Source organism: Roseinatronobacter ekhonensis (assembly GCF_900499075.1).
Lineage (GTDB): Bacteria > Pseudomonadota > Alphaproteobacteria > Rhodobacterales > Rhodobacteraceae > Roseinatronobacter > Roseinatronobacter ekhonensis.
Genome location: NZ_UIHC01000015.1, coordinates 1 through 57,302 on the forward strand (window position 1 = coordinate 1; position 57,302 = coordinate 57,302).

Consider the following 57,302-nt stretch of genomic DNA (forward strand, 5'->3'; position numbering starts at 1 on the left):
CCATTCATCTGCCCCGATCAGCACCAGCACGCATTGCTTTTCCTCGGCCATTCGGGGCCGAAAATAGACGCCGTCCGCCCAGATGTAGACGAAGCGACGCGCACTCAGATCGCGCCGTTGCCAACGGTCATACTCATCCCACCAATCGGCTTTGAGCCGCGATATCGTGGTCGAGGACAACCCTGCGGCATTGGGGCCAAGCAGGGCTGCAAGCGCTTCGTGAAAGTCGCCGGTGGAAATACCTTTGAGGTAAAGCCAGGGCAGAAGCTCCTCGATGGATTTGGCTTTCCGCAGATAGGGCGGCAGGATTGTCGAGGTGAACCGAACTTTCTCGGCGTCGTCGCCCCGGTCCCTCACACGGGGCACCTTGACTGGCACCGCCCCGATCCCCGTGAGCACTTCGCGTTCTGGCAGGTGACCATGGCGCACAAGCCGCGCGCGGCCATCGTCCGTTTTGTCAGAGGCATAGGCATCCAGCAGAACAGCAAGCTCGGCCTCCACAGCTTGCTCAATCAACCGCTGTGCGCCGGATCGGAGGAGTTCCGTCAGTGGATCAGGCGCAAATCCCTGTGGATCGGGCAGTTGGGTAATGGTATTTGTCGTCATGTGGCATATCCTTTTCTCGGATGAGAATTGCGGCGCGTGAACAACGCCATGATATGCCGCCCCTCAGGGCCATCACCAACTTTTAGCTATATCTCACGTTCGCCATGGTGGTCCAGATGCACAAAGGTTTCAGAGCCTGTCAGTTCCGTCACCGTCAGCGTGGTGCGAAATTCCACCGCATCCGCCGAATGCTTGCCAATCTCCAGATGGTTGGGCCGGAAGCCGGCGATATAGCTGCCATCCGCCAGCGCGGCCAACTGGCCTGTCGCGGGCGCGCCTTGCCCGTCACCAAAGGTGATCTTGCCGCCGCGCTTTTCGATTTGCAGAAAATTCATCGGCGGGTCGCTGAACACCCGCGCGGTCGTCGCATCGACCGGCTGGCGGTAAACATCGGGGGTTGGCCCGAACTGCGTGACGCGGCCTTCCCACAGGGCGGCGGTGTTGCCGCCCAACAAAAGCGCCTCTTCAGGTTCGGTCGTAGCATAGACAAAGATCGACCCCGACGCCTCGAATATCTTGGGGATTTCGACGCGCAATTCCTCGCGCAGTTTGTAGTCCAGATTGGCCAGCGGTTCATCCAGCAACACCAGCCCTGCGTTCTTGACCAGCGCGCGTGCCAGCGCGCAGCGCTGTTGCTGCCCGCCCGACAATTCCAGCGGCTTGCGCGACAGCATCGGCGTCAGCTTCATCAGCTCGGCCGTTTCGCGCACGCGCGCATCAATCTCGGTCCGGTCAAGGCCCATCAGTTTCATGGGGGACGCGATATTGTCATAGACCGACATGGACGGGTAGTTGATGAATTGCTGATACACCATCGCGACCTTGCGGTCCTGTACCCGCATTCCGGTCACGTCCTGCCCGTTCCAGACGACCTTGCCGGTCGCGGGCACATCCAGCCCTGCCATCAGCCGCATAAGCGAGGTCTTGCCGGCAAGCGTCGGCCCCAGCAGAACATTCATAGTGCCTTTTTCCAGCGTCAGGTCGGTGGGGTGAATATGCACCTGTCCGTCGACCAGCTTTGAAACGCCTTGTAATTCCAGCGTCATACCGCCCCCCTGATTATTCTGCCGCGGCGCGCATCTGTGCGCGCTGCTCTGCCATCCACGCTTCCAACGTGGCGACCTGATCTGCCGATAGCCGCAAGCCCAGCTTGCTACGCCGCCAGATCACATCCTCTGCGGTGCGGGCGAATTCATGCTCCATCAGCCAAGTCACCTCTGCTTCGGACAATGTCGCGCCGAAATCTTGGCCAAGATCGGGAACCGCGCCCGCCCCTGCCAAGATGTGCCGGGCATCCGTGCCATAGGCGCGCACCAGCCGCAGCGCCCAAGCCTCTGTCAGGAAGGGATACGTGTCGCGCAACTCCGCAACCAAGGCCGCCACCCCGTCGACAGGGAAATCCCCACCCGGAAGCGCTACCCCGGCGGTCCACGCGCCCTTGGATGCGGGCACCTCTGCCGTGATCTTGTCCATGGCCGCTTCGGCAAGCCGCCGGTAGGTGGTAATCTTGCCCCCGAAGATGTTCAGAAGCGGCGCACCGCCTGCCTTGTCCACCTTGAGCGTATAGTCGCGGGTCGCCGCTGTCGCGCTGGACGCGCCGTCATCATAAAGCGGGCGCACGCCGGAATAGGTCCAGACCACATCTTCGGCGGACAAATCCTCGGCGAAATACTGGTTCGCGAAATTAAGCAGGTAATCCCGTTCTTCGGGTGTGCATTCCGGCTTTACAGACGGGTCATCATGCTCGGCATCCGTGGTGCCGATCAGGGTGAAATCAGTCTCGTAGGGGATGGCGAAAATGATCCGGCCATCCGTGCCTTGAAAGAAATAGCATTTGCCGTGATCGAACAGCTTGCGGGTCACAATATGGCTGCCGCGCACCAGCCGCACGCCGTCCTGACTGTTGCTGCGCAGCTTGGTCTGGATGATATCCCCAACCCACGGACCGCCCGCATTGACCAGCATCCGGGCATAGTGCACGGTTTTTGCGCTGGTTTCGGTATTTTGCGTTTCGACGCGCCAAAGATCACCCTCGCGCTGGGCCGAAAGCACCTTGCTGCGCGTCATGATCCGCGCGCCGCGAATTTCTGCATCGCGGGCATTCAGCGCGACCAGCCGCGAATCCTCGACCCAGCAGTCAGAGTATTCATAGGCTTTGGCGAAATGCAGCTTCAGCGCTGCGCCCTCTGGCGTGTCGCGCAGGTCCAGCGTGCGAGTGCCCGGCAAGATCTGCCGCCCGCCCAATGTATCATACAGGAACAGCCCAAGACGGATCAGCCACGCGGGCCGGCGCCCTTTCATCCACGGCATTGCCAGACTTAGCAAACGCGATGTGGGCGTGTCAGACTCGAACCGCATATCCTTATGATAAGGCAGAACAAACCGCATTGGCCACGCGATATGGGGCATGGCGCGTAGCAACACCTCGCGCTCGACCAGTGCTTCGCGGACAAGGCGAAATTCGAAATATTCCAAATAGCGCAATCCGCCATGGAACAGCTTGGTCGAAGACGAGGATGTCGCAGAGGCAATGTCGTTCATCTCTGCCAGCGCAACCGATAGGCCACGCCCCGCAGCGTCGCGCGCAATCCCGCATCCATTGATGCCGCCGCCAATGATGAACAGGTCGGTGGTCTGCGCTGAACGCTCGCTCATCGCTTCCTCCCCAAGCTTAGAACTTTCGCCACTGTCGCGCAGTCCCAACAGAAACGCAACAAATTTCTTTTCGTTTGTGTTCGCTTTTGGCATTGATGTCGCCAAGCGTATGGAAACTGCTACAATTTTCCGCAAATCGACCGCTACTGCCTTTGCGAAAACGCCGTTTCGCCATATCGTTGGCTCGAAAGCCGCAACAACATTTGTCGCCTATGTCACAAACTTTCCGCTACCCTACGATTCTGGAAATTGCCCGGCGCGAGGGAAAAGTGACGGTCGAGGGGCTGGCAGAGCATTTCGGCGTGACCCTGCAAACCATCCGCCGCGACCTGACCGATCTGGCCGATGCCGGCAAGCTGGAACGCGTGCATGGCGGCGCGATCCTGCCGTCGGGAACCACCAATATTGAATATGAGGAACGCCGCGCGCTGAACACCGACGGCAAAGCCGCGATCGCGCGCGCTTGCGCGGCGCGCATTCCCGACAATTCGTCGCTATTCCTGAATATCGGCACCTCGACAGAGGCCGTTGCGCGCGAATTGCTGCATCGCGAAAACCTGATGGTGGTGACGAACAACATGAATGTTGCCAATATCCTTGTCGGCAATCCCACCTGCGAAATTGTTGTCACCGGCGGGCATTTGCGCCGCGCGGATGGCGGATTGGTCGGCCAGCTTGCCGCCGAAACCATTCGTAACTTCAAGTTCGATCTGGCCGTGATCGGCTGCTCGGCGCTGGATGTGGATGGCGATATGCTGGATTTCGACATTCAAGAGGTCAGCGTCAGCCAAGCCATTCTGCGCCAGTCGCGGCGCAGTTTTCTGGTGGCCGACCACTCTAAGTTCAAGCGCAGCGCGCCCGCGCGCATTGCGTCCATGGCCAATGTCGATACATTTTTCACAGACCGGCCCGTGTCCGCCAGCTTACAACATTCCTGCGCTGATTGGGGCACGGAATTGGTCGTTGTGCAGGCCTAGGCTCAGCCTGTTTCGGCGCGTTCTGCCAGCGCCAGCCAATCCTCTTCCGCTTCGGCCAAAGCCGTCTGGCGCGCGGTCAACGCCTCTGTCGCCTTGCGGAACTTCACCGGCTCTCGGGTGAACAATTCGGCATCCGACAACAACTCTTCCAGCTTGGCGATCTCGGCCTCCAGCCGCGCAATTTCGGACGGCAATTTCTCCAGCCGGTGAGCTTCGGTAAAGGACAAGGCCTTGGGCTTGGCGGGTTTTGCCGCTTTCACCGTTTTCGCCTGCGCTTTGGGCATAGGGGCCGTGGCGGGGGCCGCGCTTTCGGTGCGTTGCGCAAGATAATCCGACCAGCCGCCCGCATAGGCCGTCACGCGGCCCGCGCCCTCGAACACCAGCGTCGTCGTTGCGATCCGGTCGATGAAATCGCGGTCGTGGCTGACCAACAGAACAGTGCCGTCAAAGCTGCCTAGCAGGTCTTGCAGCAGGTCCAGCGTTTCCACGTCCAAATCGTTGGTCGGCTCGTCCAACACCAGCAGGTTGGCCGGTTGCGCCATGATCCGCGCCAGCAAAAGCCGCGCCTTTTCACCGCCCGAAAGCGATCGCACAGGCGCACGGGCCTGAGATTCGTCGAACAGGAATTCCTTGAGATACCCCACCACGTGGCGCGGCTGCCCGCGCACCATGACCTGATCGGCCTGCCCTGACACGGCCATCAGCGGATCGCCCGTCAGGTTTTCCCATAGAGAGGAATTCGGGTCCAGTTGCGCGCGCGTCTGGTCGAACACTGCCGTTTGCAGGTTGGTGCCCAGCCGGATGCGGCCTTGGTCGGCCTCTTCCTGCCCCGTCATCAGGCGCAAGAGCGTGGTTTTGCCCACGCCATTGGGGCCAATCATGGCCACGCATTCACCGCGCATCACCCGCAGAGAGAAATCTTGCAGGATCGCGCGGTCGCCGTAAGCCTTGGACACACCTTCCAGTTCCGCCACCAGCTTGCCCGAGGGAGGGGCGCTGTCGAACGCCATAGCCGCCGTGCCCTGCCGCTTGATCTGGCTGGCGCGTTCGGCGCGCAGATCGGCCAATGCGCGCACGCGGCCTTGGTTGCGCTTGCGGCGCGCAGAAATGCCCTCGACCGCCCAGCGCGCTTCGGCCTTGATCTTGCGGTTCAGCTTGTGGCGGGCGTCGTCTTCCTCGGCCCAGATCTTGTCGCGCCACTCTTCGAACCCGTCGAAGCCCGACTCGCGGCGGCGCACTTGGCCCCGGTCCACCCACAAGGTGGCTTTGGTCAGCGCGCGCAGAAAGGCGCGGTCGTGGCTGATCAGCACAAAGGCCGCGCGGGTTTCGCGCAGGCGTTCTTCGAGCCAGTGAATGGCGGTGATATCCAGATGGTTCGTCGGCTCATCCAGCAGCATCAGGTCGGGCGCTTCGGCCAGCAGCCGTGCAAGGGCCGCGCGACGACGCTCGCCGCCCGACGCTTTGGACGGCTCCAGCTCCGGGTCGAATTCCAGCCCCTCGGCGGCGATATCGACGCGCCATTGCTCTGACGGGTCCAGCGTTTGCATGGCGTAGTCGCCCAATGTGGCGAAGCCCGCGAAATCGGGATCTTGTTCCATATAGCCCACGGACATACCCGGCGGCAGGGTGCGGGTGCCTGTATCGGGTTCCACCAGCCCCGCCATGATCTTCATCAGGGTCGATTTGCCAGAGCCGTTGCGCCCCACCAGCGCCACGCGGTCGCCGGGTTGGACGTTCATATCCAGCCCCTCCAGCAGCGGGTTGCCGCCAAAGCCAAGGCCAATTCCAGAGAGTTGTAACAGGGGTGCTTGTGCCATGTCGCGCATATAGGCCGCACGGGCGCGGGTTGAAAGCGTTAAAGCAAGAGCCCGGGATTGTCGCCCATCTCCAGCCCCGGAAAGACCGTGCGCGCAAGGTCCGACGCGCGCAGCCCATACATGTCGCGCATGGCCCAAGCGGCATAGGCGCGCACATCGCGCAGCGGCATCAGATCGCGCCCGGCATAAAGCGCGCTCTCCGCCAGCCCCGGCCAGCCGCCCAACATGCGGCCACCTTTCAGCGCGCCGCCAGCAAGAATGGCCGCGCCGCCGGTGCCGTGATCCGTGCCGCCAGTGCCGTTCTCGCGCGCGGTGCGGCCGAATTCGGTGATGGCCAGAACGGTCGTGCGCGCCCAGATCGGGCCAAGTTCGGCACGCAGGGTCAGCAGCGTGGCTTGCAGGTTCCGCAACGCGGGGCGCAGGCGGTTTTTCTGCCATTGATGCGTGTCAAAGCCAGAGAGTGACAGGCTTGCGATCCGCGTCTCGTCGCGCAACTGTTGGGCAAGGTAGCGGGCCAGAACCTCTCCCGCGCGCCCGCCTTGGGGGGCCACATCCTCTGCCAGACCCATCTCCAGAGCGGTGTGTCCGGCCTCGGCAAACAGCGGATCCTGGCCATACAGATACTCCAGCAAAAGCTGCGCTTGCGGTCCAAGCTCCAACGTGGTGCCGGGGGACCAATGGGTCATGGGCGCAGGCCCTTCCAGTATGCGCATCCGCGTGCGCCCCAAGGCAAAGGCCGTGCGCGCGCTGACACCGGGCAGCAGCGTCAGCATCCGGTTCAACCAGCCATCGCGCACGCTTCCCGCGTCGTCGGCGCTGCCTGCTTCCAGCAGGTCTTGGCCGTCGAAATGGCTGCGCTTGTCGCGGTATGGTGTGGATGTGGCGGGCACAAAAGCCAACTCTCCGCTATCCCAAAGCGGGGCGAGCCCTGCGAGGTCCGGGTGCAGCGCAAAAAAGCCGTCGCCCAGCGGCGTGCCACCGTCCGACAGCTTGGGGCGTAGCGCCTTGAAGGCCGGATCACCTATCGGGCGCAAGGCATCCAGCCCGTCCAGCGCCCCACGCAGGATAATAACGACCAAGCGGTTTTCACCCGGCGCGTTCGCCATCGCGATCGGCGTCAGAACCGGGCTGGCAGCCGCAGAGCAGCCAAGGGCACCGGCACGGGCCAGAAAGGCGCGGCGGGTTGGCATATGGTGCATCGTCACCTACCTAACACCGATTGAAATCGGGAGAGGACAGGATAATCCCTACCCCCTGCCCCCGCGTTTCCGCCCCGCGTGCGGCGCGGGCAAGCTGGGGGCTGGCCATATCGCCCATCGCGGTCGTCACAAAGTCGCGCGGGTCGGGCGGTTGTGGCAAGCGGTCAGCCAAACCCATCGCCCATGTGATACGGGCTGCCATGGCTTGCGCCGTAATCCAGCCGCGCGCGCTGTCGTCATAGCCTGCCGGTGACGGGACAGTTTCCCACGCTTGCCCCATCGCCTGCAAAGGGCCGCGCAGGTCGCGCCGCGTGTCGCGATCCGTCAAGGTCAGGATCTGCTCGGGCGTCACACCCGTCGCGCGCAGACTGGCCGCCACCCACAGCATCGGGGACCGCGCCTTGCCCAAAGGGGCGGCCCATGCCGCCGGATGTTCCAGCATCGCCGTGTAGAGCGCGCGCAAATCGCCACCGCTGGCCAGATAGCTGGCCTGCATATGCGCCACCAGTTGCGGGTCGGGCGCGTCCGACACGAAATGCCGCGCCAGCTTGCCCGCCAGATGGGCGGCGGTTTCAGGCCGCAAGGCCAGATCGTCCAGCGCGTCGGTGACATGCCGCTCGAACATGGGGCGGCCCCCATAGCGTTTGCCGAAAATCTCGATCAGCCCCGGCTCTGCAATGCGCGGGTCAAATTTGTAGCCTGCCTCCAGATCGAATGTCACGCCCGTCAGCAGCCGCGCCATCTGGGTCACATCGGCTTGAGTGTAGCCTGCACCAAGCGTGTGCAGTTCCAGCAATTCACGGGCAAGGTTCTCGTTCAGGCCGCGCCCGCTGCGCCGCCCAACCTGGCTGAACGGCCCGACAGAGACATTCTGATTCAGGTAATTCTGCATCACCGGATGCGTGACGGCCGCGCGCAGCAGTGTGGCGAAATTACCCGCGATATGCGGGCGAATGGCATCGTGGACAAAGCTCGCACGGGCAAAACGGAAATGGCCATTCCGTGTATCGGCAGCGAAATGGTTTGCCCAAAAGGCCACCAGCCGTTCGCGAAACCCGACGGGCGTTGCGATCATATGGGCAAGCTGCGCGCGCAGGTCCGACAGGCTATCACGCTGTTCGGCGCGGTTGATCGCATCCATCCGGTCTTTTGTATCGGCCATGTCCCCCATGCGCCGAGCGCGGCGCAGTGCCGCACGATCCGCAGCGCGGGCCAGCTTGGTGGCAAAAGGCGTGACAGCCGCTGCACCAACCCTGTCCAGATCGGCCATCAGTGCCGCACCATCCAACCCGGCCGCATCGCGACGCGGTCCAAGGCCGAAGCGGATTATCGCAAGGCTGGCGGGTGTGGTCATAGGCGCCTCGTGGTCGATGCGCCAAACGTGAAGCCCGCCGCGCTGCCTGTCAATTCACCTTGCGGTCAGGCCGCGCGGCGTAGCACCATCACGGCGTTCAACCCACCAAAGGCGAACGCGTTGCTCATCACCGCTTCGGGTGTTGCCGCCCGCGCCTCGTTCGGCACCACGTCGAGCGGGCAGTCAGGGTCAGCTTCGTTAAAATTGACCGTGGGCGCGATCACGCCCTCTTGCAGCGCCATCAAACAGGCCAGCAATTCCACAGCGCTTGTGCCGCCGATCAGGTGGCCATGCATGGATTTCGTCGAAGAGACCGGGCATTTCGAAAGATGGTCCCCCATCACTTCTGCCAAAGCCTGCGCCTCGGTCCGGTCATTGGCCGCCGTGCCGGTGCCATGGGCGTTGACATAGCCGATTGCGTCAGGGGCAAGCCCGGCATCAGCCAGCGCCATCCGCATCGCGCGCACCGGGCCGTCGCGGTCGGGCATGACAATGTCGCTGGCGTCAGAGGACAGGCCGAAACCTGCCACTTCCGACAGAATGGTTGCGCCGCGTGCCAGCGCGCGCGCGCGCTCCTCGAATACGAAAATCGCCCCGCCCTCGCCCTGCACCATGCCAGAGCGGTCGCGCGAGAACGGGCGGCACGTGTCGCGGCTCATAACGCGCAGCCCTTCCCACGCCTTGATCCCGCCAAAGCCCAGCATCGCCTCTGACCCGCCCGTCAGCATGACATCTGCCATTCCGGCGCGGATCATCATCAACGCCTGCCCCATCGCGTGGTTGGCAGACGCGCAGGCGGTCGACGTGGTAAACCCAGGCCCTTTCAGCCCGAATTCCATAGAGACATGCGACGCAGCGGCATTATGCATCAGGCGCGGCACAACAAATGGATGAACGCGGTTCTTTCCATCTTCATAGACGGTGCGGTAATTGTCATCGACCGTCAGGTTGCCGCCGCCTGCGGTGCCCAGCACCACGCCCGCGCGTAGGCTGTCTTCGTCGGACAGCACCAGTCCGGATTGCGCAACGGCCTCGCGCGCACTGATCAGGGCAAATTGGGTAAAGCGATCCAGCAGGGGCAGTTGCGCGCGTGTGAAATGGGCGCTGGGGTCGAACCCCGCAACTTCTGCCCCGATCTTGACTGTCAGGCGGTCCACATCGCGGCATGTCAGGGCGCCAATGGCGCAGCGCCCTGCTTGCATAGCCTGCCATGTTGCGGCGACATCAGCCCCAAGCGGGTTCAGCGTTCCCGCTCCGGTGATGACAACACGCCTCATGCGGCCTGTTGAGCGATCAGGTTCTCGACCTGCCGGATGATTGCGCCAACCGACGAGATGTCGAAGCCGCTTTCATCGGGGTTATTCGCATTGAAAGGCACGGCCACGTCGAAAGCTTCTTCGATTCCGAAGATGCATTCGATCAGCCCAAGGCTGTCCAGATCAAGATCAGCCAGCGTCATATCTTCGCGAACCTCGACCGGGTCTACCAGCGCCTGTTCCGCGATGATCTGCTTGACGCGTTGCGCGATCACGTTTTCGTCCAACATGAAGTCCAGTCCCATCGGGCAATCTCCTTGGCAAGAGGGATAGGCCCCGTATCGGTTTCGAATGTAACAGCTTCATGACGCCCGACAACTGAAAATCAATTCAAATCCACGTTGGTGTGTCTATGCAAAATGCCCCGACCTTGCGGACGGGGCATTTTTTGCTGTGCGAGGGGTCGTCGGATCAGCTTGCGGGGTTGACGGCCCCTGCTGCGACAAGCGCGCGGTAGATCTTGGCATCTCGGCCATACATATCGTCGCGGAAGTTCAACTCTCCGCGCACGTTTGTAAACGCTGTGCGATACACCAGATGCACCGGAACCGGCGTATCCAGATAAAGCCGCGTCTGCTGGCCTGTGTTCAGGATGGAATGATACAGGTCGCGCGGGCTGTCAGACTGGCGCGACAGCAGTTCATAGGCAAAGTCGCGCGGGTCATCCAGCCGCACACAGCCAGACGAGTGCGTGCGCACCGTGGTCGAGAACAAATGCTGCGTGGGTGTATCATGCAAATAGATCGCATAGGGGTTCGGGAACATGAATTTCACCTCTCCCAAAGCGTTGGTCGGCCCCGGTGGCTGGCGCACGTTGAATGGGAATGTCGCGGGCGTATAGCGTCCGAAATTGATGGCCCCGCGTGGCACAACACGCCCGCTGGCATCGACAATCTGCAAATGTTGCGCGCCGCCAGAGGCCAACGCGCCCCAATAAGACCGCGCGAGGATCGAGCGTGGCAATGTCCAGTCGGGATTGATTTCAAGGTATTTCATCGTCTCGGAAAATTCCGGCGTGGGTTTGCCATCGGACCGAGCACCGACAATCGCCTTGGTCTCGAAGGTGACAATGTCATTATCCACGATGCGCGCGTAATAATCCGTCAGGTTCACCCAGACATGGCGCGAGCCGCGTGGAATATTCATCCAGCGTTCGCGTTCCATCGCGACAATGACGCCTTCCAGCCGGTCGCGCGGGCTGACATTCAACGCCCGGATTGTAGCGGGACCGGCAATGCCGTCGGCCTCTATGCCGTGATTGACCTGAAAGCGCTGCACGGCTGTCTGCAATACACCATCATAGCTGGCGGCAGCCGAACGCTCCAGATAGCCCATGGCGATCAGGCGGTTGCGCAATGCAACGACGGCCGGCCCCGTGCTGCCGGGCGCAAACCGCACCTGAGCAACGGCCGGACCCCAGCCCCCCTGCCCAATCGCGGCTTCCAGATCACGCTTGGCACGGAACAACCGGGCGTATTCCGGCGCGGTCGGGGCGAGGTTGCGGATGTATCCCGCTGCTGGCGCTTTCACGAACTCTGCCATCAACTGCGCGGGGTCGGGGCGCGGCAGATCGCGCACGATCGCGCGGTCCACGCGTGCGGGATCCAGCACACCACTATGCAGGTCGTTGGCGAATTGCAAAAATGTTTGCGACATACGCGCTTCTAGGAAGCCCCGGTCGCGTTCACTCTCGACCGCCTCAAAAGCCGCCATCAGGCCAGGCACATCGTAACGCTGAACCGGCAAACCGTGCTCCGGCGCGCGCGTCAGCGCCGTCATAAACGCGGTGCGGCGGGGCGCGTCGTCAGCGCCGGTCCAGACATCTTCGTATTGCACCGACCGGTAGAATTCCGACAGGCCCTCATTATCCGAGATGCCCTCGGCGACGGCTTGTTCAAACGCTGGAAAGTGCTGCGCCAAAGCCGAACCCGCGGAAAAACCGCCGACCGTTAAAATCCCTACAGTCAGCCCGGCGACCAGCCTGCGTGTGTGCGACGCCACGCCCTTGAAATGCCCCATGAAAACCCCCGCATGAACAGTAAGCACAAGATTGGCAAAATATTGCCGATCACGTCCAGTCACAAGCCCGCGATACTCAAATTGAATTTAAACAGTGTTTTTTAAGAAACTGCGCCGATACTCGACGGAAATCGGGGCTCGCTGCACGCTGACCAAGCCGCGTTTGGCGAAATCTTGCCCATTCGGGGTGAACCAACTGATTCGCGACGCAAAGTGTCTTGGTTGCACAGGGCATTTGTGGCAAGCCCATGATTGACCATGAAGAAAACGGATGGGGCGCAACCGGGTAACCGTGGCGCGTGCACCCACAAGCAGGAGTGATGCCATGACCAGAGATACAGGCACCACCACAACACGCCGGGCGCTTCTGGGCGCTTTCGCGGCCACAGCAATCAGCGCCGCGCCGTTTTTTCCGGGTGTTACAGCCTATGCACGCGGTTCCGGCGATATCCGCAAGCTGAATTTCTACTCGGGCCGCACGGGTGAGAAGATCAACATCATTTACTGCATCGACGGCAAATACATTCCCGAATCGCTGTCAGAGATCAATCATTTCTTCCGCGACTGGCGGAACAACAAAGTGCATAAAATAGACCCCCGCACTGTGGATATTCTGGCCGCGGCACATGGGCTGCTTGGTGTTGACGAACCCTACATGTTGCTGTCGGGCTACCGGTCTCCCGAAACCAACGCCATGCTGCGCGCGCGCTCCAGAGGGGTTGCGCGAAACTCGCTGCACATGAAGGGTGAGGCGGCGGATGTGCGCTTGCGCTCGCGCTCCGTTAACCAGATCGCGCAGGCTGCGGCGGCGTGCAAAGCCGGGGGCGTCGGACGCTATTCAGGGTCCAACTTCGTGCATATGGATTGTGGCGCGGTGCGTAGCTGGGGCCGCTGAAACCGGACCATTCCGAAATCACAGCGGTCGTGCCACAGCGGTGGCCTGCACTTTCGTGATTGGATCATATCGCATTTTTGCCGCAATCTGTTGATAAAACCGAAACAGTAGGGCGTCCCGAAGGTCAATGGCACTAAATCTGCCAAACCCTCTGGGATGACCGCTTCATGAAACGGGCCCGGAGAGACAACGCGCAATGCTGGATTTCGTCAATGTCAGCAAATCCTTCTGGACTGGCACGCAGCGTAAGGTGATCCTTGAAGGGGCGAGTTTCTCGATCCAACAGGGCATGAACCTTGGCGTGCTGGCGAAAAACGGCTCCGGAAAAACCACTGTCATCAACATGATGGCGGGGCTGGAGCGACCCGACGATGGGGCCATTCACCGCAATTGCAGCGTATCCTTTCCGCTTGGGTTCATGGGTGGGCTGGTCAGCAAGCACAGCGGCACCGAAAATGTCCGCTACATTGCATCCATCTACGGGCTGGATGCCGACTATGTCGAAGCGTTTTGCCGATGGCTGTGTGACATTGGCGAATATTTCGACATGCCCATCGGCACCTATAGCAGCGGCATGCGCGCGCGGCTGTCACTGGCGCTGATGCTGGCGATGAATTTTGACCTGTATCTGATTGACGAGGGTATGCCGACCACGACCGATGTTGCCTTCAACAAACGCGCCGGCGCGGTCATGCGCGAGCGTTTTGAGAAATCGACGCTGGTGATCGTGTCGCACCAACATGATATCTTGCAGAAATTCTGCAATTCCGCTGCCGTATTGCGCGATGGCAGGCTATATTTTTTCGATACGCTGGAAGAGGCGAGAGAGCTTTATGACTACGCCGGTTAAATCCCAACGCTTTCGGCTGCGCCGCACCGGCGATCCCGGCACGCCGCAACGTCCGGCCGCGCCAAAAACGCAGGATGCGCAACGCACCGAAGTGGGGCAATCCAAAGCTGAACCGGTCAAACCGGCAGCTCAGGCCGCACAAGCACCGCGCGAACCGGCACCAGAGATGCCGCGCATTGTGCTGAAGAAGCGCGCGCGTGTGGCACCGGCCGAAGATGACAGCGCACGTGCAGACGCCCCTGCGCCGCCCACAGACGCCAACCGGAAGGCCACAACCGATGCCCGGGACACCACTGGCGCGCAATCGGACCCTGACCTGGAGATCATCCGCCAAGAAGGGCTGACAGCGCGCCAGTTGCGCATGGCCATGCGCGTGGCGCAAAAGCACGGCATTCGCGCGGGGTCTGCCTATGAGGCGGTTCTGGCGCTGCGCAATCGCGGCATCGACCCGTTTTCGCGCGCCGCCATGCTGGACCTCGTGCGGAGTGACGAACCCGAAGATACCAGCCGTGCGCTGACCACCGCGACGCAGACCAGCCCCGCCGTCGGCGGGGAAACAGTCTCTACCGCGCAGGAACGTATGGCCAAGATCGCGGCGGACCGCGACCGCGAATTGCAAAAGATGCAGCGCCAGATCGTCAAGCGCCGCCGCAAGCGGCTGTTGCTGCTGGGCGCGCGCATTCTGGCCTTTGTCACCTTTCCGACCTTTCTGGCGACCTATTACTTTTACATGATCGCTACGCCGATGTATGCGACCGAAGCAGAGTTTGTGATCCAGCAAGCGGATTCCGGGCCATCCATGGCAGGTGATATAGGGTCCATGCTGCCATCTGCGGCGGGCATGGGCATGGGGGGCCAGCAAGAGGCCGCGTCGGTCCAGAGCTTTCTGCAATCGCGCGGGGCCATGCTGCGTCTGGACGAGGAAGAGGGCTTCAAAGCGCATTTCAGCCAGCCGGATCTGGATATCTGGCGCCGGTTGCCTGCCGATGCGTCGAATGACGACGCGTTCAGCACATACGGGAAACATGTGCGCATCAGCTTTGACCCCACCGAAGGCGTGGTCCGCATGGAGGTGATTGCCACCACCCCCGAAGACAGCGAGCGTTTTGCCCGCGCGCTGCTGACCTATGCCGAGGAACATGTGGACATGATGACCCAGCGCCTGCGCGACAGCCAGATGCGCGAGGCACGCCAAAGCCTGGAAGAGGCCCAAGAAGCGCTTATTTCCGCCAGGCAGGATATTGTCGCGCTGCAAGAGAAATCATCCGTTTTGTCGGGCGAGGTCGAGGTGCAACTGATTTCGCAGCAAATTGTCGCGCTCGAAACCGAACTGACGCAGACCGAGTTGAGCATTCAGGAAATGCGCGTCAATGCCCGGCCAAACCCTGCACGCCTGCGTCCGCTGGAACGGCGTGCGCAGGCCTTGCAAGACCAGATCGACAGTTTGCGCGACTCCATGACCCAAGGCACGGGCGGCGACGCATCGCTGGCCAGCATCCAAAGCCAGCTCATCATGGCAGAGGCAGAGGTCCAGACCCGCGAAATGATGCGTGCACAGGCCATGCAACAGGTCGAATCCGCCCGGATGGAGGTTAGCCGGCAGGTCCGCTATCTGGCCTTGACCGTAGAGCCGATCGCATCGGATGAAGCGGTGTACCCGCGCAAACTGGCCAATTCCTCGCTCGCATTCCTGCTGTTTGCAGGCATTTACCTGTTCGCCTCCATGACCGGCTCTGTGCTGCGCGAACAGGTTTCGGGCTAAGACACGTCGGGGCAGGCTAAACCGCTTGTCCCGCCGCCCAGCCCGACGACCACGCCCATTGAAAATTGTAGCCGCCCAGCCAGCCGGTCACATCCACAGCCTCGCCAATGAAATGCAACCCGGGCACCGCCCGTGCCTCCATGCTGCGCGCATCCAAATCGCGCGTGTCCACGCCCCCCAGCGTAACCTCGGCGGTGCGGTAACCTTCACTGCCAACGGGGCGCAACCGCCAGTCGTGGATCGCCTGCCCCAGCCGCTCCAGCGCGCGGCCTGTCAGATCGGCCAGACGCCCCGACACCTCGGCCCGCGCGACAACCGCGCGCGCCAATCTCTCCGGCAAGTGGCGAGCCAGCGCAGTCTGCACCTCGACCCGTCCGGCCTGCGCCTTTTGCACGCCAAGCGCTTCGGGGATCGCAGCCCCCGGTGCCAGATCGACAGCAATCTCCGCGCCTTCGCGCCAGTAGCTGGAAATCTGCAATATCGACGGGCCGGACAATCCGCGATGAGTAAACAGCAACCCCTCTTCGAACGTGGTCTTGTCATGGGCAACCTGCGCGGGCACCGAAAGCCCCGCAAGCGGGCGCGTGACATCCAGCAACTCACCCGAAAACGTCAGGGGCACCAGCCCCGGTCGCGTCTCGACCAGTCCCAATCCGAATTGCCGCGCCAGCGTGTAGGCAAGCCCGGTCGCGCCCATTTTCGGGATGGATTTGCCGCCCGTCGCAACGACCAGACGCGGTGCCTCGAAACCGCCTGCGCTGCTTTCTACATGAAAGTCACCGCGCCGCGTGACGGCGCCAATCTCCGTGCCCAAGACAAGCCGCACGCCCGCGGCCTCCATGTCGGCCCGCAACATGGCAATGATCTCGCGTGCAGAGTCGTCGCAGAATAACTGTCCCAACGTTTTCTCGTGCCACGCGATCCCGGCGCGCGACACCCTGTCAATGAAATCCCACTGCGTGTACCGCTTGAGCGCCGACAAGGCGAAGCGCGGATTGTCTGACAGAAACCGCTCGGGTGCGATATGCAGATTGGTGAAATTGCACCGCCCCCCACCAGAGATGCGGATTTTCTCGCCCGGTGCCTTTGCATGATCCAGAAGCGCCACCCGCCGCCCGCGCTGTGCTGCCTCGATGGCGCAGAACATGCCCGCCGCCCCGGCGCCCAAGATGATCACATCGAACTGGCTCATGGTTTCATCCTTGCAAAAATATCCATGACCCCGTCACAGACCATCTCGCGCTAACCGTAGGGCAAAGCACCGCCCGGTCACGGGCACGCGCCGTCAGCGTGCTCCCGCCCTGGCGGGGGCCGGTGGCGGCGCGTTTCCCCCGCATGGAATATCACTCCGCGCCGGCTTCGGCGCTCTGGCGCGCCCACATTGCGGCGTAGCGCCCGCCTTGCGCAAGCAAGGCGTCATGCGTGCCCTCTTCGACAATGCGCCCGGCCTCCAGCACCACGATCCGGTCGGCCTCGACCACGGTGGACAGCCGGTGCGCGATCATCAGCACCGTGCGCCCCTGCCCCGCGCGGCGCAGGCTTTCCTGAATATCCTGCTCGGTTTGCGTATCCAGCGCGCTTGTCGCCTCGTCCAGCAGCAGGATCGGCGGGTCTTTCAAGAGCGTGCGGGCAATGCCCACGCGCTGCTTTTCGCCGCCCGACAGTTTCAGCCCGCGCTCGCCCACGGCTGTGTCATAGCCTTCGGGCAGCGACAGGATAAAGTCGTCAATGCGCGCGGCCTTGGCAGCGGCCTCCACCTCTGCGCGGGTCGCCCCTTCGCGCCCATAGGCGATGTTATAGGCGATGGTATCGTTGAACAGCACCGTGTCTTGCGGCACGACGCCGATGGCGGCGTGCAGGCTGGATTGGGTCACATCGCGCAGGTCTTGCCCGTCAATGCGCAACGCCCCGCCTGTTACATCGTAAAAGCGGAACAACAGCCGTCCGATGGTTGATTTGCCGGACCCGGACGGCCCGACAATCGCAACGCTTTGCCCCGGCGGCACAGTCAGGCTGACACCGTGCAGAATGGGCCTTGCTGGGTCATACCCGAAATGGACATCGTCCAGCACAACCTCGGCCCCTTTCACGGCAAGGGGTTTTGCATCGCGCGCGTCGGCAACATCGGTCGGTTGATCGAGCAGATCGAACATATCCCCCATATCGACAAGCGCCTGACGGATTTCGCGGTACACCGTGCCCAGAAAGTTCAGCGGCAGGGTAATCTGGATCATGTAGGCGTTGACCATGACGAAATCACCGACGGTCAGATCGCCCGATTGCACCCCCAGCGCGGCCAGCACCATGACCAGCACCAAGCCGGTGGTGATCAGCATCGCCTGTCCGAAATTCAGAAAGGCCAGCGAATAGTTTGTCGCAACGGCGGCGCGCTCGTAATGTTGCATCGCGGAATCGTAGCGCCGCGCTTCCATCGCTTCGGCGTTGAAATACTTGACGGTTTCGAAATTCAGCAGGCTGTCGATGGCCTTCTGGTTGGCGTCGGTGTCCTGCTCGTTCATCTCGCGCCGCTGCTTGACACGCCATTCGGTCACTTTGAACGTGAACCAGACATAGAGCGCGATGGTCACAGCGACGACCACCAAGTAGCGCAGGTCGAATTGCCAGACGAAAATCGCCATGATCATGAGCAGTTGCAGGATTAGCGGAAAGATCGAGAACAGCATGAAGCGCAGCAGGAAATCCACACCTTTGACGCCGCGTTCGATGATCCTGCTCAGACCGCCGGTCTTGCGCGTGATGTGGTAGCGCAGGCTCAGACGGTGGATATGCTCGAAGGTTTCAAGCGCCAGTTGGCGCAGCGCCCGCTGGCCAACGCGGGTGAACAGCACGTTGCGCAATTCCTGAAAGCCGATTTCCATCAGCCGCGCGACCCCGTAGGCTACCGTCAGCCCGATCGCGCCAATGCCTAGCAGCCAGCCGGTGCCTTCGCCGCCCAGCGCATCGACCGCTGTTTTGTAAAAAAACGGTGTGCCAACCGCGACGATCTTGGCCAGCACCAGCATAGCCAAGGCAGCGACGACACGGTATTTGACCCAGTCCTGCCCGTCGGGCCACAAATATGGCACCACCCGGCGGATGGTGCGCAAGCCGCTCGCGCGCTCGCGCGCGGCTTCCTCCGAGGCGGGTCCGGGGATCGTATCGGCCTTCGGGGCCGTGGTGTCTTGCGAGGTCATGGCGGGCTTTCAAGCTTGCTTGCCCGCTATCTAGGCCTTTGCCCTGCCAATGGCCAGAGCCGCGCTATTGCGTGGCGCGGTCCGGCACGACAAAAACCTGCCCCGGATAGATCAGGTCGGGATCACGGATCTGATCGCGGTTGGCGTCAAAAATGCGCATGAAGCGCCGCCCGTCGCCGTATTTCTGCTCTGACATGTCCCAAAGCGTGTTGCCGGGCTGCACGATCAGCGCCCTAGGGCCGTCGGCGTCGCGCGCCAGTTCCGGCGTGACCCGCTCGAACGGGATTTCCGCGCGCGAGGTGACTTGGGCTGCGGCATCCAACTCGTCCACACGCAAGCGATAGACTCCGCGTTCAATGCCCGCCAACTGGGCTTGCCACGCGCCGTCGACATCGGCGCGGGTTCGGATGATTGGCTGGTTGTCGAGATAGATCTGGATATCGGCCAGCCCGCGCCCGCTGCGCCCGCCCATGACCACTTCGCCGTCGCGGTCATACACCACGGAATCGATTACCACGCTGGTCTGGGCGCCGCCCGCTTGCGGCAGGCGCGGAGCTTCGCCCAGCACCTGAACCGAGCCATCCGCGCGCAACAGCACCGCCAAGGGCGTGCCATCCGCTTCGGGTTCCTGCGCGCGGGCCACGGCATCGGGCAAGTCAGGCGGTCCCACCGAGCGCGGTGCCGCGCTATCGGCCTCTGCAGGCAGGCTTGGGCGTGCAGGCGCGTCGGGTGCACCAAAGAGCGGTTCGGTCGCCACTTCACGCGCGATCCCGCGCGGGGCATCCCCGGCACTCGCCGCCAGATCAGAGCTGCTTGGCGCCAACATCAACGTATCGGCAGACCGGATACGTCCGCCTTCGGGCAAGCGCACCTCCAGTTCCAGCACACGCGGCGTTCGGCTGGGTTCGACATCGAACATCATCACGAACTCGCCCGCGCCGGAACTGACGGTTTGCGACACTTGCAACTCGTCGATCAGCGCGGCAACCTGAACGCGCGCGGGGGCCTTGCCCGCCACCAACACATTCCCAAGGTCGGTGACACGGACAATGTCGAATTGCGGCGCCGCGTCGTTCATCACGTCCAAGGCCGCGACCTGCACATCCGACGCAATCTCGGGCGCGGGCGCGCTGACGATGTCAGGGGCAATCATCTGGACGCTCGGTGGGGGCAGTTGCGGCGCGTCCTGCTCCGGGAACACGACCATATAGGCCACGCTGGCCGCGCCGGCGACGGCCACGGACCCGACCGCCCATTGCGCCAGAACGTCCTTCGGCACGTATTTCAACATGGCAAACCCCCAGCGGCGCGCAACTCACAGCCCATCCGCAACTTGCACAAAGCTAACAACCCAGTTACCTGCTGCCAATCATTTCGCTACAAGGTCTATACACCATGTCAAGCCCGACCCCATCTATTTGTGTATTTTGTGGCGCACGGGCCGGAAATGATCCGGCCTTTGTGGCTGATGCAAAGGCTTTTGGCGGCAAGATCGCCCAAAAGCAGTGGCGATTGGTTTATGGCGCAGGCGATGTCGGGCTGATGGGCGAAGTTGCACGCGCCTGCATGGCGGCGGGCGGCGACACTTTCGGGGTGATCCCCACCCACCTGATGCAAGGCGAGGTCGCAAAGCGAGATCTGCGCACGCTGGTCGTGACCGAAACGATGCACGAGCGCAAAAAGGTCATGTTCAGCAATTCCGACGCGGTGGTTGTGCTGCCCGGCGGTGCAGGGTCGCTGGACGAGTTTTTCGAAGTGCTGACATGGCGGCAACTGGGCTTGCACGCGCGGCCCATTTTCATACTTAACACCGGCGGCTATTGGACGCCTTTGGCCGCGCTGATCGACAATATAATCGCGCAAGGTTTTGCCGACCCCAGCTTGCGCGGGTTCTTTACCCTGTGCGACAGCGTGGACGAGGTTGTGAAGGGGTTGGACGCGGCGTTGGCCGACTGACTTTTGCGGCGCGGAACAAGGGCGAAGCCCGCCCGCCCAACAACGCTCCTACTAAATCTTAAGAAAGGTTATCACAAGAAGTAATCTAAAACCCAAGGAAGTGTTGAGTAAAAAACACCTACAATAAAAAGACCAATCCCACAGACTTCTAGTGCAACACTACTATCGAACAGATCACTTACATCCGAACGCAACTTCTCAACTTCCGTGATTGATGCCTTCCCAAGATCATCAATTTTCTGATCAATTCTAGCAAAACCTGAAGCTTGTTGTCCTGAAATATCGTTCAATGTTTTGCGAATATCTAAAATATCACTCTCCAAACGAACAATACGCTCAGATGTTGAAAGTTGTCTACTATTGGCGTTTCCAATTTGACCCACCAATGTGGCAGAAACCTTCGCATGAGCATGGACAGAGACCACTCTCACTCTATCGAATGGTAGCAAAGGCATAGCAATAAAATATCCATAAAGCCTTGATGGGATAGACAATAATCCAAAATGCTTAAGATTGGAATTCACACCAATGATCGTAAGGCAAAATCCTGCAATTTGAATTACTACTCCGTAAATTACAATATGATCGCGAGATATTGGATCAGTCCAAAAAAGATATACCGGTCCCAATCCAACTACTAGTAGAGATAAAAAAACAAGCCACCCGCTCCAGCCCCTTAAAAACCATCTGCCAAGCGTCAGACTTCTTTTTATCCATTGCTTGAAGGTTAGCCGCCGCCATTCATAGAAACTATCCATGGAATTTCTTGAGCCTCAGGTCAATTCCGAATTGATCATGTTTCATTTTGATTTCATTGGCCTTGGTTTTTTTTGAAGTGAGCAACGCTAATCGCAGTGGCATTTATGCTTGTCCCGGGTCAAGGTCTACTCCGCCGCCACCCGTTTCGGCTTCAACAGCGGTGCCAGATAGCGGCCGGTATGGCTTGCCTCGACCTTGGCCACAGCCTCCGGCGTGCCGGTGGCGACAAGCTGCCCACCACCATCACCGCCCTCGGGGCCGATGTCGATAATCCAATCGGCGGTTTTAACCACGTCCAGATTGTGTTCGATCACCACCACCGTGTTGCCCTGATCGACCAGTTCGTGCAGCACTTCCAATAGCTTGCGCACATCCTCGAAATGCAGGCCCGTGGTCGGCTCATCCAAGATATACAAGGTCCGCCCGGTCGAACGCCGCGCCAGTTCCTTCGACAGCTTCACACGCTGCGCCTCGCCGCCCGACAGGGTCGTCGCTTGCTGACCTACTTTGATATAGCCCAAGCCGACGCGCATCAACGCATCCATCTTCTCGCGGATCGACGGCACGGCCTCGAAGAAGCCCTGCGCTTCTTCCACGGTCATATCCAGCACATCGGCGATGGATTTGCCCTTGAACAGCACTTCCAGCGTTTCGCGGTTGTAGCGTTTGCCCTTGCAGGTCTCGCACTCGACATAAACATCGGGTAGGAAGTTCATCTCGATCTTCAGCACACCGTCGCCTTGGCACGCCTCGCACCGCCCGCCCTTCACGTTAAAGCTGAAACGACCGGGCTTGTAGCCGCGCGTGCGCGATTCCGGCAGGCCCGCGAACCAGTCGCGGATCGGGCCGAACGCGCCCGTATAGGTCGCGGGATTGGACCGAGGTGTGCGCCCGATGGGCCGCTGGTCAATGTCGATGACCTTGTCCAACTGCTCGAGCCCCTTGATCGTCTCGCAGGGCGCGGGCGTCTGGCGCGCGCCGTTCAGCCGCATGGACGCGGTCTTGAATAACGTCTCGATCGTCAGCGTGGATTTGCCGCCCCCCGACACGCCGGTCACGCAGACGAATTTTCCTAGAGGAAAATCCACCGACACATCTTGCAGGTTGTTGCCGCTGGCTTTCACGACCTTCAGCTTCTTGCCATTGCCCTTGCGGCGGGTTTTCGGCACCGGCACCTCTCGTGTGCCGGTCAGGTATTGGCCGGTCACGCTGGCCGGGTCGGCCATGATCTGCGCGGGCGAACCCTGCGCCACGATCTGGCCGCCATGTACCCCCGCACCGGGGCCGATATCCAGAACGAAATCGGCGGTGCGGATGGCTTCCTCGTCATGCTCGACCACGATCACCGTGTTGCCTTGGTCGCGCAGGTTGCGCAGCGTCACCAGCAGTCGGTCATTGTCGCGCTGGTGCAGGCCAATGCTCGGCTCGTCCAGCACATACAGCACCCCTGTCAACCCGCTGCCGATCTGGCTGGCCAAGCGGATGCGCTGGCTTTCGCCGCCCGAAAGTGTGCCCGCGTGCCGCCCCAGCGTCAGGTAATCCAGCCCCACATTGACCAGAAAGCCCAAGCGTTCACGGATTTCCTTCAGGATCGCGCGCGCGATCTCGTTCTTTTGCTTGGTCAGCGCGTCGGGCACGGTCTGCACCCAATCGAGCGCGTCCTTAATCGCCATTTCGGTGACCTGCCCGATATGCAAGCCGCCGATTTTGACCGCCAAGGCTTCGGGCCGCAGCCGGTGGCCACCGCACGCACCACACGCACGGTTGTTCTGGTATTGCTCGAAATCCTCGCGCACCCAAGCGCTGTCGGTTTCGCGGTAGCGGCGTTCCATATTGGGAATGACGCCCTCGAACGCGCGGGTGACGTTATAGACGCGCCCGCCCTCGTCGTATCGAAAGGGCAGCTCCTCACCGTTCGAACCGTAAAGCAAGACCTGCTTCACATGCGCAGGCAGGTCTTTCCATAGGGTTTTTGCGTCGAATTCGTATTGCGCGGCAAGCGATTGAATAGTTTGCAGGAAATAGGGCGACTTGCCCTTGCGCCATGGGGCAATTGCCCCGTCATACAGTTTCAGCGCGTGGTCGGGCACGACAAGGCGTTCGTCAAAGAACAGTTCTACCCCCAACCCGTCACATTCGGTGCAGGCCCCCGTGGGCGCGTTGAAGGAGAACAGGCGCGGCTCAATTTCCGAGATGGTGAAGCCGCTGACCGGACAGGCGAATTTCTCAGAGAACGTCAGGCGTTCGCCGTCTTCTTTCGCTTCCTCCAGCACGGCAATGCCATCGGCGAGGTCCAATGCCGTGCGGAACGAATCTGCCAGCCGCGTCTCGATCCCCTCGCGCACCACGATCCGGTCCACCACCACGTCGATGTCGTGGCGGAATTTCTTGTCCAACGTGGGCGGCTCGTCCAATTCGTAGAATTGCCCGTCCACCTTCACCCGCTGAAACCCCTGCTTGCGCAACTCCAGAAATTCCTTGCGGTATTCGCCCTTGCGGTCGCGCACGATGGGAGCAAGCAGATAGGCGCGCGTCCCTTCCTCCAGGCCCATAACGCGGTCGACCATGTCCTGAACTTGTTGCGCCTCGATCGGCAGTCCGGTGGCCGGGCTATAGGGCGTGCCCGCACGCGCGAACAGCAGGCGCATGTAATCGTAAATTTCCGTGACCGTGCCGACGGTGGAGCGTGGGTTCTTGCTCGTGGTCTTCTGCTCGATGGAAATCGCGGGTGACAGGCCCGAAATATGGTCCGTGTCCGGCTTTTGCATCATGTCGAGGAACTGGCGCGCGTAGGCCGACAGGCTTTCGACATAACGGCGCTGCCCTTCGGCATAGATCGTGTCAAACGCCAGCGACGACTTGCCTGACCCTGACAGCCCGGTAATGACCACAAGCTGGTCGCGCGGCAGGTCCACGTCGATATTCTTCAGATTATGCTCGCGCGCGCCGCGCACCTCGATGTATTTCTGCTCGGCCATGGCCATCCCTCTCGCGCTTCATCCGGCAAGATAGCGGGACGGGACCGAGTCTCCAATCGAATTCTGTGAACAAATGGTAAACATTTGGATGCAACGCCACAAATTTCACACGAGACCTGCGATAGACAGAATATACATTCATTAAAGTGAATTTATTTCTTGCAAACGGCCCCCCAAGCACCAATCTACGCACAATGATGTTCAGAAAGGCCGCACACATGTTCGGATTCCTCACCAAAACCCACCCCGCGCGGATCGACCCGTCAGAAGCGGTTGCCCGTGCCAAGGCCGGTACACTCACCGTGATCGACGTGCGCGAAACGGGCGAATTGCGCCAGTCAGGCAAGGCCAGGGGCGCGTTGCACATACCGCTTGGCCAGATCGGCGCGCAAACCGACCCGAATAGCGGCCATTTCAACCGCAACCTCGATACCGGCAAAGCGGTCGCGCTCTACTGCGCGTCGGGCGCACGGTCGGGGCGTGCGGCGGATATCTTGCGCGCCAATGGGTTTGCAGAGGTCTACAATCTTGGCACGCTGCAAGATTGGCAACTCTCGGGCGGCGCGGTGGTTCGCTGACCTTTCAACAAGCACCAACCGCAAAGCCCGCGACGCAGTCGCGGGCTTTGGACATAGACTTGCGGCCGCAAGGCCGCTCCGCTTGGTCAGCTTTCAGAAATGGATCGCGCGGCCATACGCGTCCAGAACCGACTCGTGCATCATCTCTGACAGCGTCGGGTGCGGGAAGACCGTCGCCATCAGGTCCTCTTCCGTGGTTTCCAACTGGCGACCCACGACGTAGCCTTGGATCAACTCGGTAACTTCCGCGCCAACCATATGCGCGCCCAACAGCTCGCCGGTTTTCGCGTCGAACACCGTCTTGATCATGCCTTCCGGTTCGCCCAGTGCAATCGCCTTTCCGTTGCCCATGAACGGGAAGCGGCCGACCTTGATGTCCATGCCTTTCTCTTTTGCCTGTGCTTCGGTCAGCCCGACGCTGGCGATCTGCGGGTGGCAATAGGTGCAGCCAGCAATGCTGTCAGGGTCCACCGCGTGCGGGTGCCCCCCTGCGATCAACTCGGCCACCATCACACCTTCATGGCTGGCCTTATGCGCCAGCCAAGGACCGTTGGTTGCATCGCCGATCACAAAAAGCCCTTCGACCCCGGTGCGGCAATATTCATCCGTCACAACGAAAGAACGGTCGATCTTTGCGCCCGCTTCTTCCAGCCCGACCCCTTCGGTATTGGCTACAATCCCAACGGCGGATATCACCGTGTCGAATTCGTGCTGTTCGACCTTGCCGCCGCGCTCTATATGCGCAGTCACTTTGGGGGCTTTGCGATCCAGCTTCTTGACCATGGCTTTTTCCATGATCGTCATGCCTTGCTTGGTGAATTGCTTTTTGGCAAAGGCGCTGATCTCGGCATCTTCCACCGGCAGAATGCGGTCCTGCACTTCGACCACGGTCACATCCGCGCCGAGTGTATTGAAGAAGCTGGCAAATTCGATCCCGATCGCGCCGGACCCGATGACCAGCAGCTTTTTCGGCATCCGCTTCGGCGTCAGCGCGTGTTTATAAGTCCAGACCAGATCGCCATCGGCTTCAAGTCCCGGCAATTCGCGGGCGCGCGCACCAGTGGCAAGGATGATGTTCTTCGCCTGCAGCTCCTCATCGCCCTTGTCGGTCGTGACCGACACACGCCCCTTGCCCGCCAATTTGGCGGCACCCATGATGACCGTGACCTTGTTTTTCTTCAGCAGGTGGCCAACGCCACTTGTCAGCTGACCCGCGACCCCGCGCGAGCGTTTGACCACAGCATCCAGATCATAGCTGATCTTGTCCGCGCTCAGGCCGAACTCCTTGGCGCGGTGCATCAGGTGGAACACTTCGGCAGAGCGCAGCATGGCTTTGGTCGGAATGCAGCCCCAGTTCAGGCAGATGCCGCCAAGATGCTCACGTTCGACAACTGCGACCGATTTGCCAAGCTGAGCGGCACGAATGGCCGCGACATACCCGCCGGGGCCTGCCCCGATTACAACAACGTCAAACGTTTTGGCCGCCATGCGAATGTCTCCTCCTGAAGCGCAATGCGAAATTAGTTTGGCATTAAACTAAATTTTGCGCTGCCGCAACGCATAGGCAGAAACCCCGCCATGCTTGGGGCGCATGGCTAGCCAGCGCCGGGCCGGGTCAGGCGGCTTCTTGCAGTCGTTTGACAGCGACACCGTAGCCGCCGGCCACCAAGAACGATTGCTCGGCAGGCGTTGTCTCTCGGCCCAGCGCATCGTTGCGGTAGGGGAAGCGCCCGAATTCGCGAATGACAGCGCGGTGCGCGCGGGCGTGCAGCAGGTTGGACGGCCCGGTTTTCGGCATGCGCAACAAGAACATGCGCACCGCGCGGTCCTGATCCATCTGGCTTTCTGAGTGCATGAGCGGCATGTAGAAAAACTGTCGTGCCGGTTCCTCGATCTGGCCATCAAAGCGCAAATGGCAGGCGCGGGCAGCGACTGTGCGCGCCAGAGCATCGGTCGCGAACGCGCGCGGATCGTTGCGGAACATGTTGCGCGGGAACTGGTCTGTCACGATCAGATAGGCAAGGCAGCCTCGCGGACACGACGCCCAATTGCCCAATCGACCGGCACGCGCCTTTTCCCAAAGCGCCATATATCTATCACGGATCTGGGCATCAAGCGCGTCATCCTGAACATACCAGCGGTCTGGCCCGACCTCTTCCAGCCAGAATGAAATCACCTCATCAACTGTCGACATTGCCCAATTCCGATTTTGTTTCATGTTCAACCATAGTTACAGGCTTGTCTGTGGCTGACAACGCCCTTGTAACAATATTTCAAATTATGGCGCATTTACGCTTATTTTGTTACATCCGCGTCATCGCCTGCATGCTCCGCCAGTTCGGTCAGGTCGTTATAGACCGCTTCGACCGTCGCCGCCGAGACTGTTGGCGACACTGGCGCATAAGGTCCTGCCTCGGCGACCGGGGTCGAAGCACGCCGCGTCATGCGCCATGTCGCATAGAGTGCCAGCGCCAATGTCAGGACGCCGATGAACAGGAAATAGCCGTTCGGCCCGATCAGGCCCATCATGCGCCCAATGATCAACGGCCCGATTATCGCCCCCACACCGTTGACAAACAACAGCCCACCTGAGGCCGCTGCCATCATGTCATGCTCCAGATAGTCATTGGTATAGGCCAGCAGCAACGCATAGAGAGGGTTGGAAATGCCGCCGATCACCAGCGCCACACCAACCAGCGCCCAAAAGGGCATTGGCATCAGCACGGGCAACGCCGCCGCACCGGACCCCAGCACGGCAACCACAACAACCAGTTTGCGTCGGTCCACGCGGTCGGACAGCCACCCTATCGGCACCTGAAACACCAGCCCGCCGAAATAGATGGCCGCGGTGAAAATGGATATTTCCAACACGCTCAGACCCACTTGGGTGCCCCAAACGGCGGTCATCCCGAACAGCGCGGAAAACACGCCGCCCATCAGGAAAATGCCCACCACGCCCAAAGGTGACACGTCATACAGCGCGCGGATGGAGAGCGATTTCGTAGTGTCAAAGGGTGGCGCGGGGCTGATCGATAAAAGGATCGGCGCAAAGGCCAATGACACCAGAACCGAGGGGATGACAAACAGCATGAACCCGGCAGGGTCTGCAAAGTTGATCAACGCCTGCGCGGTAATGATGCCAACCATCTGGACGATCATATAGAGCGACAGGGTCTGGCCACGGGTTTCGTTGCTGGTGGCGTTGTTCAGCCAGCTTTCCGCTGTGACATAGACACCCGAAAAGCAAAACCCGATCAACACGCGCAACAGCGCCCAGACCACCCATTCGGGGATGGCGGCATACAGCACCAAAACCGCAGAGATCAAAGAGCCGAGCGCGGCAAACACCCGCACATGGCCGACCCTGCGGATCATCTCTGGTGCGATACGCGACCCGATCAGAAAGCCCGCGAAATAGCCCGACATGACAATCGACATCTGCCCGGTGGTAAAGCCTTCGATGTCGCCGCGAATACCCAGCAAGGTGCCCTGCACACCGTTGCCGACCATCAAGAGCATGATGCCCAAAAGCAGCGCCCAAGAGCCTGCAAATACCTTTATCATCGGGTCGCTTTCTGAATGAAGTTTCGCGCCATGCACTAGCCGGGCGCGTGCCAGTCTATCACGCCGTTTGCGACACTTCTTCGGGCAATAACAGCGAGGAATCACCGTATGAGAAGAAACGATACCCCTGCGCAATCGCATGGGCATAAATCCGCTTGATCCGGTCTTGCCCCATCTTGGCGGCGACCAGCATCATCAAAGTCGATTTGGGCAGGTGGAAATTTGTCATCAGCCCGGTCGCGATCTGGAATTCGAACCCCGGCGTGATGAATATATCGGTCATCCCCGCCCATGGCGCGATCTGGCCGGGGCCGGTGGCCGCGGTTTCCAGCACGCGCAGCGCGGTTGTGCCTACCGGAATCACGCGCCGCCCTTCGGCACGGGCACGGGCGATCTGCGACGCAGCGGTCTGGGTGACTTGTCCCCATTCGGCATGCATCTTGTGGGCAGAGACATCATCGGTCTTGACCGGTAGGAACGTGCCCGCGCCGACATGCAGCGTGACCTCGGCAAATTCCACACCGCGCGCCCGCAATGCCGCCAGTAGATCGTCGTCGAAATGCAGCGATGCCGTGGGCGCGGCCACTGCACCCGCGTCGCGCGCGAACACGGTCTGGTAGTCGTCGCGGTCCTGCGCATCGGCGCGGCGGCGCGATTCGATATAGGGCGGCAGCGGCATCTGCCCGGCTTGGTCAAGTGCGGCGTCAAACTCCGGCCCGTCAAGGTTGAAGCGCAGCCGCACATCCTCGGCGCCACGCTCGACCACCTTGGCCGCAAGCCCTGCGGCGAAGACCACCTCTTCCCCATCGGCCAGCTTGCGCAAGGGTTTGGCCAGCGCGCGCCATGTGCCATCGGGCTGCGGTTCGGTCAGCGTAATCTCGACCTTCGCGACCACTGGTCCCTGCGCGCTATCGCGGTGGCGCCGACCGGACAGGCGCGCGGGGATCACCTTGGTTGTGTTCAGCACCAGCAGGTCACCCGCGCGCAGCATGTCGGGCAGATCGCGCACATGACGGTCGGCCATTGCATCGCCCTGCGCGACAAGCAGCCGCGCCGCGCTGCGCGGGCGTGCGGGACGGGTGGCAATCAACGCCTCTGGCAATTCAAAATCGAAATCCGACAGTTTCATCGCGCGCCTCTGGGGTTTTGTCGTCAGGGGCTTTAACTTGCCCATCACCCCGCTACAACAGGGACAACGCAACCTTGATAAAGAGGCCCACCATGCTGTCCACCGGCGATCTTGCTCCCGACTTCACCCTGCCCCGCGATGGCGGCGAAACCGTGACACTTTCGGCGCTGAAACCCGCCAAGGTTGTCCTGTATTTCTACCCGCGCGACGACACCCCCGGCTGCACAACCGAAGCGACCGAGTTCACCGCGCTGGCCGCCAAATTCGAAGCCGCGGGCGCCAAGGTCATCGGCGTGTCGAAGGACACGGTCGCCAAGCATGACAAATTCGTCGCCAAGCACGATCTGGGCGTGATGCTGGTGTCGGACGCTGAAAGCGATGTCTGCGAGCGCTACGGCACATGGGTTGAAAAGAACATGTATGGCAAGAAAAGCATGGGGATCGAACGGGCAACATTTCTGATCGACGCCGAAGGCCGCGTCGCGCAGATCTGGCGCAAGGTCAAAGCCAAAGGCCACGCCGCCGAAGTGCTGGACGCGGTGCGCGGCGCATGACCCAAACGCTGGGCGACATGGCGGTAGAGGTGCTGGGCACCGCCGACGGGCGCGCAAAAACCGCACTGAGCCATGCCCATGCGCGGGCATGGTTTGCCGCGCGCAAAGCAGGACAGGCGCTGCCCTTGGGCACGGCAACACCGCCCCTGCGCCCGGCCCGCCCCGACCGTCCGGAACTGCTGGACCCGCGTGACGTGCCGCGCCGCCGTCCGGGCACGCCCGAGGGTCGCATCGCGCTGCTACACGCGATTGCACATATCGAGTTGAACGCGGTCGATTTGCATTGGGACATGATCGCGCGCTTTCCGGGCCATGATATGCCGACCGGATTCTATGACGACTGGGTGAAGGCGGCGGATGAGGAATCCAAGCATTTCAACCTGGTCTGCGGCTGTCTGGAGCGATTGGGCAGCCATTACGGAGCGTTGCCGGCCCATTCGGGCATGTGGCGGGCGGCTGAAGAGACGGTAAACGACATTCTGGGCCGTCTGGCCGTGGTTCCGATGGTGTTGGAAGCGCGCGGGCTGGATGTCACGCCCGGCCTGATCGAAATTTTCGAACGGGCAAAGGACCGCGAAGCGGTCGACGCACTCAAGACCATCTATGCCGAGGAAGTGGGTCATGTGGCCTATGGCTCCAAGTGGTTCAACTTCCTGTGCGGGCGGCAGGGGCTGGACCCGCAACCCGTGTTTCTTGACCTTGTGCGCCGCTACTTCCACGGACCCTTGCGCCCCCCTTTCAACGAAGAGAAACGCGCTCAAGCCGGGTTGCCCCCGGATTTCTACTGGCCGTTGACTGAACCAGCGGGATAACGCTTAAAACATGCTGATGTGCTTTATCTTCAAGCGCTTCATGACCGAACTTGACGTAAAATCGGCGGAAACTCGCTGATTTTTGGCCTCTGACCCGCATGGGGCGCGCAACACCTCATTAAGACATTGCAGCAGGCCTACCCCCCCATTACAGCAAAATTAACGGGGCGTTTTCCGGTTTTCATGCGTTTTCGAGTGTTTTACATGCAGACCCCGGCTGAAAAATGACCCAGAACGGGATGGCAATGTTTAGACGACAGCTCGTAAAACTGAACCAGCGGCTAGAACGGCGCTTGCCGGAACAGCGCTTGTTTCTGCGCTCTGACAACACAACCCGGTTTGTCCGCCTGCGACCCTTCACCCAGCTTATGGGCATCGGCGCAGTGGCGACCTTCTTTGCCTGGGGCGTTCTGGCGACCTCAATCCTGCTGATGGACAGCATCGGGTCGGGGACGCTGCGGGAACAGGCGCAGCGTGAGCAGGCCACTTATGAGCAACGCCTGAACCAGATGGCGCAGGAACGCGACCGCCACGCGCAATCGGCAGAAACCGCTCAGGTTCGGTTTGGCGAGGCGATGGGCCGTATTTCCGACATGCAGTTGGAACTCCTTGCCTCCGAGCAGCGCCGCCTTGAACTGGAAGCAGGCATCGACACGGTGCAGCAGACTGTCGCCCGCGTGGTGCGTGAGCGCGACGCGGCGCGCACCCAACTCGCAGAGGCACGCCGCACGCTAGAGGCCGAAACCGGCACAGCGCGCACCGCTGCGGATCGCGGGCGCGACGTGCAGGATATGCTGGACTATTTGTTGGTGGCGATGGACGGTGTTGGTGCGGATCTGCACGAACAATCTCTTAACGCCGAACAGACCAGCAATCAGGCGCAGATGCTGGCCATGGAAAACGAGCTGTTGAAGGACCGCAACCACGTCATATTCACGCAGCTTGAAGAGGCGCTTGATTCCGTGATGGGGCCGTTGGAACGGGTTTTCCAATCTGCCAATGTCTCTCCTGACCAGATACGCCGGCTTGTGCGTCAGGGTGCGCAATCGCAAACCGCGTCTTTGCGCCCGATCTCCGTATCCACCTCTGGCGCTATGGCCGCCAGCCCCGATATTTCGCGCGCCAATCGCGTTTTGGGCAAACTGGCCGATGTTCAAGCCTACCGCGAAGGGCTGGACCGTCTGCCGATCGCCAGACCCGTTTCAGCCTCTGTGCGCCAGACCTCTGGCTTTGGAATGCGCCGCCACCCGCTGACCGGTCGCAGCAAGATGCATAACGGTCTGGACTGGGCAGCCTCGCGCGGGACATCCATTCTGTCGGCTGCCGATGGAATCGTAACTACAGCGGAACGCCAGCGCGGATACGGCAATATCGTCGTCATCAAGCACGAATTCGGGCTGGAAACCTATTACGCGCATTTGAACTCTATCAATGTGCGCGAGGGACAAAGGGTCTCGCGCGGACAAAAGATTGGTGGTATGGGCACGACAGGCGCGTCGACCGGGGTTCACTTGCACTATGAAGTGCGTGTAAACGGTCGGCCAGTAAACCCGATCACCTATATAAGGGCTGGACAAAATGTTTTCTAAGAGCCGTATCAACGAACCCGGCCCAAAGGCTGATGCCAAAACCACGCCGTCGGCACCCGCAGCACCGGAACCGACACCGTCGTTCATGCGGCAGTCAAGCTCTGACAGCGCACCGGCGCAATCCACCAAGGGCAAGCCCGCTGCGTCTGTTCTGGCCGCTGACCTGACGATTACCGGAAACATCAAAACCACCGGCGATGTCGTGGTCGAGGGGATCGTCGATGGCGACATCCGCGCTCATCTGCTGACCGTGGGCGAAACCGCCACCATCCGAGGCGAGATCGTTGCCGATGACATCGTCATCAATGGGCGCGTCATCGGGCGCGTTCGGGGTTTGAAAGTGCGCCTGACCTCTTCTGCGCAGGTCGAGGGCGACATCATTCACAAAACCATCGCCATCGAATCGGGCGCCCATTTCGAAGGGTCCGTTCAGCGTCAGGATGACCCGTTGCAGACCAACCGTGGCCAGAACACTGAGCAGCCCAAGCCTGCCGCCGCAACGCAGGCTTCTGCCCCGGCTCCGGCTCCAAAGTCGGAAACGTCCGAAGCGGTGAAGAAAGCCACGGACCAGCGCAAAAGCGCCAACACCTAAGAGCAATCCTTGCAAAAGCATGAAAAAGCCGCGCACCGAATGGGCGCGGCTTTTTGCGTGGCGGCGCACTGATCACGTCAGGATAACACCTTGCGGTTTACCTGCGTAACACGAATGATGTCCGAGAAAGACCTTGGTGCGGGTGGGGAGACTCGAACTCCCACGCCTTGCGGCGGAGGATTTTGAATCCTCTGCGTCTACCATTCCGCCACACCCGCACGGTCGGCTGCGCATGCATTAGCTTGCTTTTCCGGCACCTGCAACAGGGGGAATATGGTCGTCCGGCAGTTTTTCGCACAGAACCGTGCCGGATTGCGTCGACGCCCTCGCAAGATTGACCAAGCCCTTGATTTACGCTATGTCCTGCCAATCTGGCCGGTTCCGGCGCGGATGTGAGCGGGGCGCGAAGATCTGGGCGTCCCAAAACAGATAACGGCCCGATGCCGTATCAGATGGACGCCAATGACCCTTTTTTCCGACCTGAAGCTGGACCCCAAGGTCCTCAAAGCCGTTGCTGAAGCCGGCTATACCGCCCCTACCCCCATTCAGGCAGAGGCTATTCCACACGCGCTGGAAGGCCGTGACGTGTTGGGGATTGCCCAGACCGGCACCGGCAAGACCGCGTCGTTTACCCTGCCGATGATTACCCGCCTTGGCCGCGGTCGCGCACGCGCGCGGATGCCGCGCAGCCTGGTGCTGGCCCCAACGCGCGAATTGGCGGCTCAAGTTGCTGAAAACTTTGACACTTACGCCAAATACACCCGCCTGACCAAAGCCTTGCTGATCGGTGGCGTCGCCTTTGGCGAACAGGACAAGCTGATCGACCGTGGCGTCGATGTGCTGATCGCAACCCCCGGTCGCCTGCTGGACCATTTCGAGCGCGGCAAACTGCTGCTGACCGGGGTCGAGGTGATGGTCGTGGACGAAGCCGACCGGATGCTGGATATGGGGTTCATCCCCGATATCGAGCGTATCTTCAACCTGACGCCATTCACCCGTCAGACGTTCTTTTATTCCGCGACCATGGCGCCGGAAATCGAACGCATTACCAACATGTTTCTTGCGAATCCCGCGCGCGTCGAAATCGCACGTCAGGCGACCGCGTCGGAAACCATCGCGCAGGAACTGATTGAATTGCAGGCGACGCGCCGCGATGCGGCCGCCAAAGCCAAGCGCGAAGCGTTGCGCAAGATCATCTCGGATGAAGGCGACAAGCTGGAAAACGCGATCATCTTTTGCAACCGCAAGGTCGATGTGGATGTGCTGTCCAAGTCGCTTATCAAGCATAAGCTGGACGCGGCCCCGATCCATGGCGATCTGGACCAGTCGGTGCGCACGCGCACGCTGGAAAGGTTCCGGAACGGCGAATTGCGGCTTCTGATTGCATCGGATGTTGCGGCGCGCGGCCTTGATGTGCCGTCCGTCAGCCATGTGTTCAATTTTGACCTGCCGTCGCACCCAGAGGATTACGTCCACCGCATTGGCCGGACGGGCCGCGCAGGGCGGTCAGGCAAGGCGATTTCGTTGATGGTGCCCGCCGATCAGAAATATCTGGACGGGATCGAGGCGCTGCTGCAAAAGCCGCTGCCACGCGGCACCGCCCCCGATATGGGCCAAGGGTCGTCCCGCCCGCCCGAAGTGGCAGAGGACACCGCAGAAAAGCCCAAGCGCACCCGCCGCGCGCGCAAGCCTGCCAATGACAACGCAGAGACCAAGGCAGACGTGCCCGCCGCCGCCGCGACAACAGAAGCCGCGCCAGAAGTTGCCGCAGAGGTCGCGACGCCCGCTGCCCCGCAGCAAGAGCGTCCAGCCCGCGGTCGTGGGCGCGACCGCGACGCCAACCGGCGCGACGGCGACCGCCGCGACAATCGCAACCGCAACGACGGCCCCGTCGGCATGGGCGACCATGTCCCCGACTTTTTGCTGCGCGAATTCCGCACCGCGTAAGCGATACGCCAGACGCAAAAAAGCCGCGCAGAGGGATTAACCTTTGCGCGGCTTTTTGCTGGCCGGGTCTGTTCAGCGATAGAGCAGCGACACCTTGTTGTGGAACAGATGCAGCCGCGCAGGATCTGCTTTCAGCTTGACGGTCTTGCCACGCAGTTCTGCATGGGTGCCCGCCAGCTTGGCCAGAACCGGGTCCGCGCCCGGTGCGTCGGGCTTGAAATACAGCACGGTCAATTCGCCAAGGGCTTCGATCAGATCGACCTCACCCTGATACAGGTAATCGTCATCGTCGCTTGCGATCAGGTCCTCGGGGCGCGCGCCCAGATTGACCTTTAGCCCCATATCCGCATCCGTTGTCGGGATATTGGCTGTGGCCACACCGCCCCCATCCAGCTTGACGCGGGTTTGCGCGCCGGTTTCCACCACTTCGCCCGACAGCAGGTTCATCGCAGGAGAGCCGATGAACTGCGCGACGAATTCGCCATTCGGTCGCTCATACAGTTCCAACGGCGTGCCGACTTGGGCAATACCGCCCCCTGCCAGAACCACAATCCGGCTGGCCAGTGTCATCGCCTCGACCTGGTCATGGGTCACATAGACCATGGTCGAGTTTGGCATCGATTCCTTCAGCTTGGCAATCTCGATCCGCGTGGCGACACGCAACGCCGCATCAAGGTTCGAAAGCGGTTCGTCGAACAGATATACTTTCGGGTCGCGCACGATCGAGCGCCCGATCGCAACCCGCTGCCGCTGCCCGCCCGACAGAGCTTTGGGCAGACGGTCCAGATAGGGACCAAGTTGCAGAATTTCGGCGGCCCGGTTGACGGCCTCGTCAATCTCGGACTTTGATTTCTTGGCGATTTTGAGCGCGAAAGCCATGTTGTCGCGCACGGTCATGTGCGGGTAAAGCGCATAGGACTGGAACACCATGGCAATGCCACGCTGCGCCGGCGGGATGTCGTTGACGACCATGCCGTCAATTTCGAGTGTACCACCGGTGATCTTTTCCAGCCCTGCGATCATGCGCAAAAGCGTGGATTTGCCGCAGCCCGAAGGCCCGACAAAGACAACCAACTCGCCTTGCTTGATGTCGAGGTTGACATCCGACAGCACCTTGACCTCGCCATAGGCCTTTTCGACATCGCTCAGTTTCAGATCGGCCATGGGTTCCTCCCCCCTCGTTTTATCGTTTCAGCAGCAAACAGGGCTGCCACGGTCCCAGATGCACCAGCCCGTCCTCTCCGGCGCCGGAACTGTTCAGCTCTTGCCCCACCGTGATCCAGTTGCCTTGCGGCAAGTAGAGCGTTGCCGGCTCATGGCTGAGGTTGAAGGCGCAGAACATGGTTTCACCCGCCTCCTCGCGGATGAAGGACAGCGTATCGCCCGACACATGCAGGTCGCGCATCTCTCCGCGCGACAGGGCGCGGTGGGAGTGGCGCAACGCGATCGCCCGGCGGTAATGATGCAGCAGCGCGTCAGGCGCGCGTTCCTGCGCATCGACCGACAGCCCGATATGTTCGCGTGCCACGGGCAGCCACGGGACATCGGTTGAAAAGCCCCCGTTCAGGGTGGCCTTTTCCCAGACCATGGGCGTGCGGCACCCGTCGCGGCCTTTGTACTCGGGCCAGAACTGAATGCCGTAGGGATCGCGCAGATCCTCGAACACAAGTTCCGCTTCAGGCAGGCCCAGCTCTTCGCCCTGATACATGCAGGCAGAGCCGCGCAGGCACATCATCAGCGTGGCATAGACACGCACAGCGGCGGACGACATGTCCCAACGGCTAAGATGGCGCATGACATCATGGTTGGAGAATGCCCAACAGGCCCAGCCCTCGGGGGCGACATAATCCAGATGGCGCAACACGGCAGCGAAGCGGGCGGCAGAGGGCGGCTCTGCGGCCAGAAACTCGAACGCGTAGCACATCTGCACCTTGTCGTTGCCGGATGTGTATTCGCCCAGAATCTCGAGCCCCTTTTGCGCGTCCCCGACCTCTCCCACCGCGGCGGCGCCGTAGGTGTCGAGAAGCGCACGGAACCGGCGCAGGAACTCCAGGTTCTCGGGCTGGTTCTTGTCGTAGAGATGTTCTTGGTGGTTGTAGGGGTTCACGGCGGGCGCGATATTGGCGTTGCGCTGCTCTGGCGGCAGGGGCGGGTTGTCGCGCAACTGCCAGTCATGCACATAGAAATTGATCGTGTCCAACCGGAAGCCGTTGACCCCGCGCTCCAGCCAGAAACGCGCCACTTCCAGCAATTCCTGCTGCACGGCGGGTTCATGAAAGTTCAGGTCAGGCTGTGACGACAGGAAGTTGTGCAGGTAATACTGACACCGCGTCGCATCCCACGCCCATGCAGAGCCGCCAAAAATGGACAGCCAGTTGTTGGGCGGCGTGCCATCCGGTTTCGGGTCCGACCAGACATACCAGTTTGCGCGCGGATTGTCGCGCGACGACCGGCTTTCGGTAAACCAAGGGTGCTGGTCCGAACTGTGCGACAGCACAAGGTCAATCAGAACCTTTATGCCCAGCCCATGCGCGGTGGCGATGATGGCGTCGAAATCGGCCAAGGTGCCGAACATCGGGTCCACATCGCAATAGTCGGACACGTCATAGCCGAAATCCTTCATCGGAGAGGTGAAGAACGGGCTGATCCAGATCGCATCCACGCCAAGGCTGGCGATATAAGGCAGGCGTTGCACGATACCGCACAAATCGCCGATACCGTCGCCGTTGCTGTCTTGGAAGCTGCGGGGGTAGATCTGATAGATCACCGCACCGCGCCACCAGTCGGGGGTCAGTTCCAGCCCTTGTTCGGGCTGCAACATTGCAGAAACCGTCACGTTATATTCCTTACTTGACCGAGCCGGCCAACAGGCCGCGCACAAGGTAGCGTTGCATTGTGAAGAAGACGATCAGCGGCACCGCAATCGAGACAAAGGCCGCCGTGGCCAATATGCCCCAATCTCCCCCCCGCGACCCCAGCAGGTCGTCGGCGATCTTCACGGTCATGACCTGAGATTCCGCGCCCGATGGCAAGAAAACTTTGGCCACAAGCAGGTCATTCCATGTCCACAGGAACTGAAAGATCGCGAAAGAGGCAAGTGCCGGAAAACTGAGCGGCAAGATGATCTTGGTAAAGATCTGGAAATCGGTTGCGCCATCGACCTTCGCGCCCTCGATAATATCGCGCGGAAGGCCGACCATATAGTTGCGTAACAAATACACCGCCAAGGGTAAGCCGAAGCCGGTATGCGCCAACCATATCCCCAAGAAACTTTGGCCGATGCCGATATCGGTGTGTAATTTCAACAGCGGCACCAACGCCAGTTGCAACGGCACCACCAACAGCCCCACCACGGCCGCGATCAGCACCCCGCGGCCCGGAAAATCCATCCACGCCAGCGCATAGGCTGCAAAAGCCGCGATCAGGATGGGGATAATCGTGGCCGGGATGGTCACGGTCAGCGTGTTGATGAACGCGCGGTCCATGCCATTGGCATTCAGCACGGTGTCGTAATTCAACAAGGTAAATCGCGGGGGCGTCTCCGCCGCGAGGTATATTGTCGGGCCACGGTCTATCGGTTCAGCACTTTCCAGACGGAATGACCCGTCCGCCTGCACGGTCAGCGTGCCACCGCTTCGCAATTCGGTTGCGGTGCCGGGGGTAAACTCATCCGGGGCCACGGCACGTGTGCCAAAGGCCGAGACAGAGCCATTATCCTCTGGAAATGCCTCTGCGATTTCGGGGTCATCGAACAAGTTGCCTTCCAGCACATATTGCGTGCCTTCCTGGCGTGCGCCATCCGCCGCAACCCGTGCGCGGAAATTCAGGTCGACCGAAAATGGCGCCTGCCACCAGCCGGAATTCGAGATCTGATCCCGCTCACGAAAGGATGACACGAACAGCCCGATGGTCGGCAACAGCCATAGCAGCACAAGGATGATAACGGTGATGTTGACCGCGATCTTCCCGCCTTGGTTCTGCCCTGCGATATTGTCCATTGGTTAACCCTCCCTCGCGCCGTTCAGCGCATTTCCTTGCGTGCCTGGCGGATGTTCCAGATCATCACCGGCAACACCAGCAGCATGATGACAAAAGCAACGGCGGTCGCGCGCCCGTCATCGCGGAACATGAAGGACATCATGTAGCTGGGCAGGATGTCGGTATCGAAATTGCCGCCGGTCATGGTGTAGACAATGTCGAACACTTTCAGCACCAGAATTGTGATCGTGGTCCAGACCACGACGATTGTGCCCATGATCTGCGGCACCTTGATCTGGAAAAACACCTGAAACGGGTTCGCGCCGTCGATGATCGCGGCTTCTATGGTTTCCTCTGGAATGCCGCGCAGCGCGGCTGACAAGATGACCATGGCAAACCCTGTCTGAATCCAGACAAGGATGAACATCAGGAAGAAATTGTTCCAGAACGGCACCTGTAGCGGGTCCAGCGCTTCCAGCCCCATAGAGTCGCGAATGGAATTGATGATCCCGATATCGGGATTGGCGGAGTAGACGAATTTCCAGATCAGCGACGCACCGACAAAGGAAATCGCCATCGGCATGAAGATCAACGATTTGGCAAAATTGCCCCAGACCAGACGGTCGGTCAGCTGCGCGACCAGCAGGCCCAGAAACGTGGCCATGGCTGGCACGACCAACACCCATAGCAGGTTGTTGAACACGGCTGTGCGGAACGCCTCTTCCGCGAATAGGTTGATATAGTTGTCTAACCCTATGAAATTATTACCCAAGCGGTCAAAAAGCGAGCGGTAGAAAGACCCTACAACCGGGTAGACCAGATACAGGCCCAACGCGAACATGGCCGGAAACAGAAACAACCACGGGCGCACCTTGTTGGCGCGGTTTATGTTCCGGCCTGCCTGCGGCCCTCGGGCTGGAAAGATCACCTTGTCGAGGATGATGTTCGATGCGTAAAAATACCCGACGCAGCCACCGACACCGATGATGATGGTCAATAGGCCCTGTAATACTGGTGACATGGCTGTGCTCCCTTCATGCGCCACACGGACGCGGTCGGCGATCATGTGTCTGGCTTGGAATGGATGCCCCCTCGCCGCGCGCGGCGAGGGGGTTTTGTCAGGGGTCGCTTATTGCAGCGTGTCCCAACGGTCCTGGATGGTCTGTGTCACGTCTTCGGCGCTTGCGCCGGTGACATAATCAACCATGCCGGTCCAGAACGCACCTGCACCGATTTCGCCCGGCATCAGGTCCGATGCGTCAAAGCGGAACGTGGTCGCATCGGCCAGAATCTGGCCCTGTGCGCGCTCGGAATCGCTTGCATAGGTCTCAAGGTTCACGCCGCCATGTGCGGTCAGGAAGCCACCTTGCGCCATCCACAGCTCATGCGCGATGGGCAGTTTCAGGAATTCCAGCATCGCATTGGTTGCGTCCGACGGGTCGGTGATCGCAAACAACGTGCCTGCGCCCAGAACCGGGCGGCCCAGATCGGCCTCTTCAAACGCCGGGAAGTAGAAGAAGTCCACGTCGCGGCCAACTTCGGTCCCCTCTGGGAAGAATGCCGGGATGAACGACGCCTGACGGTGCATGTAGCATGCCGGTGGAATCTCGAACATGCCCGCAGGGCTGTCACGGAAATCGGTCGTGGCAACTGCTTCGGCCCCGCCATCAACATAGGCATCGTTGCGGGCGAACCAGCCGAATTCGTCAATCGCGCCAATAACGGCGGGATCGTTGAACGGACGCTCGTTCGACACCCACTCGTCGTAGACGGCAGGCGGCTGGGTGCGCAGCATCATGTCTTCCACCCAGTCGGTCGCGGGCCAGCCGGTTGCGGCACCAGACCCCAGACCGATGCACCACGGCGTGCCACCATCATCAACGATCTGCTGGGTCAGCGTCTTCAACTCTTCCATCGACTGCGGAATGTCATAGCCCATTTCCGCGAACGCGTCCGGCGAATACCAGACCAGCGATTTCAGGTCGACACGGTAGAACAGGCCATACAACTGGTCGTTGCCATCGGCATCTGCATAGGTGCCAAGGTCGACCCAGCTTTGCCCTGCGGCGTAGTTTTCCGCCACAAATTCAGCGGTGCCCTCGGGCAGCGGCGTCAGCAGGCCTTGCGCGGCCATATCGGCTGCCAGACCGGGCTGCGGGAAGACGGCCAGGTTGGGCGCACTGCCCGCTTGCGTGGCGATCACGATATCCTGCTCGAAGCTGTCAGAGCCCGAGTAGTTCACAGTCGCGCCGGTTGCCTGCTCGAAATAGTCGAACACGGCATTAACCTTCTCGGCTTCGTTGCCGGTCCAGGGGCCGGTGATCGTGACGGTCTCGCCCGACAAATCGGTCGCATCGGCCATCGCATTATAGCTGTCCCAAGAGAACGCGCCTTCGCCCGGCGCGAACATCAGGTCTTGCGCCGCAGCCCCCGATGCGACGAGCGCAATCGCGGCAACGCCTGCGTAAAGTCTGGATTTCATTGTCATCCTCCCAAGGTTGACGGTGTGTTGTGCACAATTATTCATCAAGTGCTGACCAGCATCCCAGCAGTTTGGAATCAATCTTTCCAAACCGCTTTGGACGCGAAAACCCTTGCGCATCCAGTCTTCTCTGTCAATCAAGAAAATACCGAAAACCCTTGTTTTTACAATGATTTCGCAGGTGCAGCATTTGTCAAGTTGTAGATTTATCTTTTCATCTCAGATCGTTTCGGATTAGCTTCTCTCGCGCATTTCAACACGGTTTGAACAAATCATGGGCGTCACACTGAAGGAATTGGCCGCGTCGCTGGGGTTGTCGCCAACCACGGTCAGCCGGGCGTTGAACGGTTATCCGGAAGTGAATATCAAGACCCGCCAGCGGGTGGCCGATGCCGCACGCGCGGCCAACTACCACCCCAATACCCGCGCCAAAAGCCTTGCGACCGGGCAGTCGCGTGCGGTTGGTCATGTCATCCCAATCTCGACCAGCCACGAGATCGTGAACCCGATCTTTGCCGATTTCATCGCCGGTGCCGGAGAGGCGTATTCCCGTGCAGGCTATGACATGGTCCTGAGCGTGGTGCCCGATGCCGAGGAAGAGGCCGCTTACCGCAATCTTGTGGCGCGCGGCACGGTTGACGGGCTTATGGTTCACGGGCCACGCCTGCACGACGACCGCATCGGGCTGCTGCACGATCTGGGCCTTCCTTTCATGGTTCACGGGCGCAGTTCGGGTGTGAACACGCCCTATTCGTGGCTCGACATAAACAACCGGCGTTCGTTTCGCCGTGCGACCGAATTCCTGCTGGATCTGGGGCATACCCGCATTGCTCTTGTGAACGGGTTAGAAGGGATGGATTTTGCCATGCGCCGCCGCACCGGCTATCTGGACGCGCTTGAGGCTGCCGGGATCGCCCCCGATCGCGCACTGATGCGCACCGCCGAGATGACAGAGCCCTACGGCCATCAGGCCGGCCGAGAGCTTTTGCGCCTGCCCGATCCGCCGACCGCAATGCTTGCATCCTCTATGATCGTGGCCTATGGCCTGCGCCGTGCCCTGACAGAGGTCGGATTGCAACCGGGGCGCGATGTGTCGGTCATCACCCATGATGACGACCTGTCCTACATGCCCAACGGGCTGGACGTGCCACAATTTACCGCCACATGTTCCTCAGTGCGTGACGCGGGGCGCAAAGCGGCGGAAATGCTGCTAGCCCTCGTCAATGACCCGGATCTGGGGCCGATAAACCACTTAATGGAGACCCGGCTGGTGCTGGGTGACAGCACAGGACGCAACCGCCTATGACAGATTTCATCCATCGCCGCGCCGATTTTCCCCAAGATTTCCAATTCGGCGTCGCCACCTCTGCCTATCAGATCGAAGGGCACGGGTTTGGCGGGGCGGGGCGCACGCATTGGGACGATTTCGCCGCTACCCCCGGCAACGTGGTGCGCGCCGAACACGGGCAGCGGGCCTGCGACCACTACCATCGTTGGGAAGAAGACCTTGACCTGATCGCCGCCGCCGGGTTCGACATTTACCGCTTTTCCGCGTCTTGGGCGCGGGTGCTGCCCGATGGGCGCGGGGCGGTAAACACCGAAGGGCTGGACTATTACGACCGATTGGTCGACGGCATGCTGGAACGCGGGATCAAACCGGCGCTGACGCTCTATCACTGGGAATTGCCCTCTGCGCTGGCGGATCTGGGCGGCTGGCGCAATCGCGACGTGGCGGACTGGTTCGCCGACTATACCGACATCCTGTGCCGCCGAATCGGCGACCGCATCTGGTCCGCCGCGCCGATAAACGAGCCGTGGTGCGTGGGCTGGCTGTCGCATTTCATGGGTGCGCACGCCCCCGGCCTGCGCGACATTCGCGCCACTGCCCGTGCCATGCATCATATCGGGTTGGCGCATGGACGCGCCACGCAGGTGATGCGCGGGCTTGGCATGAGCAATCTGGGCGCGGTGTGCAATTTCGAGTATGCTCTGCCGCTGACCGACAGCGACGCTGACCGCGCCTCTGCAAAGCTGTATGACGGCATCTATAACCGCTGGTTCCTTGGCGGCATGTTCAAGGGCCAATACCCCGCCGATGTGCTGGAAGGTTTGGAACCGCATATGCCAAAGGGCTGGCAGGAGGATATGGCCGCAATCCGCCAGCCGCTCGATTGGCTGGGGCTGAACTACTACACCTGCAAGCGCATCGCGCATGACGGGGCCGCGGCGTGGCCGCACCTGTCAGAGCATGTGGGCGCACTGCCCAAAACCCAGATGGGATGGGAAATTTGCCCCGACGGACTTGCACATTTTCTACATTTCGTGGGCGAATATGCGGGAAATCTGCCCCTATACGTTACAGAAAACGGCATGGCGAACCCTGACAGCCCCGACCAACCGGACGATGCGCGCATCGCCTATCTGAACGCGCATCTGGATGCGGCGCGCGACGCGATGGCCAAAGGGGCGAACCTGAAGGGCTACATCATCTGGTCGCTTCTGGACAATTACGAGTGGTCCCTTGGCTATGAAAAACGCTTCGGGCTGGTGCATGTTGATTTCGAAAGCTTGCAACGCCGCCCCAAAGCGTCTTATCAGGCGTTGCAACAGGCGTTAGCGCGAACATAGCGCGGGCGCGCAACCCAAGGATTGGTCATGGCAGACAAGGATTCAGCGGTTCTGGTGGCCGATGTCGGGGGCACCAACACGCGCGTGGCGCTGGCGCGCGGCACCGCGATCATAGCGGGCACAACCGAGCGCTTCCGCAACGCAGAGCATTCGGGGTTGGAAACGGTGCTGGCGGAATACCTGTCGAAACACCGCAGCCTGCCCGCGCGCGCCGCCATTGCCTTGGCCGGTCCCGTGCGCGGCGAGACAGCTGCCATGACCAACCTCGGCTGGAGCATGGAAGCAAGCGCGCTGCAGCGCATGACCGGCATTCGCAGCGTCGCCCTTCTGAACGACCTGCAAGCCCAAGGTCATGCCCTGCACCATCTGGGCGCCGACCACCTGCGCATGATCCGCGAGGGGCACGCCGGGGGCGGCACGCGACTGGTGATCGGGCTTGGCACAGGCGTCAATGCGGCACCCGTCTATCCGGCGGGCGCGGGGCATATCGTGCCGCCTGCTGAAGCGGGTCATATCCATCTGCCACAGCAAACAGACGAGGACCGGCACCTTGCCCGCTGGCTGACAGCACGGCGCGGCTTTGCCTCTGTCGAGGATGTGCTGGCCGGTGCCGGGCTGGAGCGGTTGTTTGCCTACCACGCCGAGCAGACGGGCGGCGCGCAAGCCCGCGACGCAGGCGCGATTATGGCGGCACTGGCCGAGGGCGATGCGCTCGCCACCCGCACAGGCCGCCACTATGTCCGCATTCTGGCGCAATACACCGCAGATCTGGCGCTGACCACGCTGCCCTTTGGCGGCATTTACTATATCGGTGGCGTTGCGCGCGCCTTCACGCCTTGGATGGCGCGGTTCGGGTATGACGCGGCCTTTACCGATATGGGTCGGTTTTCCGACCTTGTGGCGCAATTCCCCGTGGCGCTGGTCGAGGATGATTTCGCAGCCCTTACCGGCTGTGCGGCGTATTTGGCCGCATGACCCCTTGCCGAATAGGGCCCTTTGCGCGAACGCTAGCGCATGGAATGGCGTGACGAGGCAATCCTTCTGACAACCCGCCCCTTGGGCGAAGGGACCGCGCTGATCGACGTGTTCAGCGGGCTGCACGGGCGCTATGCGGGCGCGTTGCGCGGGGGTGCCTCGCGCAAGATGGCGCCGCTGTTGCAACCGGGCGCGCAACTTGATGCAACATGGCGCGCGCGGCTTGACAGCCAGTTGGGCGCGTTCACCATAGAGCCGTTGCGCGGCCGGGCGGGTCCGCTGCTGGCAGACCGGCTGGCGCTGTTGGGGTTGGGTGCGGTTTGCGCACTGACCCGCTACGCCTTGCCAGAGCGCCAGCCCTACCCAGAGCTTTACCGCCATACCCTTGCGTTGCTGGACCGTCTGGGCCAGCACGGCTGGCTGCACGACTACGCGTTGTGGGAACTGACCTTGCTGGAGGAAACCGGCTACGGGCTGGACCTTGGCCAATGCGCGGTGACAGGCGCGACCGAGGGGCTGGCCTATGTCAGCCCGCGCACGGGCCGCGCGGTCACACCCGAAGGTGCGGGCGACTATGCCGCGCGCCTGTTGCCCTTGCCCAACGGCCTGAAAATTGGCGGCACGCTGGATGCCGATGACTTGCGCGCGGCGCTGGCGCTCAGCGGCCATTTCCTGACCGACTGGTTGGCGCGCGCGATGGACAAGCCTTTGCCAGAAGCCCGCGCACGGCTGGTCCGCGCAGTGGCTTGAGACCACACCGGCATTAAAAAACCCCGGCCATTGCGGGCCGGGGTTTTTGGTTTAGCGTGAATGCGCTCAGACGACGCGCACTTGTGTGCCGACCTGCACCAGTTCATACAGGTTTTCAGCATGCGGATTCAGCATACCGAAACAGCCGTTTGACGCACGCCGCCCGATCTTGGCGGGATTGTCGATGCCGTGGATACGGTAATACTGCCAGCTTAGGTTCATGGCGCGCGACCCGAGCGGATTGCGCGGGTCAGCCCCTTCAACACGCACCGGCAGCGAGGGATCACGCTCACGCATTGACGGCGTGGGGATCCATGTCGGTTCAAACCGCTTGAGGGTGATTTCCGAATAGCCCCGGCGTGTGAACTCTTCCGACATCGGCACCGAACACGGGTGCACAAGGTAGACGCTTTCATCCTCTGACCAGTAGTGCAGCGCCCGCGAGTAGGTGTCGCACAGGATCGCGCCTTTGCGCAGCGATTTGAAATGATCCTTCCAGTGGTGGTTGCGGAACCCCATCACATTGCGCGGGGCGGTGCGAATATTCTGTTCGCCCTCGTATTCCGGCAAAGTTTGCGCGCGCAGAACAGCAGGAGCCGCGACTGCGCCCAGCGCAACAGCCCCCGACCCCAATAGCGCGCGGCGCGAGAGTTTATCCGTCATGCCATAGTCCTTTCCATGCATTTGCAGCCGAAATGCCCTTTGTGGCAGGATAATAGCAAGTCACGACCTCGTGCGGAAGACGGGTCTGTGGCGCGGCTGCATCGCGCATGGCTATATCATGCGCCGCAATAGGCGCAGCACCCGTCCGGCGACCAACCCGCCCAAGGCGGAAAGCGCGGCGCCCGCGCTGGCGAGCAAGGCCAGCACCTCGTCCGACAGGCGCAGGCCAAGTCGAATCAGCCGTGATTTGCCCAGCACTTCCAGCGCCGCGGTGCTGCGCGGGCCGATAGCGCGCGCTGTGCGGGCCAAGGCACGCGCCTCTGGCAGCGTGTCTGCCGCGCCCAGCAGGTGGAGCGTGCCGCGCGTGCCCGCACGCGCCCGCATCACGCCCAGATCATCGGTCAGGCGCAGCGCGGGGCCAAGCGCTTCGGCGCGGGTGGCCCGTGCCAGCGGTGCCCCTTTCGCCAGCGCCCCCCAATCGACACCGTTGCGAAACGCGCGTGTGTAGACCCGGCGCAGGTCGGGGGCCAGCCGCCCCATCCGGTGCGCGACCCGCATCAGCCCCGCACCTGCCTTGACGGTGTAGGATGTGCCCCCTGTGGCCACGACCAACGCCGTCGCGCCAAGGCCGATAAAGGCCAGCGTCACGTCCAGTCCGTCCACATCCGCGCCCTGCCCCAGTGCCAGCCCTTCACGGCCCAGCACCAGTAGATCGCCCGCGAATGTCAGGTTTATCCCCAGACCGCAGGCCAGATCGGGACCAAGGGTGCATTGCGACAAGTCATAGGCACAACGGCTGCACGCGGTGGTGTAGGACCAAAGGCTGAAATCCTCATCGCGGGCTGCGTCGACACGGGTTTGCAGATCCGGTGGCAGGACGGCGCTTTCGGCCAAGAGCGCGTCGATCACATGCCAGTTGCGCGGGGTTTCAGACAGCCGCATGTCCAGCAATTCGGCGACCCGCGCGGGCGTGGCGGCACGGGCAATCGCGGTGGTGTAGACCTGTTGCAACGTATCTTCAGCGCGCTCGACCCACCAACCGCCACCGCGCCAGAGCGCGACCGCCTGCCAGCCGCTTGCCACCGCCAAGGCGAGGGCAAGCGCACCCAGCAGGCGGCGCAGCCAAATCATGTCATGCCGCTTGGCCGCGTGCGGATCAGACCGACAATATCGTAGCATTGCTCCAGAATCGGTTGCGCGATGGCATGCGCGCGCGCGGCCCCATCGCCCAAAATGCGGTCAATCTCTGCCACATCCTGCATCAGGCGGGTCATTTCCGCGCTGATTGGCGACAGCTTGTCGACCGCAAGATCGGCCAGCGCGGGCTTGAACGCGCCAAAGCCCTGACCGCCATATTGCGCCAGAACCGCGTCGGGGGTGATATCGGCCAAAGCGGCGTATATGTTGACCAGATTGCGCGCCTCTGGCCGTTCCGCCAGCCCGTCCAGGTCCGATGGCAGGGCTTCGGGATCTGTGCGCGCCTTACGCAGCTTTTGCGCGATGGTGTCGGCGTCATCCGTCAAGTTGATGCGGCTCATATCCGACGGGTCGGATTTCGACATTTTCTTGGTGCCATCGCGCAGGGACATGACACGCGTGGCCGCGCCTTCGATCACCGGCTCCACAATCGGGAAAAACTCGACCCCGAAATCATGGTTGAACTTGGCGGCAATGTCGCGCGTCAGCTCCAGATGCTGTTTCTGGTCCTCGCCCACCGGCACATGGGTGGCGTGATAGGCCATAATGTCGGCCGCCATCAGCGTCGGATAGGCGAACAGACCCACGCTCGCATTTTCCGCGTTTTTGCCCGCCTTGTCCTTGAACTGGGTCATGCGCTTCAGCCAGCCCATGCGGGCCACGCAATTGAAAATCCACGCCAATTCGGCATGGGCGGGCACTTGGGACTGGTTGAACAGGATAGAGCGTACGGGGTCAATGCCCGATGCAATGAACCCTGCGGCCAATTCGCGCGTGGCGCGGCGCAGCTTGGCGGGGTCTTGCCAGACGGTGATCGCATGCATATCGACCATACAATAGATGGTCTCGGTGCCCGCGTCTTGCGCCTGCACGAAGCGTTTCAGCGCGCCAAGGTAGTTGCCAAGCGTCAGTCCGCCCGAGGGCTGGATCCCAGAGAAGACCCGCGGGGCAAATTTCTGGGCACTCACTGGGGCCGTGTCAGACATTGGGGGCGCGCTCCATGCTGGAAAAGCTGTTGGCAATCGCTTAGCCTTGAGGACTGACAAGGTCAACCAAGGCGCGCGCATGAGCGACGAATCCCGCCCCGCCCCCATCGTGAACCCGCTGCCATGGGCGGTGTGGTTGCTGACGCTTAGCGTGGCGGGGGTGGAACTGGTGCTATGGGCGGGCGCGCATGGGCTGGTCAACTGGGCGGGTAGCGCGGGATGGCGCGCGCAGGCGCTGGTGCTGTTCGGGATCAGCCCCGACCTGCAAGGCTGGATGATCGACAGCGGGCGTTATCCGCCAGAGAGGCTATGGCGCTATCTGGCCTATGGCTTTGTTCACCTTGGCCCGATGCAGGCGGCCTTGGTCGTGGTCATCACAGCCGCCTTGGGCAAAGCCTGTGCCGAACGGCTTGGGTCGGTCAAAGTGGTGGTTCTGCTGCTGGTCGCGCAAGCGGCGGGGGGCGTGGCCTTCGGGCTGGTGGCGGACCCCGGCGCGTGGCTTATCGGCGGCTACCCGATGATCTTCGCGCTGGCCGGCGCCTATGCGGCGCTGCTGCGCACAAAGCACGCGCTGTTCATGGTTGCGGTCTTGGTCGTCGCAAGATTGGTGCTGACCGCCGTGGCGGGCGGCGGCATGGACTGGCTGGCAGACCTGACCGCCTTGGGAGCGGGCGCGGTGCTGGCACGGGCGCTAGACGGTCCCATCCTCGTCCGGTTGCGCAGGCGTTGAGCGTTTGCGCCGGATGCTGTTGCGGATCTCTTGCGCACGATAGGCCCCGATGACCTGCCCAAGCCCCAGATAAACGACGCTGCCCAGCCCGATGAGCGCCAGCAGCGCCAGATACCGCCAGCCCGGCATCGCCAGATAGGGGGCCAAGACCAGCCCACCGACATATAGCGCCGCGCCCATCGCGGCAGAAGCAACCGCGATCCGCACCGCGCGTTTGCGCATCTGCGCGTCGGTTTGCGCCGCTGGTCCCATGCCGCGCGCCCCGCGCCATAGCTGCCAGACCATGACCCAAGCGGCAAATGTCGTGGCCCAAGCCGCCGCGACGAAGCCGATCAGCGGCATGAACCCGATGGCCACAGCGGCATTGACAACCATGGAGGTCAGCGCGAATTGAAACGGGCGTTTCGTATCATGGCGGGCATAGTAAAGCGGTTGCAGCACCTTTTGCATAACGAATGCCGGCAGACCCAGCGCATAGATGGCGAGCGCCAGCGCCGTGGCCTGCGTATCGGCATCCGTCCATGCCCCGCGTCCGAACAGCACCGCCACAATAGGCGCGCCGATCACGGCCAGAGCGACCGCAGAAGGCACGGTCAGGAACAGCGAAAACTCCATCCCGCGGTTGAAGCTGTGTTGCCCGCCTGCCGCATCACCAGAGGCCAGACGGCGCGAAAGTTCCGGCAACAGCACCACACCCACGGCAATGCCCACCACGCCAAGCGGCAGTTGATAGAGCCTATCGGCGAAGTTCAGCCATGAAATCGCATTCTCGGTAAAGCTGGCGACCTGGCGGCCCACCAGCAGGTTGATCTGCACAACGCCCCCCGCCAAAACGGCGGGCGCGGCGATGATAGCAAGGCGCTTCAATTCAGGTGTCAAAGTGGGTCTGCGGAACCGCATCGCAAAGCCCGCGCGCCGCACGGCGACCCACAAAAGCGCCAGTTGCGCGACACCCGCGACCGGCACGGCCCAAGCCAAGGTAGGCCCTATGTCCCAGCCCACCTGCCCCGCGATCAGCATGGCGGTGACGAACACGACATTCAGCAACACGGGCGCGGCGGCGGCGGCCGTAAAGCGGCCCACGGCGTTCAACATGCCCGACAACAACGCGGTCAGCGAGATGAAGAAGATATACGGGAACGCCACGCGCCCGAAATCGACCGCCATATCAAAGCGGTCGTCCTGCGCGAACCCCGCCGCCATGGCCCAGACCAGCAGCGGCATGGCGATCACCGCCAAGACGGAAAACACCAAAAGCAGCGCCGCCATGCCCCAGAACGCATCGCGCGCGAATCTTTCGGCGCCCTCGCCCGCTTGGTATTTCTTGGAAAACAGCGGCACGAAGGCGAAGTTGAACGCCCCTTCCGCAAAGAAGCGACGGAACATGTTGGGCAATGAGAACGCGACGAAAAACGCGTCGGCCACGGCGCCGGGGCCAAGATAGGCGGCGATCATGATATCGCGCGCAAAGCCGAAAACGCGGCTCAGCAGCGTCCAGAGGCCCACCGTCAGGAAACCCTTGACCAGCCGCACGGGCGCTTTCAGCGGTGCCATCTCAGGCGACCGAGCGGTCGGCGCCCGCCTTGATCGCCGCACGCAGCTTGCGCTCCAGCGTCTCTTGCTTGGATTTGGCGTGCAGTTTCAGCCCGAACATGTCTTTCACATAGAATGTATCGACAACCTGAACGCCGTAGGTCGCAATCACCGCGCTGGCAATAGAGATGTTGCTATCTGCCAAGGTGCGAGCCAGATCGAATAGCAGGCCGGCGCGGTCGCGCGTGTCGACCTCTATGATGGTGTAGATTTCCGACCCTTCGTTGTCGAAGCTGATCGAGGTTGGCACGCGGAAGGCACGCTCGCGTTTCTTGACCTTGTCGCGGTCCTCCAGCGCCTCGGATGCCACAACCTCGCCCGCGAAGGTGCGCTCTATCATCTTGCGCAGGCGCGGCAGGCGCGATTCCTCGAACGGGTGGCCGTCGGCATCCTGTATCCAGAACGCGGCGGTCGCGTAGCCATCCTTGGTGGTATAGGTCCGCGCATCGACGATATTCGCGCCCACAAGCGCCAAGGCACCGGCGAACCGCGCAAAAATACCAGGGTGGTCCGAGAGCACGAAACAGGCGCGCGTCGCGTCGCGGTCGGGTTCTGGATGCAGGTCCAGCCGGATGGTGGCGGGTGTCACATCGCGCAGAAGGTCGGCGAACACGGCATGGGTGGCTGTCGGCAACCCCTGCCAATAGGGCGCGTAATGCCGCCCCAGTTCGGTGCGACGATCTGCGGCGGGCCAATCGGCCAGCGCCGTGCGCAAGGCGCGCTTGGCCTCGTCCGAGCGGTTCTCGCGGTTCAGGTCTTCCAGCCCGTTTTCAAGCGCCCCGGCGGTTTCGCGGTAAAGCTGGCGCAATAGCTGCGCTTTCCAGTTATTCCACGTCCCCGGCCCGACACCGCGAATATCGCAGACCGTCAGCACCGTCAGCAGGTCCAGCCGTTCGCGGGTTTTGACCAGTTTGGCGAAATCGCGCACCGTACGCGGGTCAGAAATGTCACGTTTCTGCGCAGTGTCGGACATCAGCAGATGGTAGCGCACAAGCCATTCGACGGTCTCGGCTTCGGCGCGTTTCAGGCCCAGCGCGGGCGCCACGCGCCGCGCGATCTGTGCGCCCAGAACGGCATGGTCGTCGGGCCGCCCCTTGCCGATATCATGCAGCAACAAGCCCACATACAACACGCGACGGTTGACCCCTTCGCGCAAGATCCGAGAGGCGATGGGCAGTTCTTCGACCAGTTCTTCGCGCTCGATCTGCGCCAATGTGCTGACACATTGGATGGTGTGCTCGTCCACCGTGTAGTGGTGGTAGACGTTGAATTGCATCATCGCCACGATCGGCTCGAATTCGGGGATGAAGGCCGCGAGGGCGCCCAATTCGTTCATGCGGCGCAGCGCGCGTTCGGGGTTGCCGTGTTTCAACATCAGGCGCATGAAAATCTTGCGGGCTTCGGGTTCGGCCCGCAGTTTTGCGTCGATCAGGTGCAGATTGGCCGCCACCAGCCGCATGGCATTGGGGTGCATCAGATAGCCTGTGACCAACGCTTCCTCGAATATCCGTAGCATATTGAGCGGGTCCGACAGGAATTCGGCCTCATCCTCTATATCCAGCCGGTTTTGCACCACGCGCAGGCTGTGGCGCATTTTCTTGCGCCGGTTCAGGAAGTTGCGCAGCAGCGGCTCGCGCTTGACATGGCGCGCTTCAAGCTCTGTCAGGAAGATGCGGGTCAGTTCGCCAACACGCGTCGCGTTGCGGAAATACTCTTGCATGAAATGCTCGACACCGCGGCGGCCGCCATGGTCGGTATAGCCCATGCGTTCGGCCACGCCGACCTGAATGTCGAAGGTCAACTGCTCTACCGGTCGTCCCGCAATATGGTGCATGTGGCAGCGCACGGCCCACAGGAAGGTTTCTGCCTCGCGGAAGGCCTCGTATTCTTCGGGGCGGAAGAACCCGAGCGCGACCAACTCGCGGGCCTGATCGACCTCGTGGATATATTTGGCGATCCAATACAGGGTTTGCAGGTCGCGCAGACCGCCTTTGCCTTCTTTGACATTGGGTTCCAGCAAGTAACGCTGGTTGCCGATCTTGCTTAGCCGCGCGTCGCGCTCGGCCAGCTTGGCCTCGACGAAATCGGCATGCGTCTTGGCGAACAGCTCGGACCAAAGCCGCGCGCGCAGGGTTTGCGCCAGCGCCGCATTGCCATGCAGGAAGCGATGCTCCAACAACGCCGTGCGGATCGTGATGTCGCCCCGCCCAAGGCGCAGGCACTCGTCGACCGTGCGGCTGGCATGTCCGACCTTCAGCTTCAGATCCCACAGCACATAGAGCGTGGATTCGATCACTTGCTCGACCCAGCCCGTCACCTTCCACGGCACCAGAAACAACAGGTCGATATCGGATTGCGGTGCCATCTCTGCCCGGCCATAGCCGCCCACCGCCAGCGTGGCGATGCGTTCGCCGTCGGACGGGTTCGGATTGGGGTGCATCTGCGTTTGCACGGCATCCAGCGCGCTGATCACGACACGGTCAGTCAGCCACGAGTTTGCCGCCGTGAAATCGCGCGCGTCGCGCGGATGTTCACGATAGAGCGCCTCTAGCCGGGCCTGCCCGTCGGCCAGCGCGGCTTTCAGCACCGACACCAGCGCGCCGCGTTTGTCGCGCGCGCCGGTCTTGCCGTCCAGCGCGGTCGCGACATCGCCCTGCAATACGGCCATATCAAGGATCGCATCGCACTCGAAAGGGCCAAACCCTTCCGGCGCGGGCGGTTGATGGGCGGAAACGGCCAAAGGCAAATTCAGAACCCGCCCCCGCCAAAGCTGCGCGGCGCGGGGCTGATGACTACGCTTGTACCATCGCGGATTTCGGCAATCGCAAGGCCACGCTCATTGCTGCCATCGGCGCGGAACCGGAACACGCCGGTGACACCCGCAAAGCCCGAGCCTTGGGTAATACGCTCCGCTGTCAGCGCATCGGAACCACCCTGACGCAGCAACGCCCCCACCGCGGCGACCGCGTCATACCCCAAAGAGCCGACGGGGTGCGGCGCCTGACCATAGCTGCCCATGTAGCGCGCATCGAATTGGCGCGTCAGGCTGGGATCGGGCAGCGCGAACCAGCCGCCCTGCAGGCTGGAAAGCTGCATGGTGCTTGCGGGAATGTCCCACCGCGTCAGGCCAGCATATTGAAAGGTCTGGGGCGACAGCCCGTTTTGCGGCAAAAGCTCTGCCAGCAGCGGCAAGGCACCCTCTGATCCTGCGGTAAACAAAATGGTCTGGGCATTGCCCGACCGCGCCTGCGCCGTGATCCCCGGCAGGGCCTGCACCACACCTTGCTGCGAGAACGGGTAGCTCTGCACGGCGACCAAATCTGCCGCACTCCGGCTTGCCGCACGGCGCACAGCAGCCGTCGCCACTTCGCCTGCCTGATTTTGCTCTGCGACCAGCATGATCCGGCCTTTGCCCTGCGCGCTGGCAAAATCCATCAGGCGGGTCGCGGTGTTTTCAAACATCGGCCCCAGCAGGAACACGTTGCGTGACGCGGCCGAGGGGTTGTTGGAGAAACTCAGCACATTCACACCAGAGGGCGCGACCGTCTGCCCGACAGCGCGCGCGGCGTCTGCGAAAAGCGGGCCAAGGATAACCTGTGCCCCGTCGTCGACAGCTTGCTGCGCGACCGATGCCGCGCGGTTGGCATCGCCCGCCGTCTGATACACGCGCAGGTCGATTTGCGCACCTTGCAGATCCGCAACCGCCAGCCGCGCGGCATTTTCCAGGCTGGCAGCCAGAACATCACGCCCCTGATCGCCAGACCCGCCGGGCACCAACAACGCAACGGTCACGGGCCGGTCGGTATTCACACCCTGACCGCCGACAATCGGGCCCAGCCCGCCTTCGCAACCGGCCACGATCATCGCCGCCAAAAGGCCAGCGGCGACACGACGCCGCCCCATCAGTTTACCCCACATTTTCCGCATACTCCCGAACGCGCCTGTTTAACCGCGAGACTACGCAAGCCCGCGCTTGAAGTAAACGCCCCTATCGGGGCACAAGGGGCGCAACCTTGCCGTGAAAGTTCCAGCCCCATGCCTGTCATTTCCCCCGGACTGCACCTGATCGCAACACCCATCGGGGCCGCGCGCGACATCACGCTCCGCGCACTCGACCTGCTGGAAGGGTGCGACATGCTGGTGGCCGAAGACACCCGCAGCCTGCGCCGCCTGATGGAATTGCACGGCGTGGCGCTGAACGGACGCCGGGTTCTGCCCTATCACGACCATAATGGCGCGCAGATGCGTCCCAAGCTGATAGAGGCGTTGCGCGCCGGGCAATCGGTGCTCTACGCCTCCGAAGCGGGCACGCCGCTTGTCTCTGATCCGGGGTTCGGGCTCGCGCGCGCCGCGATCGACGACGATCTGCCGGTTTGGGCCGCGCCGGGGGCCTCCGCAGTCATGGCAGCGCTCTGCGTCGCGGGCCTGCCCAGTGACAGATTTTGCTTCATGGGCTTTCCACCCGCGCAGGGCGGCGCACGCAAACAGATGCTGACCGAGGCCGCCACGATCCCCGCCACGCTGGTTTTTTACGAATCCCCAAAACGCATTCATCGCTTCTTAACGGAACTCTGCGAGTGTCTGGGAGCAGATCGGCAAGCCGCACTTTGCCGTGAATTAACCAAGTTGCACGAAGAAGTCTTGCGCATGACCCTGGCTGATATGACACTCGCCATCGCAGAGCGCACGCTCAAAGGCGAAATCGTGCTGGTTGTCGACCGCGCGCCCGCCCGGGTTGCGGATGCCGATACGCTCGATGCCGCGTTGGACACGGCGCTACGCGATATGTCCGTCAGGGAAGCGGCGGCGCAAGTGGCGCAAGACCTGGGCCTGCCGCGCCGCGCGGTCTATCAGGCAGCACTCGCAAAGGAAAAAGACCGATGAACCACACCCGCAACCATCTGGCCGGCTTGGCCGCCGAAGACGGGGTTTTGCGCGACTACACGGCCAACGGCTACCGTTTTCTGGACCGACGCTTTCGCGGTCAGGGCGGTGAAATCGACCTAGTTCTGGCGCGCGGTGACGACGTCATCTTTGTCGAGGTGAAGAAAAGCCGCAGTTTCGACGCCGCGCGCGCCCGGCTGGGACCACGGCAAATCCTGCGCATTTTCGCCGCCGCATCCGAATTTCTGGGGACGTTGCCGAATGGCCAACTGACGGAAACGCGGTTCGATCTGGCCCTCGTCAACGCACAGGGCGAAATCGCCATCATGGAAAATGCACTCTGGCCGTGACCGCGCGCCATTGCAACGCAGCCCGTCCTCGTCCATCTAAAGCGCAGGTTTGAGCTTGGCACAGGACGGATGACATGGCGTTGCGCGTTGCATTTCAGATGGACCCGATCACGGCAGTCGACATAGACGGCGACAGCAGTTTCCGCATCGCGCTCGAAGCGCAAGAGCGCGGGCACGAGGTGTTTGTCTACACGCCGGACCAACTAAGCTACCGCGAAGGCCGCGTTCTGGCACAGGCACAAACGGCCACGCTGCGCCGGGTCAAAGGCGATCATGTCACGCGTGGACCGGTCACAGAACTGGACCTGGCCAAGGTCGATGTGGTCTGGCTGCGCCAAGACCCGCCTTTTGACATGGGCTATATCACGACGACGCATATTCTCGACATGGTCCAACCCGAAACGCTGGTCGTGAACGACCCGTTCTGGGTGCGCAACTACCCTGAGAAACTGCTGGTCCTGCGCTTCCCAGACCTGACGCCCCCAACCCTGATTGCGCGCGATCTGGCGACCATCCGCGCATTCAAGGCAGAGCATGGCGATGTGATCCTCAAACCGCTCTACGGTAATGGCGGTGCGGGGGTGTTCCGACTGGATGCGCAGGACCGCAACCTTGCGTCGCTGCACGAGCTGTTCAGCGGCATCAACAATGAGCCGCTGATCGTTCAGAAATACCTGCCCGCCGTGACCAAGGGCGACAAGCGCATTATCTTGGTGAATGGCGACCCGATCGGCGCCATCAACCGCGTGCCCGCAGAAGGTGAGACCCGCTCGAACATGCATGTCGGCGGACGCGCCGAGAAGGTCGCACTAACCGAACGTGACCGCGAAATCTGCGCGCGGATCGGCCCGCTCTTGCGTGAAAAGGGCCAGATATTCGTCGGTATTGACGTGATCGGCGACTGGCTGACAGAGATCAATCTCACCTCGCCCACCGGGTTGCAGGAACTGGAGCGTTTCGACGGCACCAATGGTGCGGGGCTGA

Annotated in this window: 47 protein-coding genes, 1 tRNA gene and 1 pseudogene (1 of these 49 running past the window's edge); 19 read left to right on the forward strand and 30 right to left on the reverse strand. The window is 61.6% G+C overall.

The window, feature by feature from the left end; all coding sequences use genetic code 11:
- From ROE7235_RS08980 to glpD, 3 genes and pseudogenes are all read right to left on the reverse strand, one after another.
- A partial coding sequence (locus ROE7235_RS08980; RefSeq protein ID WP_183073435.1) for a transposase occupies positions 1-606 on the reverse strand: 606 nt, incomplete at its 3' end.
- A 98-nt stretch (positions 607-704) separates the two neighbouring features.
- Positions 705-1,652 (reverse strand): annotated as a pseudogene (locus ROE7235_RS08985) (ABC transporter ATP-binding protein); the annotation flags it as partial.
- Between the two features lie 13 nt (positions 1,653-1,665).
- A complete protein-coding gene (gene glpD, locus ROE7235_RS08990) occupies positions 1,666-3,261 on the reverse strand; it encodes a glycerol-3-phosphate dehydrogenase (protein WP_121094912.1) in 1,596 nt (531 codons plus the stop codon).
- A gap of 212 nt (positions 3,262-3,473) precedes the next feature.
- On the opposite strand from glpD, the gene ROE7235_RS08995 reads away from it, so the two are divergent.
- Positions 3,474-4,238 carry a DeoR/GlpR family DNA-binding transcription regulator gene (locus ROE7235_RS08995; protein WP_121094812.1) on the forward strand — a complete coding sequence of 255 codons (765 nt, stop codon included), beginning with the start codon at positions 3,474-3,476 and terminating at the stop codon, positions 4,236-4,238.
- 2 nt (positions 4,239-4,240) lie between these two features.
- On the opposite strand, the gene ROE7235_RS09000 is transcribed toward ROE7235_RS08995, so the two are convergent.
- The 6 genes from ROE7235_RS09000 to ROE7235_RS09025 form a co-directional block, all read right to left on the reverse strand.
- Positions 4,241-6,055: an ABC-F family ATP-binding cassette domain-containing protein gene (locus ROE7235_RS09000; protein WP_121094914.1), complete on the reverse strand. Its 1,815-nt coding sequence runs from the start codon at positions 6,053-6,055 to the stop codon at positions 4,241-4,243.
- Between the two features lie 38 nt (positions 6,056-6,093).
- On the reverse strand, positions 6,094-7,254 hold the full coding sequence (locus ROE7235_RS09005; RefSeq protein WP_245963917.1) for a DUF1501 domain-containing protein: 1,161 nt from the start codon (positions 7,252-7,254) through the stop codon (positions 6,094-6,096).
- Between the two features lie 10 nt (positions 7,255-7,264).
- Positions 7,265-8,608 (reverse strand): DUF1800 domain-containing protein, encoded by a 1,344-nt coding sequence (locus ROE7235_RS09010; protein ID WP_121094814.1) that lies wholly within the window; start codon positions 8,606-8,608, stop codon positions 7,265-7,267.
- A gap of 65 nt (positions 8,609-8,673) precedes the next feature.
- A complete protein-coding gene (locus ROE7235_RS09015; protein WP_121094816.1) occupies positions 8,674-9,885 on the reverse strand; it encodes a beta-ketoacyl-[acyl-carrier-protein] synthase family protein in 1,212 nt (403 codons plus the stop codon).
- On the reverse strand, positions 9,882-10,169 hold the full coding sequence (locus ROE7235_RS09020) for an acyl carrier protein (RefSeq protein ID WP_245963918.1): 288 nt from the start codon (positions 10,167-10,169) through the stop codon (positions 9,882-9,884). The genes ROE7235_RS09015 and ROE7235_RS09020 overlap by 4 nt, the downstream gene beginning before the upstream one ends.
- Positions 10,170-10,335: 166 nt before the next feature.
- Positions 10,336-11,943 carry a L,D-transpeptidase family protein gene (locus tag ROE7235_RS09025; RefSeq protein ID WP_121094818.1) on the reverse strand — a complete coding sequence of 536 codons (1,608 nt, stop codon included), beginning with the start codon at positions 11,941-11,943 and terminating at the stop codon, positions 10,336-10,338.
- A gap of 325 nt (positions 11,944-12,268) precedes the next feature.
- Between ROE7235_RS09025 and mepK the strand changes: the two genes are divergently transcribed.
- From mepK to ROE7235_RS09040, 3 genes are all read left to right on the forward strand, one after another.
- Entirely contained in the window at positions 12,269-12,838 is a 570-nt protein-coding gene (mepK, locus tag ROE7235_RS09030; RefSeq protein WP_121094920.1) for a peptidoglycan L,D-endopeptidase MepK, read from the forward strand.
- A 196-nt stretch (positions 12,839-13,034) separates the two neighbouring features.
- Positions 13,035-13,688, forward strand: a complete 654-nt coding sequence (locus ROE7235_RS09035) for an ABC transporter ATP-binding protein (protein ID WP_121094820.1) — start codon at positions 13,035-13,037, stop codon at positions 13,686-13,688.
- Entirely contained in the window at positions 13,672-15,450 is a 1,779-nt protein-coding gene (locus tag ROE7235_RS09040) for a KpsE/RkpR family capsule polysaccharide export protein (protein WP_121094822.1), read from the forward strand. The genes ROE7235_RS09035 and ROE7235_RS09040 overlap by 17 nt, the downstream gene beginning before the upstream one ends.
- Positions 15,451-15,466: 16 nt before the next feature.
- On the opposite strand, the gene ROE7235_RS09045 is transcribed toward ROE7235_RS09040, so the two are convergent.
- The 3 genes from ROE7235_RS09045 to ROE7235_RS09055 all read right to left on the reverse strand — a co-directional run bounded on the left by ROE7235_RS09045 (position 15,467) and on the right by ROE7235_RS09055 (position 19,935).
- A complete protein-coding gene (locus ROE7235_RS09045; protein WP_121094824.1) occupies positions 15,467-16,642 on the reverse strand; it encodes a BaiN/RdsA family NAD(P)/FAD-dependent oxidoreductase in 1,176 nt (391 codons plus the stop codon).
- Positions 16,643-16,793: 151 nt separating this feature from the next.
- Positions 16,794-18,644 carry an ABCB family ABC transporter ATP-binding protein/permease gene (locus tag ROE7235_RS09050; protein ID WP_183073437.1) on the reverse strand — a complete coding sequence of 617 codons (1,851 nt, stop codon included), beginning with the start codon at positions 18,642-18,644 and terminating at the stop codon, positions 16,794-16,796.
- A gap of 64 nt (positions 18,645-18,708) precedes the next feature.
- Complete coding sequence (locus ROE7235_RS09055) at positions 18,709-19,935, reverse strand: LysM peptidoglycan-binding domain-containing protein (RefSeq protein ID WP_121094826.1); 1,227 nt, start codon at positions 19,933-19,935, stop codon at positions 18,709-18,711.
- A 104-nt stretch (positions 19,936-20,039) separates the two neighbouring features.
- On the opposite strand from ROE7235_RS09055, the gene ROE7235_RS09060 reads away from it, so the two are divergent.
- Positions 20,040-20,600 (forward strand): LOG family protein, encoded by a 561-nt coding sequence (locus ROE7235_RS09060; protein WP_121094828.1) that lies wholly within the window; start codon positions 20,040-20,042, stop codon positions 20,598-20,600.
- Between the two features lie 71 nt (positions 20,601-20,671).
- Here ROE7235_RS09060 and ROE7235_RS19870 read toward each other — a convergent pair whose 3' ends face one another.
- Positions 20,672-21,358: a hypothetical protein gene (locus tag ROE7235_RS19870; RefSeq protein ID WP_147434190.1), complete on the reverse strand. Its 687-nt coding sequence runs from the start codon at positions 21,356-21,358 to the stop codon at positions 20,672-20,674.
- A 126-nt stretch (positions 21,359-21,484) separates the two neighbouring features.
- Positions 21,485-24,337, reverse strand: coding sequence for an excinuclease ABC subunit UvrA (gene uvrA, locus ROE7235_RS09065; protein ID WP_121094924.1), 2,853 nt, complete (start codon positions 24,335-24,337; stop codon positions 21,485-21,487).
- A 218-nt stretch (positions 24,338-24,555) separates the two neighbouring features.
- Between uvrA and ROE7235_RS09070 the strand changes: the two genes are divergently transcribed.
- The gene (locus ROE7235_RS09070) at positions 24,556-24,915 is read left to right on the forward strand and encodes a rhodanese-like domain-containing protein (protein ID WP_121094925.1); all 360 of its coding nucleotides are present in this window, start codon (positions 24,556-24,558) and stop codon (positions 24,913-24,915) included.
- A 93-nt stretch (positions 24,916-25,008) separates the two neighbouring features.
- On the opposite strand, the gene lpdA is transcribed toward ROE7235_RS09070, so the two are convergent.
- The 4 genes from lpdA to queA all read right to left on the reverse strand — a co-directional run bounded on the left by lpdA (position 25,009) and on the right by queA (position 29,608).
- Positions 25,009-26,403 carry a dihydrolipoyl dehydrogenase gene (gene lpdA / locus ROE7235_RS09075; protein ID WP_121094830.1) on the reverse strand — a complete coding sequence of 465 codons (1,395 nt, stop codon included), beginning with the start codon at positions 26,401-26,403 and terminating at the stop codon, positions 25,009-25,011.
- A 127-nt stretch (positions 26,404-26,530) separates the two neighbouring features.
- Positions 26,531-27,109 carry a DUF924 family protein gene (locus ROE7235_RS09080; RefSeq protein WP_121094832.1) on the reverse strand — a complete coding sequence of 193 codons (579 nt, stop codon included), beginning with the start codon at positions 27,107-27,109 and terminating at the stop codon, positions 26,531-26,533.
- Positions 27,110-27,210: 101 nt separating this feature from the next.
- Entirely contained in the window at positions 27,211-28,479 is a 1,269-nt protein-coding gene (locus ROE7235_RS09085; protein WP_121094834.1) for an MFS transporter, read from the reverse strand.
- Between the two features lie 58 nt (positions 28,480-28,537).
- Positions 28,538-29,608, reverse strand: a complete 1,071-nt coding sequence (gene queA, locus ROE7235_RS09090) for a tRNA preQ1(34) S-adenosylmethionine ribosyltransferase-isomerase QueA (protein ID WP_121094835.1) — start codon at positions 29,606-29,608, stop codon at positions 28,538-28,540.
- 92 nt (positions 29,609-29,700) lie between these two features.
- Between queA and bcp the strand changes: the two genes are divergently transcribed.
- From bcp to ROE7235_RS09110, 4 genes are all read left to right on the forward strand, one after another.
- Positions 29,701-30,162, forward strand: a complete 462-nt coding sequence (gene bcp, locus ROE7235_RS09095) for a thioredoxin-dependent thiol peroxidase (protein ID WP_121094837.1) — start codon at positions 29,701-29,703, stop codon at positions 30,160-30,162.
- Positions 30,159-30,974, forward strand: coding sequence for a ferritin-like domain-containing protein (locus tag ROE7235_RS09100; RefSeq protein ID WP_121094840.1), 816 nt, complete (start codon positions 30,159-30,161; stop codon positions 30,972-30,974). The genes bcp and ROE7235_RS09100 overlap by 4 nt, the downstream gene beginning before the upstream one ends.
- A 245-nt stretch (positions 30,975-31,219) precedes the next feature.
- Positions 31,220-32,563 (forward strand): DUF5930 domain-containing protein, encoded by a 1,344-nt coding sequence (locus tag ROE7235_RS09105; RefSeq protein WP_183073439.1) that lies wholly within the window; start codon positions 31,220-31,222, stop codon positions 32,561-32,563.
- Positions 32,553-33,155 (forward strand): bactofilin family protein, encoded by a 603-nt coding sequence (locus ROE7235_RS09110; protein WP_121094844.1) that lies wholly within the window; start codon positions 32,553-32,555, stop codon positions 33,153-33,155. Before ROE7235_RS09105 ends, ROE7235_RS09110 begins: the two co-directional genes overlap by 11 nt.
- 134 nt (positions 33,156-33,289) lie before the next feature.
- Here the strand turns inward: ROE7235_RS09110 and ROE7235_RS09115 are convergent.
- Positions 33,290-33,373, reverse strand: a tRNA-Leu gene (locus ROE7235_RS09115).
- Positions 33,374-33,617: 244 nt separating this feature from the next.
- On the opposite strand from ROE7235_RS09115, the gene ROE7235_RS09120 reads away from it, so the two are divergent.
- Entirely contained in the window at positions 33,618-35,102 is a 1,485-nt protein-coding gene (locus ROE7235_RS09120; protein ID WP_121094846.1) for a DEAD/DEAH box helicase, read from the forward strand.
- 72 nt (positions 35,103-35,174) lie between these two features.
- On the opposite strand, the gene ROE7235_RS09125 is transcribed toward ROE7235_RS09120, so the two are convergent.
- From ROE7235_RS09125 to ROE7235_RS09145, 5 genes are all read right to left on the reverse strand, one after another.
- Positions 35,175-36,266, reverse strand: a complete 1,092-nt coding sequence (locus ROE7235_RS09125; protein WP_121094848.1) for an ABC transporter ATP-binding protein — start codon at positions 36,264-36,266, stop codon at positions 35,175-35,177.
- 19 nt (positions 36,267-36,285) lie between these two features.
- Positions 36,286-37,923, reverse strand: coding sequence for an alpha-glucosidase (locus tag ROE7235_RS09130; protein WP_183073441.1), 1,638 nt, complete (start codon positions 37,921-37,923; stop codon positions 36,286-36,288).
- 25 nt (positions 37,924-37,948) lie between these two features.
- Positions 37,949-39,100: a carbohydrate ABC transporter permease gene (locus tag ROE7235_RS09135; protein ID WP_121094851.1), complete on the reverse strand. Its 1,152-nt coding sequence runs from the start codon at positions 39,098-39,100 to the stop codon at positions 37,949-37,951.
- 23 nt (positions 39,101-39,123) lie between these two features.
- Positions 39,124-40,101, reverse strand: coding sequence for a carbohydrate ABC transporter permease (locus tag ROE7235_RS09140; RefSeq protein WP_121094929.1), 978 nt, complete (start codon positions 40,099-40,101; stop codon positions 39,124-39,126).
- Positions 40,102-40,209: 108 nt separating this feature from the next.
- Positions 40,210-41,562 (reverse strand): ABC transporter substrate-binding protein, encoded by a 1,353-nt coding sequence (locus tag ROE7235_RS09145; protein WP_121094931.1) that lies wholly within the window; start codon positions 41,560-41,562, stop codon positions 40,210-40,212.
- 274 nt (positions 41,563-41,836) lie between these two features.
- On the opposite strand from ROE7235_RS09145, the gene ROE7235_RS09150 reads away from it, so the two are divergent.
- From ROE7235_RS09150 to recO, 4 genes are read left to right on the forward strand one after another with little or no spacing between them, the layout of a single operon-like run.
- Complete coding sequence (locus ROE7235_RS09150; protein ID WP_121094853.1) at positions 41,837-42,868, forward strand: substrate-binding domain-containing protein; 1,032 nt, start codon at positions 41,837-41,839, stop codon at positions 42,866-42,868.
- Positions 42,865-44,190, forward strand: coding sequence for a GH1 family beta-glucosidase (locus ROE7235_RS09155; protein ID WP_121094855.1), 1,326 nt, complete (start codon positions 42,865-42,867; stop codon positions 44,188-44,190). The genes ROE7235_RS09150 and ROE7235_RS09155 overlap by 4 nt, the downstream gene beginning before the upstream one ends.
- A 27-nt stretch (positions 44,191-44,217) precedes the next feature.
- Positions 44,218-45,165 (forward strand): glucokinase, encoded by a 948-nt coding sequence (locus ROE7235_RS09160; RefSeq protein WP_121094857.1) that lies wholly within the window; start codon positions 44,218-44,220, stop codon positions 45,163-45,165.
- Between the two features lie 39 nt (positions 45,166-45,204).
- Positions 45,205-45,915 carry a DNA repair protein RecO gene (gene recO, locus ROE7235_RS09165; protein WP_121094859.1) on the forward strand — a complete coding sequence of 237 codons (711 nt, stop codon included), beginning with the start codon at positions 45,205-45,207 and terminating at the stop codon, positions 45,913-45,915.
- Between the two features lie 66 nt (positions 45,916-45,981).
- Here recO and ROE7235_RS09170 read toward each other — a convergent pair whose 3' ends face one another.
- The 3 genes from ROE7235_RS09170 to trpS form a co-directional block, all read right to left on the reverse strand.
- Positions 45,982-46,578 carry a L,D-transpeptidase gene (locus ROE7235_RS09170; RefSeq protein WP_121094933.1) on the reverse strand — a complete coding sequence of 199 codons (597 nt, stop codon included), beginning with the start codon at positions 46,576-46,578 and terminating at the stop codon, positions 45,982-45,984.
- Positions 46,579-46,689: 111 nt separating this feature from the next.
- The gene (locus ROE7235_RS09175) at positions 46,690-47,709 is read right to left on the reverse strand and encodes a hypothetical protein (RefSeq protein WP_121094861.1); all 1,020 of its coding nucleotides are present in this window, start codon (positions 47,707-47,709) and stop codon (positions 46,690-46,692) included.
- Positions 47,706-48,761: a tryptophan--tRNA ligase gene (gene trpS, locus ROE7235_RS09180; RefSeq protein WP_121094863.1), complete on the reverse strand. Its 1,056-nt coding sequence runs from the start codon at positions 48,759-48,761 to the stop codon at positions 47,706-47,708. The genes ROE7235_RS09175 and trpS overlap by 4 nt, the downstream gene beginning before the upstream one ends.
- Before the next feature lie 79 nt (positions 48,762-48,840).
- Between trpS and ROE7235_RS09185 the strand changes: the two genes are divergently transcribed.
- Entirely contained in the window at positions 48,841-49,491 is a 651-nt protein-coding gene (locus ROE7235_RS09185) for a rhomboid family intramembrane serine protease (RefSeq protein ID WP_121094865.1), read from the forward strand.
- On the opposite strand, the gene murJ is transcribed toward ROE7235_RS09185, so the two are convergent.
- From murJ to ROE7235_RS09200, 3 genes are all read right to left on the reverse strand, one after another.
- Positions 49,453-51,045 (reverse strand): murein biosynthesis integral membrane protein MurJ, encoded by a 1,593-nt coding sequence (gene murJ, locus ROE7235_RS09190; protein WP_121094867.1) that lies wholly within the window; start codon positions 51,043-51,045, stop codon positions 49,453-49,455. The genes ROE7235_RS09185 and murJ overlap by 39 nt on opposite strands.
- 1 nt (position 51,046) lies before the next feature.
- Positions 51,047-53,761: a [protein-PII] uridylyltransferase gene (locus ROE7235_RS09195; RefSeq protein ID WP_370743593.1), complete on the reverse strand. Its 2,715-nt coding sequence runs from the start codon at positions 53,759-53,761 to the stop codon at positions 51,047-51,049.
- Between the two features lie 71 nt (positions 53,762-53,832).
- The gene (locus ROE7235_RS09200; RefSeq protein ID WP_121094869.1) at positions 53,833-55,011 is read right to left on the reverse strand and encodes a penicillin-binding protein activator; all 1,179 of its coding nucleotides are present in this window, start codon (positions 55,009-55,011) and stop codon (positions 53,833-53,835) included.
- A 108-nt stretch (positions 55,012-55,119) separates the two neighbouring features.
- Here ROE7235_RS09200 and rsmI point away from each other — a divergent pair, with 108 nt between their 5' ends.
- From rsmI to gshB, 3 genes are all read left to right on the forward strand, one after another.
- A complete protein-coding gene (gene rsmI, locus ROE7235_RS09205; protein WP_121094871.1) occupies positions 55,120-55,968 on the forward strand; it encodes a 16S rRNA (cytidine(1402)-2'-O)-methyltransferase in 849 nt (282 codons plus the stop codon).
- The gene (locus ROE7235_RS09210; protein WP_121094873.1) at positions 55,965-56,318 is read left to right on the forward strand and encodes a YraN family protein; all 354 of its coding nucleotides are present in this window, start codon (positions 55,965-55,967) and stop codon (positions 56,316-56,318) included. The genes rsmI and ROE7235_RS09210 overlap by 4 nt, the downstream gene beginning before the upstream one ends.
- A 74-nt stretch (positions 56,319-56,392) precedes the next feature.
- A protein-coding gene (gene gshB / locus ROE7235_RS09215) for a glutathione synthase (protein ID WP_121094875.1) crosses the window boundary here: on the forward strand, positions 56,393-57,302 show its 5' portion. The gene runs 38 nt beyond the window's last position; the window shows 910 of its 948 coding nt (coding positions 1-910); its start codon is at positions 56,393-56,395; its stop codon lies off the right edge, out of view.

What these genes read in the sequence shown, in the direction of transcription:
- recO (WP_121094859.1), top strand. Translation starts at nt 45,205, where the DNA reads ATGGAATGGCGTGACGAGGCAATCCTTCTGACAACCCGCCCCTTGGGC.
- ROE7235_RS09185 (WP_121094865.1), top strand. Translation starts at nt 48,841, where the DNA reads ATGAGCGACGAATCCCGCCCCGCCCCCATCGTGAACCCGCTGCCATGG.
- ROE7235_RS09005 (WP_245963917.1), bottom strand. Translation starts at nt 7,254, where the DNA reads ATGCACCATATGCCAACCCGCCGCGCCTTTCTGGCCCGTGCCGGTGCC.
- ROE7235_RS09025 (WP_121094818.1), bottom strand. Translation starts at nt 11,943, where the DNA reads ATGGGGCATTTCAAGGGCGTGGCGTCGCACACACGCAGGCTGGTCGCC.
- ROE7235_RS09050 (WP_183073437.1), bottom strand. Translation starts at nt 18,644, where the DNA reads ATGACCTCGCAAGACACCACGGCCCCGAAGGCCGATACGATCCCCGGA.
- ROE7235_RS09055 (WP_121094826.1), bottom strand. Translation starts at nt 19,935, where the DNA reads ATGTTGAAATACGTGCCGAAGGACGTTCTGGCGCAATGGGCGGTCGGG.
- ROE7235_RS09170 (WP_121094933.1), bottom strand. Translation starts at nt 46,578, where the DNA reads ATGACGGATAAACTCTCGCGCCGCGCGCTATTGGGGTCGGGGGCTGTT.
- ROE7235_RS09045 (WP_121094824.1), bottom strand. Translation starts at nt 16,642, where the DNA reads ATGAGCCAGTTCGATGTGATCATCTTGGGCGCCGGGGCGGCGGGCATG.
- ROE7235_RS08995 (WP_121094812.1), top strand. Translation starts at nt 3,474, where the DNA reads ATGTCACAAACTTTCCGCTACCCTACGATTCTGGAAATTGCCCGGCGC.
- ROE7235_RS09080 (WP_121094832.1), bottom strand. Translation starts at nt 27,109, where the DNA reads ATGTCGACAGTTGATGAGGTGATTTCATTCTGGCTGGAAGAGGTCGGG.
- ROE7235_RS09145 (WP_121094931.1), bottom strand. Translation starts at nt 41,562, where the DNA reads ATGAAATCCAGACTTTACGCAGGCGTTGCCGCGATTGCGCTCGTCGCA.
- ROE7235_RS09150 (WP_121094853.1), top strand. Translation starts at nt 41,837, where the DNA reads ATGGGCGTCACACTGAAGGAATTGGCCGCGTCGCTGGGGTTGTCGCCA.
- uvrA (WP_121094924.1), bottom strand. Translation starts at nt 24,337, where the DNA reads ATGGCCGAGCAGAAATACATCGAGGTGCGCGGCGCGCGCGAGCATAAT.
- rsmI (WP_121094871.1), top strand. Translation starts at nt 55,120, where the DNA reads ATGCCTGTCATTTCCCCCGGACTGCACCTGATCGCAACACCCATCGGG.
- ROE7235_RS19870 (WP_147434190.1), bottom strand. Translation starts at nt 21,358, where the DNA reads ATGGATAGTTTCTATGAATGGCGGCGGCTAACCTTCAAGCAATGGATA.
- ROE7235_RS09085 (WP_121094834.1), bottom strand. Translation starts at nt 28,479, where the DNA reads ATGATAAAGGTATTTGCAGGCTCTTGGGCGCTGCTTTTGGGCATCATG.
- ROE7235_RS09135 (WP_121094851.1), bottom strand. Translation starts at nt 39,100, where the DNA reads ATGGACAATATCGCAGGGCAGAACCAAGGCGGGAAGATCGCGGTCAAC.
- trpS (WP_121094863.1), bottom strand. Translation starts at nt 48,761, where the DNA reads ATGTCTGACACGGCCCCAGTGAGTGCCCAGAAATTTGCCCCGCGGGTC.
- ROE7235_RS09200 (WP_121094869.1), bottom strand. Translation starts at nt 55,011, where the DNA reads ATGCGGAAAATGTGGGGTAAACTGATGGGGCGGCGTCGTGTCGCCGCT.
- mepK (WP_121094920.1), top strand. Translation starts at nt 12,269, where the DNA reads ATGACCAGAGATACAGGCACCACCACAACACGCCGGGCGCTTCTGGGC.
- ROE7235_RS09060 (WP_121094828.1), top strand. Translation starts at nt 20,040, where the DNA reads ATGTCAAGCCCGACCCCATCTATTTGTGTATTTTGTGGCGCACGGGCC.
- ROE7235_RS09210 (WP_121094873.1), top strand. Translation starts at nt 55,965, where the DNA reads ATGAACCACACCCGCAACCATCTGGCCGGCTTGGCCGCCGAAGACGGG.
- ROE7235_RS09010 (WP_121094814.1), bottom strand. Translation starts at nt 8,608, where the DNA reads ATGACCACACCCGCCAGCCTTGCGATAATCCGCTTCGGCCTTGGACCG.
- murJ (WP_121094867.1), bottom strand. Translation starts at nt 51,045, where the DNA reads ATGGCACCGCTGAAAGCGCCCGTGCGGCTGGTCAAGGGTTTCCTGACG.
- ROE7235_RS09110 (WP_121094844.1), top strand. Translation starts at nt 32,553, where the DNA reads ATGTTTTCTAAGAGCCGTATCAACGAACCCGGCCCAAAGGCTGATGCC.
- ROE7235_RS09105 (WP_183073439.1), top strand. Translation starts at nt 31,220, where the DNA reads ATGTTTAGACGACAGCTCGTAAAACTGAACCAGCGGCTAGAACGGCGC.
- ROE7235_RS09100 (WP_121094840.1), top strand. Translation starts at nt 30,159, where the DNA reads ATGACCCAAACGCTGGGCGACATGGCGGTAGAGGTGCTGGGCACCGCC.
- lpdA (WP_121094830.1), bottom strand. Translation starts at nt 26,403, where the DNA reads ATGGCGGCCAAAACGTTTGACGTTGTTGTAATCGGGGCAGGCCCCGGC.
- ROE7235_RS09160 (WP_121094857.1), top strand. Translation starts at nt 44,218, where the DNA reads ATGGCAGACAAGGATTCAGCGGTTCTGGTGGCCGATGTCGGGGGCACC.
- glpD (WP_121094912.1), bottom strand. Translation starts at nt 3,261, where the DNA reads ATGAGCGAGCGTTCAGCGCAGACCACCGACCTGTTCATCATTGGCGGC.
- ROE7235_RS09035 (WP_121094820.1), top strand. Translation starts at nt 13,035, where the DNA reads ATGCTGGATTTCGTCAATGTCAGCAAATCCTTCTGGACTGGCACGCAG.
- ROE7235_RS09000 (WP_121094914.1), bottom strand. Translation starts at nt 6,055, where the DNA reads ATGGCACAAGCACCCCTGTTACAACTCTCTGGAATTGGCCTTGGCTTT.
- ROE7235_RS09070 (WP_121094925.1), top strand. Translation starts at nt 24,556, where the DNA reads ATGTTCGGATTCCTCACCAAAACCCACCCCGCGCGGATCGACCCGTCA.
- queA (WP_121094835.1), bottom strand. Translation starts at nt 29,608, where the DNA reads ATGAAACTGTCGGATTTCGATTTTGAATTGCCAGAGGCGTTGATTGCC.
- ROE7235_RS09125 (WP_121094848.1), bottom strand. Translation starts at nt 36,266, where the DNA reads ATGGCCGATCTGAAACTGAGCGATGTCGAAAAGGCCTATGGCGAGGTC.
- ROE7235_RS09130 (WP_183073441.1), bottom strand. Translation starts at nt 37,923, where the DNA reads ATGTTGCAGCCCGAACAAGGGCTGGAACTGACCCCCGACTGGTGGCGC.
- ROE7235_RS09015 (WP_121094816.1), bottom strand. Translation starts at nt 9,885, where the DNA reads ATGAGGCGTGTTGTCATCACCGGAGCGGGAACGCTGAACCCGCTTGGG.
- ROE7235_RS09175 (WP_121094861.1), bottom strand. Translation starts at nt 47,709, where the DNA reads ATGATTTGGCTGCGCCGCCTGCTGGGTGCGCTTGCCCTCGCCTTGGCG.
- bcp (WP_121094837.1), top strand. Translation starts at nt 29,701, where the DNA reads ATGCTGTCCACCGGCGATCTTGCTCCCGACTTCACCCTGCCCCGCGAT.
- ROE7235_RS09040 (WP_121094822.1), top strand. Translation starts at nt 13,672, where the DNA reads ATGACTACGCCGGTTAAATCCCAACGCTTTCGGCTGCGCCGCACCGGC.
- ROE7235_RS09020 (WP_245963918.1), bottom strand. Translation starts at nt 10,169, where the DNA reads ATGGGACTGGACTTCATGTTGGACGAAAACGTGATCGCGCAACGCGTC.
- ROE7235_RS09140 (WP_121094929.1), bottom strand. Translation starts at nt 40,101, where the DNA reads ATGTCACCAGTATTACAGGGCCTATTGACCATCATCATCGGTGTCGGT.
- ROE7235_RS09120 (WP_121094846.1), top strand. Translation starts at nt 33,618, where the DNA reads ATGACCCTTTTTTCCGACCTGAAGCTGGACCCCAAGGTCCTCAAAGCC.
- ROE7235_RS09155 (WP_121094855.1), top strand. Translation starts at nt 42,865, where the DNA reads ATGACAGATTTCATCCATCGCCGCGCCGATTTTCCCCAAGATTTCCAA.